This is a genomic window from Clostridium sp. AF32-7AC (assembly GCF_003477925.1).
Classification (GTDB): domain Bacteria; phylum Bacillota; class Clostridia; order Lachnospirales; family Lachnospiraceae; genus Otoolea; species Otoolea fessa.
The window spans coordinates 62932-118725 of sequence record NZ_QUEG01000009.1; the positions used below are offsets into that span (position 1 = coordinate 62932).

Here is a 55794-nt window from a genome sequence, read left to right on the forward strand (position 1 = left end):
ACTTTGACAACATTCCAAATGTCAAAAACATTGACCCGCAGTACATGGAAATGTCCAAGCAGTTCGACCCGGAAAACAAATATTCCGTGCCATACACCTGGGGAACCGTCGGTATTCTTTATAATACGAAGCTCATCGAAGAAAAAGGACTTCCGGTTCCGACCAAATGGTCCGATCTCTGGAATCCGGCTTATAAAGGCGAGATCCTGATGCAGGACAGCGTCCGCGATGCCTTCATGGTAGCGCTCAAAAAAGACGGCTTCTCTGCCAACTCGACCGATGAAACCGAACTCCAGCAGGCAAAGCAGGATCTGATTGACCAGAAACCGCTCATACAGGCTTACGTCATCGATCAGGTGCGTGACAAGATGATCGGCGGCGAGGCAGCCATCGGCGTCATCTACTCCGGCGAGATCATGTACATCCAGGATGAGGTAGCCGCACAGAACCTCCCATTCTCCCTGGAATACGTGATCCCGGAAGAGGGAACCAACGTCTGGCTCGATTCCTGGGTAGTTCCGAAAAATGCGAAAAATAAGGAAAACGCAGAAAAATGGATCAATTTCCTCTGCCGCCCGGATGTCGCAGTCAAAAACTTTGAGTACATTACCTACGCGACGCCAAACAAGGCAGCCAAGGAAATGCTGGACGAAGAAATCCAGAACAACAAAGCCGTCTTCCCAGATGCGAAGCAGCTGAAAAACTGCGAGGTTTACCGGTATCTTGGGGATGAAGCGGACGAGCTTTATAATAGTTTGTGGAAAGAAGTTAAGTCGGATTAAGGGGCTTGCTGCTTCAAATCATAATTGTAAAAAAGAGTCAACAGAAGTGCATTCTGCTGGCTCTCTTTTTCTATCAAAGATATTATACTTCCAATGCCGCTTTTAAGTCTTCCATACTGGAATATCTCGGTGCATTTGGATCTTTTACAATCGTTCTTCCTTCTTCGATTGCTATCAATAACGCATCCTTCTTTTCATTCTTCTCAATATTTACTCCATCCATACAAGCCACCTCCATATATGTCTATTATATATTTTTTCATAAATAGCATATACATTTATATTGATTTTTCAATTCTAAGCGCTATACTATCTCTAAAAAAGGAGGTCACTCATGAAAATTGCAGTCCCTTATGAAAACGGAGAAATCTGCTCCCACCTGGCTCAGGTGAAAGAATTTTTAATTTTTGATGTAGTTGATGATGAGATTATTTCCACCAAAACCGTGAAACAGACCTATGCAAACGATCCCGGCGCGCTGGTCGAGTTTCTGAAAAAAGAAAATACTGCCGTTCTCCTCTGCGACGCCCTTCCGATCCCGATGATGATCGCCCTGCGCGAAACCAGCATCCAGGTTCTCGGCGGCGCCAAAGGCGCTCCTAAAGACCGCGTCGAAGACTTCTTAAACGGAATGCTTCACTTTGACCGGAGCGGAAATAACGGACCATCCTGCGGCGTCCACCTGCCGGACAACAATAAAAATGGCACTGACTCCGACGCCGAATGCGACGGAAATATCAGTGCCTGTGGGACTTGGTGCCACTAATTCCTGTTTCATCTGAGACGTTGATGACGCACGTGTGGGACAGAATCCACCTTATTTCCACTGGAGGTGATGCAGATGCCCCTCCGTATTCATCTTCTCAAACCCATTCTGCCGCAGCGCCTCATACAGAATGATCGCCACCGAGTTTGACAGATTCAGAGAGCGCATCTCACCCCACATCGGGATGCGGACGCAGCGCTCCGGGTCTTCGATCAGGAGTTCTTCCGGGATGCCGCGGCTTTCCGGTCCGAACATGATATAGCAGTCCGGATCGTAGTGAACGTCCGTATACACCTGCGTCGTCTTCGTGGTCGCCATATACGGGCGCGCGCCCGGATTCTTCTCCAGAAAATCTTTAAAATCGCTGTAAACTGTCACGTCCAGATGCGGCCAGTAATCAAGACCCGCTCTTTTTACCATTTTATCATTCAATTTAAAACCGAGAGGCTCGATCAGATGAAGCCGCGTGTTCGTTGCCACGCAGCTTCGTCCTATATTTCCTGTATTCATCGGCATCTCCGGTTCATAGAGTACAATATTTAACATTTCTTCTCTCCATCCAGCCGTGCCACAAACCGCTTGATGCGCTCGATCGCCTTCTGCAGATCCTCCAGCGAATACGCATAGGAAACACGCAGATAGCCCTCGCCGCAGTTTCCAAACGCGGTGCCCGGCACAAGCGCCAGCTTCTCTTCCTGTAACAGGCGGTTTGCGAATTCATCCGAGGTCATGCCAAACCGTTTGATGCACGGGAACATATAAAATGCTCCATACGGCTCGAAACAGTCCATGCCAAGCGCCCGGAACTCTCTCAAAAGATAGCGGCGGCGCTCATCGTAGGCTTTCTTCATGCGGGCAATGTCCTCATCGCCATTCCGCAGGGCGTCAACCGCTGCATACTGGCTGGTGGTCGGCGCACACATAATCGCAAACTGATGGATTTTCAGCATCTGTTTTAAGATAAGCGCTGGAGCCGCCGCATAGCCGAGACGCCACCCGGTCATCGCATATGCCTTGGAAAATCCGTTGATCAACACCGTGCGGTCACGCATCCCGGAAATCTCCGCGATGGAAACGTGCTTGCCACTGTAGGTCAGCTCGGAATAAATTTCATCACTCAGCACAAACAGATCCTTCTCCTCAATCACCTTCGCGATCGCCTCCAGATCGGTGCGGTTCATGATCGCGCCCGTTGGATTGTTCGGGAATGGAAGAATCAGCACCTTTGTTTTCGGTGTGATTTTCTCCAGCAGCTTCTCCGGCGTCAGACGGAACTCATCCTTCTCCTCCAGCTCGATAATGACCGGCGTACCGCCCGCCAGCACCGTACACGGCACATAGGAAACGTAACTCGGCTGCGGAATCAGAACCTCATCGCCCGGATTGAGCATCGCGCGCAGGGCGATATCAATCGCCTCGCTGCCGCCGACCGTTACCATCACTTCTGTATTCGGATCATACTCAAGACGCTGACGACGTTTCAGATAATGGCAGATCTCCTGGCGCAGTTCCTTTAAACCAGAGTTCGACGTATAGAAGGTACGTCCTTTTTCCAGCGAATAAATGCCCTCCTCGCGGATATGCCACGGTGTATCAAAATCCGGTTCGCCCACGCCCAGGGAGATCGCGCCCTTCATCTCGCTGACAACGTCAAAAAACTTCCGGATTCCGGACGGCGGAATATTTACAATCGTATCTGATAATGGGTTTCTCACGGAACAATCAACATCCTTTCATCCTGAGGACCGTCGCAGAGAACGGTACCATGGTCTTTGTATTTTTTAAGAATAAAATGGGTCGCGGTACTCAGCACAGAATCGATCGTGGAAAGCTTTTCTGCCACGAACTGTGCAACTGCACGCATGGTTTTCGCCTCGATCATAACGGTAAAATCATAGCCGCCGGACATCAGGTATACCGAGGTCACCTCGCTGTACTGATAGATTCTCTCGGCAATCTTGTCAAAGCCCATCTCGCGCTGCGGCGTTACCTTTACTTCGATCAGTGCAATGACCTTCTCCTCATCTGTATTATCCCAGTTAATCAGGGTATGGTAACCGCAGATGATATGTTCATTTTCCATTTCGGCGATCTCCGCTGCGACCGCAGCTTCATTTTCCCCGAGTAAATCCGCCAGCTCTTTGACGCTGATGCGGCTGTTTTTTTCAATGACCGCTAAAATTCTCTCTCTCACTTTACTACCTCCTGTTAATGGGATTTTGGTAAGTCTTTCATTTTATCTATCTCATCCGGTTTTGGCCGGTCAAGAAAGCTATGTACTTCGCCGCTGTAAATCTCGCGTCCGATCGCTGTGCGCGTCCGACCGATGAGCGCCGCCGGAATGCCCTCTCTCTCCAGATTCTTTAGCAGTTTCGGACCGCTAGACGCCGTCAGCAGAATGCAGCCCTGGGACTGTAAACGGTATGGATTGAGGTCAAATACCTCGCAGACCTCCACCGTCTCCTGGCGGATCGGAAGTTTCCTAAGATCCATCTCAAATCCGAGTCCGAATCCATCAAAAAAATGCCACAGCGCTGCCATGACGCCGCCCCCGCCCGCCGGATACCACGCAGATGCGCCGAGACGGGTCAGCACTTTCCGCTCTTTATGTGCAGCAAATGCCTCCAGAAGCGGAGACGGATTCCATTTCTCATAGAGATTCTGGCATTCTCTCACATACCGTGCAGAAAATCGGTTCAAAAGCGCCGCCTCGCCGCTTTTTGCCGCCATCGAGGTACCAAGAAGCGCGGTGTAACCGACCGCCAGAAGATCCTGCTCGGCTTTCATCTCCCCGTATGCCTCGAAAATTTCATCTTTTATGTTCATTCTGATTCCTTTCCCAGCTTCACATTCAAGTACAGTAATTTTCTGCGTTTACCACGCCATGTTACCACAAATCTCTGCTCTCATACCATCACTATATATGATCCGATATAAGCTATCACTCCATCGGCGGCGCTGCTTCCTGCGCCGGACCGGCTGGTCCCTGCGGCTGTGCCGGGGTCGGCTCCTGTGCTGCCGGTGCTTCCGTCGGTGCCGGAACCGGATTTTCCGGCTGTGGCGTCTCAGGCTGCGGTGTCTCAGGCTGCGGTCCAGCCGGAACCGCCGGTGCCGCAGCTGCAACGGCCGGACCTACACGGTAGATTGCCTTCGATGCCATATAGGTATCCGTCTGCAGCAAGGTTTTCTCCGTCTCCACGCCGTCCACGTAGACGTATTTCCAGAGCCGTGACTGCAGCCCATAGTGCGCCGACTGTTCCTTCACCCTCGCACCCGGCTTCAAAGATGCGTCCACCTTTGTGATCGGCTCGCCCGGATCCTTCTTCGACAGTGTCTCCGAAACGTATTTGATGGTCCGGTTTGCCGGCCGTGTCTCTTTTCCATATATCGTAAATGAAATAGTCCCGCCGTTCACTGCCCCTTCCATATAGATCGGGGTATCGTATGGATTTTTAAATTTCAGATCCTTATAAGTACCCGCGATCGCCGAATCCTGCGATGCCGGAACGTAAGTAACAATCATCGAATGATTCTGGCGCTGGGTGATATCCATCTCCGCCAGAAGCGCTGCATTGTAGAGCGTCGTGCAGATCTGGCAGGCGCCACCGCCGACCGTATCGACTACCTGACCGTTCGCATAGGAACCTGCCGATGCATAGCCATTTTCCACCGTAAATGGGGTGAGCCATGTATAAGCCGAAAATTCTTCTCCCGGCATCAGAACCGTGCCGTTGATCTTCGCCGCACCGTTCCGCAGATTCTTGGAACGCGACACATTTCCCGGGTTGAATCCGGTACTGAATGTTCCAAGTGCATCCTGAATCGTAGATAATGCCTCTGTCGTGCGGGTCGGCTCTGTATTTTTGACTGTTGCATCCACCGAAACCGGTTCCGAAAGACCGCCCGCGAGCGCCTCATTCAGTGCTTTTGTCGTCGCATCTATGTCCACTTCCTGTCCCGCCGAAGACTGGCTGACCTGAAAGACTCCATTTTCATGCGTGATCACAGCGTCCTGCGGCGCTGTCGTAAATTCCGCGCACCGGGTCTGCACAAACTCGGCAACCTTCGCTTCATCGACCGCTGTCTCAATCTGCAGATCCACGCCGGACTGCTCTAATTCCTTCTGATTCAGATACCGGCGCAGAAGATTTCCGCCGGAAAGTTTCTCCACTTCCTCATCAATCTCGTTCTGGTTGACCCAGGAAAATCCCAGCTCCGCCGCCGTCGTCTGAACCTCATGACCTTCTACCCGGATCGAAATGGTCTGATTTTCCATCTCCCCGATGGATTTCTCAATCGTCTGATCCGCCTCTTCCCGTGTCATCCCGGAAAGATCAAACCCACCGACCTGAAAACCCGTGGGAATCGTCCCCGCTGACGCGGTGCCCGTACCGGCTATAAGCAGTCCCATCACTGCCGCACCGCATACGCCTGCCATCCAATTTCTTTTTTTCATCATCTACCGAACCTTTACATCATAAGACCTGCCAAAATGGTTCCCGCTACCATCGCTACTACTACGATTATAATAACAACCGCTGATACGATCTGGCGTGTTTTCTGATTTGAAAATTTAAACATATCTCTCACCTCTTCTGCATTCTGCCATGCTGCGCGATAATCTGATCCGTAAGTCTCGAAATCTCATTTTTCGAAAGCGAATCAATCTGCGCAGATAAATTTATTCTATGATATTTTAGTAATTCCCGCAAGACTTCTTTTTGCTTTTTTGACGCGGGCTGTTCGCGTTTTACCTTGTAAATCAAAGGCTGCGGTGCAAACACCTCCGGCACTTCCAGAAAATACCTGTTTTTAAGCTCCTGATACAGATGGTGCGCCGCCATCGCATCCGAAAGCGCCCGATGGCTCTCGCCCGAATCCACCGCAAAATACCGGCACGCGGCTGCCAGATTCTTTTTTTCCTCCTCTGGCATAAAATGGCGGCAGATTTTCAAGGTATCAAGCCCCGCATGCTCAAATGTATACTTCCGGTTGACCGCCGCCCGCTTGAGAAAGCTGAAATCAAAGATAACATGATGCCCCAGAAGCGGCAGCTCCCCGCAGAATGCCAGAAGTTCCGGCAAAACTGTATCCAGCACCGGCGCATCCTTCAAATCATCGTCACAGATTCCCGTCAGCTCCCGGATGCGCGCATCCAGTTCCCGCTCCGGGTTGACAAACGTCGAATACGTCTGCACCACGATTCCATCTTCCACCCGCGCCGCGCCAATCTCGATGATCCGCTCGGTTTTGGGATTTAACCCTGTTGTCTCCAGGTCAATCGCTATATAAGAATTGTCTGTTTTTTCCATTTTATTTATCCATCGTAACTGTTCAGTACCTTCACAGTCACGCGCAGTAAATGCACAGACCTACTGAACAGTTTACTATCCATCTAATTTAAAATATGGCTGTCCTACATTTCTTCTCGTTCGCAGATGTTCAGACTGCCGCCATCCGCAATTTCTTTTTCCTGTCTTTCTCTGGAAAATCCCATTCCTCACTGTATCTCATTCTGGGAAATGGAAAATGCCGCCGCATTGCCAAACAGAACGTCCCGGTTTTTGTAATCAAACAACACAAACCTTCCGTCTTCCATCCGCTCTAAATGTGCCATTTTCGCCATCTGTCTGGAATCGTATGTCTCGTAGCCCTTTAAATAGCGGCGTTCCTTCGCCTCTCGTATGAAAAACTGCTTCGTCTCGTTCTTCCACTCCGACGGATCCGGGGCAAAGGATGGGCGGCTCTTGACGTTTTCGCGGAGGTAGAGGTCATACATTAAAAGGTCCTGATAAGATGTCTCATTGATAGAAAAAATTTCTGCCTGCTTCCTCCATTTCTGAATGAACCTGTATAAAATCTCATACCGCGCCAGCCGGTTATGGCTCACGCCATTCAATCCTTCATCCTCATAAAATGCCGCCAGGCGATCATACAGCTCAAACGCATCGCCCCATTCCTGCGACAGGCATTTCATCGTGCGGCGGAACTGCCCGCTGTTGTAATAGACCTCGACCATCTCTTCCACACCCTTGAGACGGATCACCTCTTCATAGGAAAGCCAGTTGGTTCTAAGCACCTCATACGGCGGCTTGCTCTGGCTGAGCAGACCGTATTTCTGCTTCATTTCTTCCATATAGGAACCTTTCAGCACCTTCAGAAAGCCAAGCTGAAGCTGTTCCGGCTCCATTTTGTATACATCGTTGAAGGAACGATGAAAGCTCTCGATATCCTCATACGGAAGCCCCGCAATCAGGTCGAGATGCTGATGGATGTTGCCAAAGGTGTTGACCTGCGCCACACGGCGCGCCACCTTGTCCAGATCCATCGTCCTCCGGATCTCCTTCACAACCACCGGGTTCGTCGTCTGCACGCCGATTTCCAGCTGAATCAGTCCCGGACGCATCTGTTTCATCAGCGCCAGCTCGTCATCATCCAGAAGATCCGATGAAATTTCAAAATGGAAGTTGGTAATTCCATTATCGTGTTCCAGCAAATACTGCCAGATTGCCATCGAATGACTCTTTTTGCAGTTAAACGTCCGGTCTACGAACTTTACCTGCGGCACCTTCCGGTCAAGAAAAAACTGCAACTCCCTGGTTACCAGCGAAAGGCTGCGGAACCGCACTTTTTTATCAATCGAAGACAGACAGTAACTACAGGAAAATGGACATCCACGGCTGCTCTCATAGTAGATAATGCGGTGTTCCAGCCCGCTTAAATCTCCGTAGGAAAATGGAATGTCGTCCAGATTCATGAGCGGCGCCGGGCGATGGACCTCGATGGTGCCATCCGAACGGCGTAGGACAATGCCTGGGAGCTCTGAAAAACAAACCTCCGTCCCGCACTCACACGCCTCCACCAACCGCGTAAAGGTCTCCTCGCCTTCGCCCTGCATGATCAGCTCGACCTCCGGCAGCTCATCCATCAGGTGAACCGCGTCATACGAAGCCTCCGGACCTCCCATCCAGATGCGGACCTGCGGAAGAACCTTTTTCAAATCGTGGATCAGTTCCTTTACGTAAACGATATTCCAGATATAACAGGAAAATCCCACCACATCCGGTTTTCTCCGGTAAATATCCTGCAGAATCTGAGCCATCTGGTGGTTGATGGTGTACTCGCCGAAATCGATCTGGATTTCCGACACGGTTTTCGTTCGATTCGCGCCTTCTGCTGCCTCCGAAACCATTTCCATTCCAACAGCCGCACCCTGCTCATCCTTCTGTCCCAGCCCCAGCCGCTCCATCGCATACCGTCTCAGGCTGTAAATTCCCAGATTTGAATGTATATATTTGGCATTAATCGCCGCCAATAAGTACCGCATCGTCTCACACCTTCAAAATATGATAGCCAGCCGCCTTATTGAGCCGGTTCATAATCGCCCGTCCTAAATTGTCTTCCGAAAATCCTTCCGAAAAGATATATTCCGCGCCACGATCGTCGAAATCGCGCAGAACCGCATACAGGTTGTGTGCAACAGTCTCCTGACGCGCCCGCGCACCGATGCTTTCCAGCATCCCCGCCGGGTAACGGTCTTTCGTCTCGTCCGTGCAGATAATTCCAACCTTGCGCCCTTCTGCCAGCTTTTCGCCTGCCAGGCGGTTGATCGTCTCCACAACTGCCTCCGTCTCGCCCTCGACCAGTGTCAGATCGGCTTTCGGTGCATAATGGCGGTATTTCATTCCCGGTGCTTTCGGGCGCACGTCCGCGCTGACTGGTCCTAAAATCGCCGGATCAATGCCGACTTCCCCGACCGTTTCACGCAGCATCTCCACGGTAATCGCACCCGGCCTTAAAACCATCGGCATTTCCTCCGTAACATCCACGATCGTCGATTCCAGACCAATTCCAACCGGACCGCCGTCGATGATCGCATCGATCTTTCCGTCCATATCCTGAAGCACGTGATCCGCACGCGTCGGGCTTGGGCGTCCCGATGTATTCGCACTCGGAGCCGCGATCGGCACGCCGGACAGACGGATTAACTCTGCCGCGATCGGATCAGACGGCATCCGGATTGCCACCGTGTCAAGCCCGCCGGTCGTTCCATACGGCACGATCGCGCTCTTAGGAAATACCATCGTCATCGGTCCCGGCCAGTATGCCTTTGCAAGCTTTTTGCCATTTTCCGGCATATTCGATACCAGCGGCGCGATCTCCTCCAGACAGGACACATGCGCGATCAGCGGGTTGTCAGACGGGCGTCCCTTCGCCGCATAAATCTTCTTCGCTGCCGCCTCATCCAGCGCATTCGCCCCCAATCCGTACACCGTTTCCGTCGGAAATGCCACCAGACCGCCCGCGCGGATGATCGCTGCCGCCTTCTCAAGCACCTCCCGGTCATGCGCCGTAAAGTCCTTTGGATTTTCTATCTTCCACATCTGGGTGTGAAGTTCTTTTTTGGTTTCGTTTTGCATATTGATTCTTCTTTCTACTATCTTACAATGAATAAATCTATCTTCCGTACTAAGCTCGAAAACACCTCGCTAAGTACTCCTAGTATGCGCGGCATGACTCGTACTAAGCTCGAAAATACCTCGCTAAGTACTCCTAGTATACACAAGATTCCTCGCCAGTTCAAGGTTTCAGCGCCCATTCAGATACTCCATAATCCCCATATGCAGCGTATACGCCACGCGGTCCTGATATTCTTCTGTTTTCAGCAGTGCCGCCTCTTTCCAGTTAGACAAAAATCCGCACTCGACGATGACAATCGGACATTTGACGTGGAGCAGGAGATAATAGCTGTCATTCGGTTTGGCTTTTCTGCGGTTCTGGTCTCCCAGCGCATAGTCGAAGCGCTTCTGCAGTATTTCCGCCAGCCGTTTCCCCTTCTCTGACTTCCGGTAATAAAATACCTGCGCACCGGATACGTCCTCCTGGTGGTAGCTGTTCTGGTGGATGCTGACGACCAAATCCGCGCCGGATTCCTCGACGCGGGCGCAGCGGTTTTTCATGTCGGACATTTTCCGGCTTCCGGCTGACGTATCGTAAAGTCCCCGGTCATCCTCCCGGCTCATCACGACCTCCACATCCGACTGCTCCAGATACCATTTCAGGCGCTTCGCGATTGCCAGATTGATGTCCTTTTCCAGGCTTCCGTCCACACTCACCTTTCCCGGATCAAAATCCCCATGCCCGGCGTCCAAGAAAACAACCGGCTTTTTCTTTCCAAGCACAGCGTCCGCCCCCGCTGATGCCAGCCCCGCATACCGTGCCGCCAGAAAGACGCCGCAAAATAAAAGAAGGCAGACTGCCAATTCCACTGACAGCCGCCTTCGCATTTGTTTTAGAAACGGGTGTGTTTCAAACCATTCGTTCAAGTGCACCGCTCCTGATGCATTCTTATAATATCTATATTCGCCTTGTTCGCGGCATATCCCGCTATTTTCTAATTCCAATCCCGGCTCCTACTGCTGTGCCTCCGCTACATCCTTAAACCCAAGTCCAAAAATGCCCGAGGTTTCCTTCACAATCACAAACGCATTCTCATCCGTCTCCGCAATAATGCGTTTTAAACGATTGAACTCCGTTTTGCGGACGGTACATAAAACCACCGTCGTGTCCTCGCCGCTGTAGCCGCCCTTGCCCGGAAGCAGCGTTACCGTACGGTCAATTTCCTTAATGACACGTTCTGCGATTTTCTGCGGGTATTTCGTCACGATCGACGCCTCGCTTCCGGCATCATTTCCGTAGATGATCATGTCGATGACCTTCGTCTGCGCGTACAGGGAAATCAGTCCGAACAGTGCCGCATCGACATTTCCAAAGACGAAGATCGAGGTGGAGAGGATGATTCCATCGATCATCATCAGGGCGCGCCCGATCGAGACATGCGGATATTTCTTCTGGAGCAGGTAGCCGACCACATCGCTGCCGCCCGTCGTCGAACCGGACAGAAAGATGAACGCCATGCCGACGCCGACCAGAATGCCGCCGTAGAGACTTCCCATAAGCTGGTCGCCCATATAAACCGGAAAGACCGGGGCGATCACGTAGTCAAGCACCACCGAACAGATTCCGCACGCAAACGCCGTCCGCAGCGCAAAGGCACGGCTCAAATGAAACCACGCCAATATTAAAAGCGGCACATTGACCATCAGTGTCAGCCGTCCGACCGGCAGGTTCGTCACATGGTTTAACATCAGTGCCACGCCGACCGCACCGCCCGGCGCAATATCCGCCGTCTCAATAAAGCTGTGCGTGCCGATACTGTAGATAAATGCGCCCAGAATCAGATATAAAAAATCTTTTACAGAATATTTTCCAATGTATTTCTCCATTTCTGCATTTCCTCCTGTTATTCTGTCTGAGCGTTCCATCCTTTCCGGGCTGATTCTGCTGGTTCTGCTTCCCGCATCGTCCTCAATTTTCCGTATCTATCCTCCATCGCTCAGATTTCTTTTTCCTGTTTTTCCTTCGCCTTTTCGCCCCGCAGCTGGCTCGCCTTTCTCTGCAGCGTCTGCCTCGGCACATCCAGAATCCGCGCTGCCTCAGATATATTTCCGTGCGCCGCCTCCAACGCCTGCCAAATCAGTTTTTCCTCATAGGCAGCCACCGCCTCACGAAGCGACGAGCAGAGTTTTGGAACTTCTTCCAGGCTTTCCGGCGTCTTTTTCCTGTCCGCCTGCTTTTCCAGCAGAAGCTTTCCCTTGATGTCTTTATACTGGAGCAGGGCGCTCGTCTCATCCACCATGCTCATGCCGTAAACGATCACGTGTTCCAGCTCCCGGACATTGCCTGGCCAGTCATATTCTTCCAGTTTTTTTAGCAGATCCTTTGACACATACTGAACCTGCTTGTGGAACGTGCCATTGTGTTTGTTTACATAAAACTTGACAAAATGTCCAATATCCGCCTTCCGTTCCCGCAGCGGCGGAATCCGGATCGACATCATGCTCAGACGATAATAAATATCGCGCCGAAGCTGTCCTTTCTCGATCGCCTCAAGCGGTTCCACATTGGTCGCCGCAATGATCTTCACATTCGTGCGTTTCGTCTCACTGCCGCCCAGGCTGCGGAAACTGCCGTCCTGCAGAACCCGCAGAAGCTTTGACTGCAAAAACAGAGGCATCGAATTGATCTCGTCGAGAAACAGTGTTCCGCCGTCCGCCAGCTCAAAGAGTCCCTTATTTTCCATTGCCCCGGTAAACGCGCCCTTGGACGTTCCAAATAAGATACTTTCGAGCAAGGTATCCGGCAACGCCGCACAGTTCTGCGCGATAAACGGTTTATCCCTCCGTTCACTGGCATTGTGGATCGACTGTGCAAACACCTCTTTTCCGGTTCCCGTTTCCCCATAGATCATAACCGGCAGATCGCACGCCGCCACCACCGGTATATAGTCTCTGGCATTTTTCATTTTTTCATCCACTGCGATGATATCTTCCATCGTAAAAGATGCGCCGCTGTGTTTTTTCAGCTTTCCAGCGCCGCCGACCGGGATCTGTTCCGAAGTCAGTTCCACACTCTCCGGCTCTTCCTCGCCGTCTGTCATCTCCTCCATCGACAGATCGATCGCGCCCACCACGGCGCGCCCGCTCTTGATCGGAATCGAAAGAGAGCTGATATGGATGCCCTCCTGCCCCTTGGTCTGAAGCAGTTGATTTTCCACGTAAACCGGCAGTCCGACCTCCATCGCTCGGATCATGCTGCTGTTCTTAGCGTTCAGGTTTTCAAATACATCGAAAAAATTTTGTCCCACCAGCGCCTGGTAAGCTTCTCTCTCTTTCCGGTTTGAAAATTTACTATTTAACTTTGCTGAAAACAGAATCTCGCCATCCAGGTTGATGATCGTGATTCCGTCAATATATCCTTTTCCATGAAATAACTGTCTTAAAAACTCCATGCATTTCTCCCCTGTCTGAAACACCGCTGACCGGAATCACGCGCCAAGTCTCACGGACGTTCGACTTGAATCTGCGTTCATCCGGCCTGACAACGGTGTTATGTTTACACCTGTTCCAAGTGTATCAGAGGAAACAGGCAAAGACAAGTTTATCCGATCTCCTCCACACCTGGGCGATCCAGCGGAAGTTTCAGCCACCACCATTTAAATACGATATTTGCGATGATGCATGCTGCCATGATTACCAAATAGATGCCGATAAACTTCCAATGGCTGCCATTTAAGAGCATCATCGGTCCCATCGACCACGCAAACATCTCTGCCGGAGTTGTAAACGGCGCTGCAAATGCAGTATCGTTCAGCGTCTTGGAGCGGTTTTCCGGATCAACGATTCGAAGAAGGATGAAGCCGATCGCAAAAACGCCCGTTGAATAGCCAAATACGAAGATCGCGCGCTCAAACCAGCTGCCGCGGTTCATCGCCGGACCAAAGAACATCAGGGTTGCCACTACGATTACAATACCGCAGAGCAGAAGAAGTGCCAGCGGAGCTGCATATTTAACGATAACTGCCAGTTTGATGGAAGCGATTCCGAAAAACACCAGATAATCCGTCGCAGTACCGGAGATACGTCCCACTACATTTTCATCAATATAATCACCGACGCCGACTTTTCGGAAAACGAGGAACATCACGATCGCGGTCAAAAATGCCATCAGGTAATTCGGCAGATCCAGACCGATCGCTGCATAGATTCCCTTGCTGAGTCCCACACCGATACCGGATGCGATCAGCATCACTGCCAGATGCCATGCCAGCGGATCCAGGACGTTGGATGAAATAGTTTCCTCGCCCATCGACTTGCGCTCATTTTTGGGCACCAGACCACAGCGCAGATCATCGGAGATCTGATTGAAGCCTTTCATATATTTGGTCCAGCCCTTTTTCGTTCCCAGCTTGATGAAGAACAGACCGCCAAAGATACCCGATAAAATACCAACAGTTGCACAGGTCATCGCGATATCCATTGCATCCAGATCACCCAGTCTCTCAAACGCGGTACCAACAGCCGCTGCCGTTCCGTGTCCGCCGGAGAAACCAGCTGCCAGCAGCAGACCGAAGCCATAGTTAATGTTCGGGAATAATTTCGAAATTACTAAAATACTAAACAACGGTGCCAGTGAGAACTGAATCGCCTGTGCCAACACTTTATAGGAAAAATAAGAACCAATCCGGTCAATTTCCGCTTTAAAATCTTTCTTGTTGAAAGAAAATCCATTAATTCCGACACCTGCGAAAATCAGGATAATCAGAACACTTGCATAAGAACCAATATTTTCAGAAAACGGCAGGATTCCCAGTCCCTGCGCCCCGAGTGCCAGCGCGATAAATCCGGCAATCATGCTTGGCGGAATGAAAAATTTCTGTACCAACGGCACTTTTGCACGTAAAAGCTGACCAACCGCGATAAAAAACGATGCGATCGCAAAGTCCACTAAAATGTCTGTAACACTCACAGATACCCCTCCTATTCTTCTGTATCAAATGCGCCTCCAGCTATTTCCCATCTGGAAGCGCTTCTATTCTCCCCTCAAATGGCAGAGCGCTTTTCATCCGTATCCCCATACGTTTCACGAAAAGCGTTCTGCCGATATCCTTTATCTGAAAATCACTTCTCTAATTTGATAAAGTTATCCGAATGGCTCTTGGTTGCCGACGGAGCCAGATCCAGTTTCTGATCTGCGATCTCTAAGATGTCTTCCGGACGAACCCACGGTCTGCCCTGGATAGCACTTGTCTCCTCATGGGTTAAGTATCCCTTGTAGGTGGTTAAGCTGCGGCGCAGGAAACCATCCTTTGCACACGCCTGCGCCACGCCATTGTTGATGATGCTTCTGAAGTGCGGCAGTACGGATGCTGCGTATGCGATCGAGGTAGACTGGGAAATTGCGCCCGGAATGTTGCTTACGCAATAATGTACGACACCTTCTTCGATGTAGCGCGGATTTTCATGGGTGGTCTCATGGAATGTCTCGATTGCACCATAATCGTTGCTAATATCTACGATAACGGAACCTTTCTCCATCGAGCGGACCATCTCGCGGTCGATCATGTATTCTTTGGCATCCTTCGGCCATCTAACACAATTATATACGACATCTATCTCTGGTAAAATCTTTTTCAGATTATAACGGTTGGAAATCTGGGTGTTGACTTCCTCATTGAACTGTTTTCCGATATCACGCAGGGTTCCGATATTAATATCCATAACCGTTACCCACGCGCCCAGCGCATGAAGAACAGAGATTGCTGCGCGTCCTACCACGCCGCCTCCAATGACCAGCGCCTTAACGCCCGGAGCACCGCCGAGACCGTTGACGAATTTGCCCTTGCCGCCGTTGATGGAGAGCAGGGATTCCAGGCCAAAGAGTGCACCCGCCTTACCAGCTGCCTCACAGTTCGGTGAACCGTAACGGTGGGAATCTTCTGCGGTAAATGCAATACACTTACTGTCGAGAAGTGCCTGTACCTCCTCCGGATGTGCTGCCGGATGGATGCAGGTAAATACGATCTGGTTTTCACGGAGCAGCTTGTACTCGCACGGTTCAAACTCTTTTACCTTTGCGACGAAATCGCAGGTTGCATAAATTTCTTCCTTTGTATCAACCAGCTTCGCGCCCTCTTTCACATATGCCTCATCCGGGAATCCAGAACCTTCGCCCGCGCCCTTCTGAACGTAAACCTCATTGCCGTCACCTACCAGCATGCTTACCTCTGCCGGGGTTGCGATGACACGGTACTCGCCTACTTTGATGTCTTTCAATACGCCAACTTTCATAATGTGTTCCCTCCATGTAATATATTTTTCTTTTTGCTTGATACTTTTGCTTGATACTCATATATACAGCAAGTTCCGTGCCAACTTTTACGTTTTTCGATTTTATTTAATATTTTTCTTTTTTATTTTCCAAAAAATTCGAGGTTTTCCTTGTAAATACAAGGTTTTTGTCGAATTAAAATTTTTATTTATTTTTTTGATAACCTTCCAGGAATGACTCGTTCTTGTCTCATTTTTTTCATAATGCAAAAAATGACTCATTTATGAGCTTTTATATGCTCATAAATGAGTCATTCAAATTTTATTTTTAAGTCATATGCCGATTTTTGAGTCCTACTGCCCGACTTCCGCCGCTGCCAGCTTTCGCGACTCCGTCAGCGTCTTTCCCTCGCGCAGATGAACCGCCACGCGCTCCTCGCGCTTCGCGATCCGGGAGGCGGATTCGTAGACTTCCGCGATCTTTCCGGACGGAACCACGACCACGCCGGTCCGGTCCATCACGACCATGTCGCCCGGAAAAATCAGGACGCCGCAGAGCGTCACCGGCACATCCACGCCGACTGTCTCGATATCGTAAGCGCTCTTGTTTGGTGCAGTTCCGGCGCTATATGCCGGAAAACCAAATGCCGCGATGTCATCGATATCGCGCAGGCAGCCGTCGGTCAGCTCGCCTTGCACGCCGCGAAGCTGTGCCCGGAGTGCCAGCAGGTCACCGCCCGTCGATACATTCATGATACCGCCCATGGAAATCACCAGCAGGTCGCCCGGTTCCGTTTTGTCATCGATCACTTTTCCGTGCTTTGCCAGGTTCACGCCGTCCCACGGTGTACTCCGGCGCTTCTGCAAAATCGTGCGGGCAAATCCGGCTGCACGCTTCTGGGAGGGATCGATCGGATGAAGTCCCAGCACACTGCCGCGTTTTAAACCAAGTCCGTCCATGGCATCTGCCACATTTCCGGTCGGGAGGGCGCTATAGCGCTCCACCCACATCATTCTCTCTTCTGCTGTCATATTTTCCTCTTCCTATTCTCAAACCATATCTTTACAGGCTTCTGCCCGGCTCTTTCATCTATCCGATATGATGCTTTCTTTTTCCACTATACAAACAGATGGTAAATACCCAGGAAAGAAAATACCGCTACCACTGCCAGTGCCAGGAAGGAAACGGCAAACAGCTCTACAAACATACGGTTCTGCGGGAAACGTTCTTCCGCATTCTCCTGCTGAGAAACACCTGCCATGATGAGCGCGCCGGTTGTGGAAATCGGAGTAAATCCTACGATCGTTCCACCGATTACAATCACCGATACCAGTTCGATGGCATCTGCTCCCAGCGTTGAAGCCAGTCCGCTTGCTGTCGGAATCAGAGTCGGGAATACAACTCCAAGACCGGAACTGAAGAAGGACATAAACCCAGAAGTAATACCCATGATCATCGCAGCAGTCCGTTTGCTCATAACATGCTCCAGAGCCGCTACCATGATATCGATACCGCCGGACAGGGAGATAACATTCATTAAAATGCCAACGCCCAAAACCATAATAATCACATTCCACGGCACCATCTGAACTGCTTTCTTCTCATCACCGCAGCCAAAGATAATTAACAGCGACCCCATTAAAAATCCCATCAGACCGACATTCCAGGAGAAGAACAGAACGCCGACTGCCAGACCAGCCAGTGCTGCCAGGGAAAGGAGCTGTTTTCCGGTAAATTTCGGAAGCTCTGCTTCTTTTCCGACTGCCTTTACATCCACTTTCCAGCCTTTATAGTAAATGTAGACAAGTACCATGGTTGCCAACGCCGTCAGAATCAGGCAGAACATGATCGGAACGGTGTCTGCCTCCAGTCCCTGTGCTGCCATCAGTTCACGGACAACGGCTGCCTCCGGGGTCAGCGGACTCATACGTCCGGACATAACGCCCAGGTCACCGATGATCGCCGTCATAATCGGGTTGATGCCTGCGGATGCCGCAACCGGGATTGCGATAACCGGGATGATTGCCAGGCTCGGAATTGCGCCCGGTCCTACGGCACTGATGATAAATCCTAAAATATAGATAACAAACGGAATCAGACGTTTCTGTTTGCCAACCAGCGCTACCATCTTGCGTGCTAAAAGTTCCAGGGTTCCGTTTCCGTTAATAATCGCAAACAGATAAGTAATACCGACCATCTGGATGCACAGGGATGCACTGAATCCCTTGATGATATCGGACGCCTTGATGCCGAATACCAGCGCCAGCACAGCAGCGATACCGGTACAGAGAATACCGACGTTACAGTTTTTCACAAATCCAATCACAATGGCTGCCAGAAGGCAGATTAAAGAAATAAGACCTAAGTTCATAGCAACCTCCTATCGAAATGTAATGCAGACCGGACTCTCGGTGTGGATGATCCGTCCCGTGTATTCCATGCGGCCTGTTTCCTCGCAGAGACGCATCTCTACGATGGTATCGCTGTCCTCATTTGCCGCATAAAACAGGCTGTAATCGCGGTTGAAGGAGATAAAACGTGGTGTCAGACCCAGAGTCGGGTAATAGCCTAATTCCTTCATATATCCAGTGTTCTGGTCGATGCGGTAGAGCACGATAGACTCATGGATGCGGTTGGAACCGATGAGAATCTCGCCATTTTTGCTGAGCAAAGATGCACTCGCCTGTCCCTCGCCCGTATAGGTATCTGGCAGAGTCGGAAGTACCTGCAGCGCCTTTAATTTACCGTTCTTGTCATCAAATGAAAGGTAGGTCATCGAATTTCCTTTTTCATTGATTAAGTAAACAAAGCGGTTATTCGGATGAATTGATACGTGGCGCGGCTCATCGTACTCGCGTCCGCGGTAGCAGTCGGTCTGTGTCAGGCTGCCGTCCTCCGGGTTAAAACGGAATACGACGATCTGTCCGTAGCCCTGCAGTCTCGCCTGGCATACAACAAAAAGGTATTCTTTCTTCTGATCCCAAATACACTGGTGTGCAAAGGAGATAGCGCCTTCTTTCTTTCCTGCCATATGCGCAGTGTGGACAATCTCTCCCAGACTTCCGTCCGCATTGCGGCGGATGACATAGACAGCGCCGCCCTGCAGGGCTGCCACTACCATGTAGCGGTTGGTTCGGTCCGGTGTGATGAAGACCGGATTCTTGCCGCCGATCTCGATGGTGTTTAAGGCAGATAAGGTTCCGTCTGCCTCGATCTTATAGCTGCTGACCTGCGTATTGTCGCCGTGTACGGAGTAGAGATATTTCTCCTCCAGATCCATCGCCTGATAGGACGGATTCGGCAGCGTCTCTAAGCACTGAATCTCTTTCCATTCGCCGGTTGCCTCCGAAATTTCGTAAGCCTTTAAGCCCTTGCCGCGTGCATTTCTCTCGCGGGTGGTACGGCATCCTACGTATGCGTAACTCATGTTTGTTTCCTCCTGACCCTTTTAATGCATTTTATTTTTACCCAAAGAATCCGCGTTCCCTCGAATATGCGGATTCTTTATTTCTTGGTTTGATAAAATTGTAACATGGAGAATTGACAAATGGAAATTCAGGATTTGAATGTAGGGGTATTCCGGAATGGAATGGTGCGGATGATGGATGAGATCGCGAGAGGGACGGCGCAGTCCCAGGGATATTCTTCCAGAAAATGCTTGCGCTCTTGGGTCTGCGCCTGTTACCATATTTATTTCCGCTCTATCTTATTGATGTGATAATATTCTTCTGTAAAGGATATAAAATCCATGATATCCTGGTTCCGATAGCAGGAATCGGAAAGCATCATCCAGACGCGGCGGGAGACAGGTTCCTGTTCTTTATTGTAGATCGGGATGAGCTGGAAACGGCTGCGGTCAAACGCCCAGTCGGAGCCGAAGAGAAAGCAGATGCCAAGTCCATTTTCTACCATCTCGATCGCGATATCCGAATATGGGACGAAATGAGCGGCATGGAGGGATTCTCCAAAGTGATCCTTCCACCACTGGTTGAGCAGCAATTTTACCATCGGATTTAAATATGATTCGATGATTGGCAGGTGCTCGACGTCCTCCAGTGCGGTCCCCATCGGCGCCATGATGTAAAGTTCTTCCTCAAACAGGCAGATTTTCTCTCCAAGAAATGGATAATCGCCACAGACGATCGCGATATCGATCGTTCCGTCAGTAATCTGGCGGATCAGCATATCGCTGGAGTTTGGAAATGTCTTAAACTGAAGGCGGTTGTACGCGTCCACATAACCTTTCAGAAGTTTCGGCATATGGAGTCTTGCAAAGGAGTTCGGGACACCGACGCGCACCAATTCCTTGACTCCATGGCGTTCTGAAAAATGTTCACGTATCTCGCCGAGAAAATCTAGCATGATACCTGCTTTTTTTACAAGATATCGTCCATCCTCTGTGAATGTTACACCTTGATTGCTCCGTTTGACAACCTCTATGCCCCATTCCTGCTCAATTGCCTTGACGCGCTTCGTCAGGGCGGACTGTGTCACGTACAAATCCTCCGCCGCCTTGCTGATGCTGCGTTTTTCATATAATTTTCTAAGAATCAGCCAGTCTAGTTCCCGCATTTCTTCCAGTTCTCCTTTATCTCAACATTTTAATTGCATATTGCTTTGTACTTGTTAAATGAATGAAAAAAGCACCCATTTGTGGTAAAATTATTGAACGGATCATTTTTTCGATTCATGGTGCAATTTTTAGGTTAGAGATTGCTTCGTGAATAACTCAGGATGAATTTTATTTTCTATTTTTCCCAGTTTTCGCACCTTCCGCCACATACTCCACAAACTGCGAAAGCGCCGGGGACAGCCGCTTACTCTTCGGATAGAAAAACCAGGTATTCCGTTCCACCGGCGTCCCATCTTTCCAGAAAAGCGGGGTCAGACACAGGTTGTGTTCATTGGCAAAATGTTCTGGAAGAAAACAAAGTGTATAACCAAACCCTCGTTCTATCATCTGCCATGCCACATCAATATAACCAACTGGCATACCATTCCCGACCGGGGTGATGAAATTTTCATTCCACCAGCGCTCCAGAATCTCTCTTGTCCGGTCATTCGTCTTATACTCGATCCGATCTAACCCCGGCAAATCTTCCATCTTAACCGGTTCCTTCGTCACCAGACAGGCGGCGCTTTTACCGACCCGGATGCGCTCCAGCGCCCCCTCATAATCGCCGCGGATAAATCCGACATCCACCGTCCCGTCAAGCAGCTTGCGAAACAACGCATCGCTCTGATCCGTCACGACCTCAAACTGCACCCTGGGATGTTCTTTCCGGTACTGGAATAAAAGTTCCGAAAGCATGTATTTACTGTATGTATAGGAAGAACCGATCACGATCGTCTCCTCCGTGCTCTTCTGCATTGCCGCCAGCGTCTCCGTCGTCTCCTTCATAAACACCAGATACCGCTCCGCCTGATCGGCAAGGTAGCGTCCCTCCGGTGTAAACGAAAGCCCCTTCGGCGTCCGGTTGACGATCGTCACGCCAAATTCCTCCTCCATCTGCTTGAGCCGCTTGGTCAAAGACGGCTGCGTCATGTAAAACGAATTGGCAACCTTCGTCATATTTGGATTTTTATAAAGTGCCTGTAAAATCTGCCAGTCTGTATCTCTCACGGAACATCCCCCATTTTATCGCTTAAATTGATTCTGTCGTTATTTTTCTTTCTCTTCTGCCGCTTTTGGATACGCTGTTTCTTCCTGTGTTATCCTTGTTGAATCCGCATATCCAAAAAGCGCTCCAAACAATGTCTTTTTCTCAATTTCTTTCACAATCTTCACTCTTATTCTACCACAAGATTACTACAAATGTCTTTCTTCCGTCAAGTCGCACGAAAAAGCGCCTGCACATCCGCACAGGCGCCTTTTCCCAAAATAAATAAGTTGGTGAATAAGTAGTTATTGTATATAAAAAATATAATGGAGGCATAATTAATAAATGACTACGCTTCTTTCTCTGCTTCCAGCTGTTTTTTCAGTGTTCTCAGCTGTCCGCCATTTAAGACAACTTCGATTTCCTTATCTGTCAGTTCTAATTTAACCCAGAAGGAAAATCCTTTTGTCTTATCAGTAATCTGCACACGGTGTGCTGCAATCTGCTCCCGCAGGTTATCGATATGAAGTTCATCCGTCTGCTCCAGACGTTCATAATCAGCTCCATCCTCAAACAGCATCGGAATTACGCCATGATTTACCAGATTTCCTTTATGGATACGGGCAATACTCTTGGCAATGACCGCTTTTACACCCAGATACATGGGATTAATAGCCGCATGCTCACGGGAGGAACCCTGTCCATAGTTTTCACCGCCGATGATGATGCTCTGTCCCATTTCTTTCGCACGGGCTGCAAATTCCGGATCATAGCGGTGATAGCAATACTGGGACATCAGCGGAATATTGGAACGCATGCTGCTGAACTCAGCACTTGCCGGTGTAATATCATCGGTGGATACATTATCACGGGCTTTTAAGCTGATAGGAGCATCCAGTGTCTCCTGCGGCGGCTCCGGAACCGGAAGAAACTTGATATTCGGTCCGCGGACAATCTCCACCTTGGCAGCCTCTTCCGGTGACAGTGGCGGCAGAATCATCGAATCATCAATATCGTACTGATCCGGCTCATGGATGGTATCCAGAATCTTCACATTTTCACCCATAATATCTTCTGCCGTTGCGAAAGTTCCCACAATCGCAGTTGCCGCAGCACTCTCCGGGCTGACAAGGTAAATCTTCGCGGTCGGATTTCCGGCACGTCCCTTGAAATTACGGTTGGAGGTGCGGACTGCCACACCGTCGGTCGCCGGAGTCTGACCGATTGCGCAGCACGGACCACAGGCAATCTCCAAAAGACGGACACCTGCATCCAGAAGCATCTCCACATATCCATCGCGCATCAGCTGACGGTACACCTGCTTGGAAGAAACCGCACAGGTACAGCTTACATCCTCATTCACATGATGTCCCTTAAATACAAGTGCTGCTTTTGCAATATCGGCATAGCTTGCATTGGTACAGCTTCCGATAAATACCTGCTGTACTCTCTTCTTTTCCGCCTGATGCAGCGGCATAACATTGTCCGGCTGGTGCGGACATGCGATCAACGGCTCTAACTCGCTTAAATTGATATCGATCGTCTCGTCGTACTCGGCGTCCTCATCCGGAAGAAGCTCTGTGTATGCTTCCGGACGTCCCTGTGCAGCCAGAAATCTCTTTACCTGTGCATCTGCCGGGAAAATGGAAGTGGTCGCGCCCATTTCCGCACCCATGTTTGCGATAGTCGCACGTGCCGGAATCTCCATCTCGGCAACTGCCGGTCCCACGTACTCATATACATTTCCCAGACCGCCCTTGATGGTCACGCGGCGAAGCATTTCCAGGATAACTTCCTTCGAGTTGCAGCCCGGTCTTAATTTACCGGTCAGGTTGACACGGACGACTCTCGGCATCGTCAGACGCATCGGAACACCCGTCATCGCCGTTGCTACATCCATGCCGCCGACACCGATACACAGCATACCGATCGCGCCGCCATGCGGTGTGTGACTGTCTCCGCCCATCGATACCTTGCCTGGCACACCAAAACGGGATACATGAACGGTATGGCAGATGCCGTTGCCCGGTCTGGACACATACACGCCGAATTTCTTTGCTGCGGACTGCAAATAAATGTGGTCGTCCGGCGTCTTATTATCTACATATAATAAATTGTGATCGAGGTAGCTGACGCTGCACTCCGTGCGGACACGGTCCAGCCCGATCGCCTCGAATGCCAGATAAGTCATAACGGCATTGATATCGTGTGTCAATGTCTGATCCACCTTGATAAAAATTTCTTTGCCCGGCGTCATATCGCCCGATACGAAATGTGACTCAATAATCTTTCTGGTAAGTGATTTCCCCATGTTTTGATTTCCTCCATTTGGTTTGTCATATTCTCTCGGAGTCTTTCCTGCACTCCGCCATCTCTATCAGCCCCGCAGCCCTGACCCGGCTGCCCGTCTGTTTTTTCCGTCCTTATTGTAACGCCTGCCTGCGGGGAAAATCCAATTAAGAAAGGGAATGAAGGTATAACTTTCTGTTATCAGGGCTTTTCCCCGTACTCCTCCCTACTCAATTCTTCGCTTCCATTTACGCCTCCTTATTTTCGCTCATTTTTCGTATATCTACAAAATTATATTATGTATTTTAGGTAGCATTAAAAATTATTTTATTTTATTATGTAATTTTATGTATCTTTTTGTATTTTTATGACTGTTTTATGTTAGAATCCAGCCATGTTTGGGAGGACAATTTGTATTAGGGAGGAAATTCGAATGAGAAAAATTAAAATGATGACCAGTGCAGTGCTTCTTTCTTTATCCCTGGCTTTTTCTTTAACAGCTTGTGGAACAAAGTCTGAACCGGCAGCCGATACAACAGCGGCTGAAGCCGAAGTAACCGAGACAGAAGGCGAAGCAGAGACTGCCGAAGAAGCGGCGAATGACGAAGAAGAGAAAGTCAAAGTCGGCGTTTCATGGAATGCCGACGAAATCGACGAAGATGCACAGTTATATATAGATGCCGTTACCAAAGCTGGCGGCGAAGCAATTTATCTTCCTCAGATCAAAACCGAGGATGACGCGAAAAATGCTCTGGCAGAAATCGATGCTCTGGTTATGACCGGCGGCGAAGATATTGATCCGAGCTACTACGGCGAAGAGCCAAACGAAAAATTAGAGACTGTAAACGAAGTCAGAGATACTTCTGATTCTCTTTTAATCAAGGCAGCTCTCGATGAGGATATCCCGATGCTCTGCACCTGCCGTGGCATGCAGTTCTTAAACGTATTAAGCGGCGGTACCTTATATCAGGATCTTCCGACTCAGAATCCGTCCGATATCGAACATCGCGATCCGGACCGTAAGGTATTCGCAAAACATGAGATTACCGTAGACAAAGATAACATCGTTGCTGCCGCATTTGGCGGAGAAGGCACCTACACTGTAAACTCCTGGCATCATCAGGCAGTCGATCAGTTAGGTGACAACCTGAAAGTCGTTGCTACTGCTCCAGATGGAATCATCGAAGCAATCGTCAGAGAAGATAAAGACTACGTGATGGGCTTACAGTTCCATCCGGAAGCTATGATCGCTGAAGGTGATGACAGTTTTCTTGCTTTCTACACCAACCTGATCGATCAGGCAAAAGAGGCAGAATAATCACATTTCTCCCAGACAAAACAATATTTTTGATGTTTTAATAACCTCCAGGCGGATGAATCAATCTTTCCGCCCGGAGGTTTTTTGTCCAAGACGCTCTTTTTTATAAAGAAGAATGTGCCTTGGCACATTCTCGCGCCGAGCGCGGTCGCTTGCGACAAACTACATCTTCGCGCGAGTGCGCATCATTGGCACGTTAGTGCCTTTTTGTGTAATAGGGGATTCCAAGGAATTTCCTATTACATAAAAAAGCAGAAGCCCCACGCTCCCGCATGAGACTTCCACCCTACTTTGAATCATTGAATCTTAATTAAATTGTCTCTACTCCCAGCCAATCACATCCCAGACGTCGCTGGTTTCCAGCCCCAGCCGCCATCCGGCTACGCCTGCCAGGTCGTATTTCTTGATTAAATCCATCTTGAGTCCCAGAGACCTTGTCTCCTCCATCCAGAGCTGCTGTTCGCCGTTCTGGCTGTCCAGCCTGCCGTAATACTGACCAACCGAATCATCCCAGGTCAGATCCATGCCGCTCTCCGAGACCCATTTTGTCGCCTCGGAAATTCCCATCGCACGGGAGGACGCATTGTCGCCGCTTCCCGTCCAGAGCCTTGTGTAGAACGGGACTGCGTTGATTACCTTTTCCTTCGGAACCAGGGAAAGCATATCTTTGATGCCGTTTTCGACATATCCGATCGAAGAAACAGAACCGGCTTCACCGCCTGCATAGTGCTCATCATAACCCATGATAATCACATAATCTGCGACGTTGCCCTGCTCTTTCTGGTTGTAGAAACGGTTATATACCGCCGGAACATAGTTATCGACCGACAGCACCAGCCCTTTCTTTCGGCAGGAAACCGACAGCTCGCGGATAAACTCGATGTAATGGACGCCCGCCGCCGTCTTCAAACTCTCAAAATCCAGATTGATACCGTCAAATCCATAACGGTCCGCCTCTGTCATCATATTTTCAATCAGTTTTTCGCGCACAGACGTCCTGGAAAGAAGCACCTCCGCCTGCACGTTCTTGCTGCATTCGCGGCTGAAATTGTCGAGTACCGCCCAGACCTGCAGACCTTTTTCATGCGCCCGATCCACATAGGACTTATCTGCCAGAGATTCATACGCGCCGCTGTTGCTGCTAAGCGTAAACCACGTCGGCGCGATGACATTGACACCTTTCGTCTTTGCAATCAGAGAATCCATCGCCTGGTTTGCCGCCGCGATCGTTACCTGATGCCAGACCATCACAATCTTCTGATCCAGTGAAATATTCTGGTAGACCGGAGCAGTAAAATCACTCTTTAATGTCTCCTCGTGCAGATTTTTCATCTTCCACTTGTGCATATATCCAATATGACCGTCCGGTGTCATGACTCTCGCCCAGTTGTCATACTGTTCCAGCACTGTCACTGTCCCGCCGCGCTTTATCTCAGTCACAATCGGGCTTTTCAAGCCGCCTCTTAAGCGGATCTTGGCGCTCCACGCCGCATCTGCCACCGTGACCGGATCCCAGTTATTTTCCACGAAAACCCGCTTCTGTGCCTCACCATCATACGCCTGCAGACGCACATCGGTGTATTTCTGAATCAGAGCCAGTGAAAGATAAACTGCATCACCATCCCGGTAAAGGATCTTTTTTCCGTCCTCATCCACGGTCGTCTCGTCGCTTTTCACGATCTCCTCCGGCAGGGCGTACACCAGTATTTCCTCATTGGCATCCCAGTAAAAACGTTCATTTAAGTTCGCATCTACCCACGCAGCCGGCAGATATGTCTGCCCGTCCACGTAGACCCCGCTCTCCTCCTGACGTTCATAGTTCAGATACAGCGCCACCCGGTCGCTGCCGCCCGCCGCGTACAGAGCATCCAGATCCGCCCTCTCCCGGCTTGGCATATATTTGACCGCTGCAATCACGCCAACGGCTGCCACGATTAAAAACAGCACAAACCCGAAAATCCGTCCCAGACAGCCCGAACGTGCTTTCCTTGATCTTCCTCTTTCCATGTTTTCCTCCGGTGTATGTTAAGGTAATACCATAAGCACTAAGCTCGAAAATACCTCGCTAAGTGCCCTTATTATATCACACCAGCTCCATGGAATGTTGACTTTTTTCTTAACTCCTCTTTCATTTTCCCTGTAATAGGTTACTGTTTACGCATACGTGCCCAGTAACTGTAATAGCACCATCTAAACAGTTCTCACCATTTTCTCCGAAAGAAAAATCCGGCGGACTGTCCAGATACGGACAAAACGGCACCTCTCTTATCACCGGTTGTAAACCCGGTCAAAATGTATCTCTGTCAGCACTCCTGTCTCCGCTCCGACGTAATCAGCCATATAAAACGAGCCGTCCTCCCGGAACTCACACAGCTTCCTGTATTCTTCTGGCCTGCACTCCCTCCCATCAATTAAAATCTGGATTCCTTTGCTTTTATATCGCTGTAATCCCTCGACAAATATTCTCTGCTGTTCCCTACGCCTCCTCTCTGCCTCTTCTTTTTTACTTTTTCTCACTACCATTCCACACCTTCTCCATTCCGCGAAAACAGCCCCTTCTAACTTTTGACCTTTCGGAGATAATCGGTAATTTATAACCCCAGGTCTGCCTCGCTTATCGTAGGAATTTTCCAAAAAAAGTCATGGACTCTCCCGTAACCATCAATGCGTTCTTCTGCAGTGGGATTCGCCGGATCCGGATATCCAGATATTGCTCTGCCATTTTTACAGCTTCCTCTTCTCCAAATGAGACGAAATACTCACACCATTTTTTCCATTTTTGCTTTTCTGCTGCCAATGCCGCAAAATCTGCCAGCTGCCATCCGCTGACCGAACCGACCAGAAAACAGCGGCTGCATCGAAAAAAGGCATCCTGATTCTTCTGTGTCAAGGCTCCGAAGTCGATCACCATCGCCTCCATCCCCCTTTCCGAACAATCGTACCATTCTGCACGTTCAGCCTTTTGATAGAAAAAAATTCCCCTAATTTCAAACGGCTGTCCTGCCCCGTCTATAACCGGTTTTTCCCTTCTTTTTCCCGTCCGGAATATCTTTTCAAGCTGTGCAAATGAGCCGCTCTCATTTTGTTCCAGAACCGCCGTTCGCCGGCACAGAACCCCGGACAGATATGCTGCCGTCATAAGCGAAAAGTGTGTCACCCCAACCGATGGTCCGCTCCCGGCTATCCCGATACATTCCAGGCGTTCTGTCCCGGCCTGCTTTGTGTCTGGCACTGGTTTTTGCCTGAATTTTCGCCCCACTTTTGAGCCTTCGCCCCGTTTTCCGATTCTAATCTGTATTTCCTCCTATTTCCACTGCCACGGGAATCCACCCATAAAGCGCTCCCACCTTCGCCGGATGTTCCGCCAGAGTCCCCCTTCTTTTGCTGCCTGTCTGGTCCCCCGTCCTTTTTTGAGAGCTTCCTCCCGGAAAATCCTTTCAAAAAATTCTGTCTCCTCCGCTGCCTCATTTTCCTGCCCCCGCCTTCCGCCTGCATCGAACGGCGGGGTTAAAAACGGAAGCCGCAGATACCTAAGATGCCGGACCTCCTCCGGAAGATAATCCCGCCCGCATTTTCTGTGATTTAATAAAATCTGGAGTCCCTCTTCTGCTCCCAGAAACCGGATCGCCCGCAGAGAATCTTCTTTCTCCCACGGCTGCAATCCACAGACGAAAAGAATCAAATCATACTCCCCATCCAGAACCGTCTGGAGCCTGGTTCCGCAGTCATCTAAAATCACTTCAAACACCGGCTGTTCCAGCTGCACCACATCGCTGTATCTGGGTTCCAACGCCAGACCGTCCATGTAATAAATTCCATGTTCATCCGGCACCATCCCATACCAGGATGCCAGCCTGCGGACTGCCCCCGTGTCATTCTGCTCCCTGTAAAGGCAGGAAACTCCTTTCTGCCGCAGATATCGGACCGCGCCAAGTGCGGTATGTGTAACCCCGATTCCGCTCCGGCTGCCTGCTACGGCAATCCTGAGAAGTGGTATATGACGTTCTGCAAATATGCGCGCCTCCAGTTTTTCCAATGCCTCTAACACTTCCCGGACACTCTGGCAGCGCTCTTTTTTCTCTGTTCTGAGACATCGCCCCATAAGAATGTACAGATCTCCCCAACAGCTTCCCTGTCCTGCTTTTATCTCCCCCTCTGGGGCATGCCCTGTCCCCATATAGTACAGGAGGGCGCCAATGGCATAGATGTCGGTCCTCTCATCCAGAGTCCCTCCCTCGTACTGTTCGGGGGCTGCAAAGCCTTTTGTTCCATAGCAAACAGATCGTTCCTGGCTCAAAGACGCCAGTGCCGCCTGATCAAAATCAATCAATTTTAATTGTTCCCGGCAGATTAGAAGATTCCCGGGGTGGAGATCTAAATATAAGATTGGATTTGGTTTGAATGAATGCAGATAATTCATGATCCGGCAAAGCTCAATTCCCAGACGGATAAGCTCTCCCGTTTGCAGACTGCCCGTTCTCTCAATTCGGGCATACAACGACTCACCGCACAGATATTCCTCGATGAGATAATAATAATTTTCGTCAATTTCCAGATCGTAGATGATCGGGATTCCCGGATGGCGCAGCCGCTTCAAAAGCGCTGCTTCCTGAATGAAACCGCTCTCTGTCCGCCTGACACGCTTAATCGCTCTCTCTTCATCAAGCCCCAGATGCCTGGCTAAAAAAACAGTTCCGCTCCGACCGCGTCCGATCACACGTTCCAGCTGGTATTTTCCAAATAGAACGGCTGCTTCCGTACCGCGCCTCCTTTCGGTCTATACCACCTCTCAAGATTCATTGTATACGATCCCCTCGGTTCCCGCAACCGTTTTTAGAAAGATTTTATGCTTTTTTTTCATATTCAAATTGCCAAGTGATTATATTATATAGTATGATGAATACCAAGGTTCCAAAGTCCAAAACATGAGTAAACAGCCTTTTTCCGCAGAAAAATGAGCGGCTTACGAATGTCTTGCAAAATTGCGGAAGTGCGAAGCACGAAGCATTCGGTATCTTAACCACCCAAAAGACAAGGAAGTGAAAATCCATGAAAATAGAACGCATCAACGAAAACCAGATCCGCTGCACCCTGACAAGCAGCGATCTGAGCGCCCGCAACTTAAATCTGGGCGAACTCGCCTATGGCACGGAAAAGGCGAAAAAACTGTTCCATGAAATGATCCAGAAGGCATCGAATGAAGTCGGCTTCGAGGCGGACGATATTCCTCTGATGGTGGAAGCAATTCCGCTCTCCAGTGAGAGCATCATGCTGATCATTACCAAGATCGAGGACCCGGAAGAGCTGGACACCCGCTTTTCACGCTTTTCCCCGGGAAACGAGGACGAGCCTCTGACAGCGCTTGCCAACGAGCTTTTAGAGGGCGCGGACGGGCTTTTAAGCCTATTTACTGACAATGGCAAAAATACCGCCGCAAGCCCGCTGACCGGTTCGGACGCGCCTTCCACTGAAAATGCAGAGCCAGGTTCCAAACTGCCGGCAGCGCGTATTTTTACTTTCGGCTCCCTCGACGAGGTCTGCCGGGCAGCGCGCATCGCAGCTCCAGTCTGCGAAACACCGAACACGCTTTATAAACACCCGTCCGATGGTCGTTACTACCTTGTTGTCCGCCAGACAGCCGACAGCACCGACGCATTCAACCGCCTGTGCAATCTCCTGTCCGAGTACAGCGAACCATTAAAGACTGCCGCTGCCCCGAATGCATTTGAGGCATACTATGAGGAGCATTATGAGACGATCGTCCGGGAGCACGCGCTCTCAACGCTCTCGACCCTGTAGGAATACTGACTTCCAGAAAAATCGGTTTTTTCCATTGCTTTTATTTTAGAACATGAAAACCATCAATTTCTCCTTGAATATTTCGCATTTTTAGTATAGAATATAGCCAAACGCATAAATATAAAAGGAGGATTTTATCATGGCATTTGTAATTACTGATTCTTGTGTAAGTTGTGGTTCCTGTGCTGGCGAATGTCCAGTTGGAGCAATCTCTCAGGGAGATGGCAAATACGATATCGACGCTAACAGCTGCATCGACTGCGGTACATGTGCAGGCGTATGTCCGACCGGCGCTATCGAGCAGGGCTAATTAAACACAAACAAAAACGAAATATCTACATAAAAAAGCCTGTCGTTTCCGACAGGTTTTTTTATGCCCTTTTGCAGAACTTATCACATCTTATTCCCATTCCGTCCAAATTTCTTTTTCTTTACACGGGACCGGAAAAATGGAAACCGCCCTAGCGCAGCCGCTGCTGCTTCCGCTCGCCCCTGGTTTTCCCGCTGATACGCGCGGATGACCTCGTCGAGGCGCTTGAAGCGCTCTTCCTCCCGCTCATCAGAGACCCGCATCAGGTATTCCAGCTCCTTCATCAATTTATCATGCACCAGATAGCTAACATCCTGGCTCAGTTTTTCACTGTTTTCCTCGATCGCGCGCCCGATGACCTGGTTCATGATCTCCTGAAACTGGCGCATTTTCTCCCCCGCCAGAGGCTGGGAAACCTCTGCCTGCGGCAGTTCTGTTTCCTTGTTTTCTACCTCTGTATTTTTTTTCATTTCCATATTTTCCTGCCTGCTCATGTTACGCTCTCCTGTTCCCGTTTCCCGGAAAACCGCCTGTGCCTGCGCTTCCAAAAGCGCTTCCGGTTCTGTTTTCTGATTTTCTTCCACTTTTCCGAGGATTCCCCGTATGGCTTTCAACTGGTACCCCTGTTCCTTCAACTGCTTGATCTGACGGAACAGCTGGATATGAAACTCCGTATAGTACCGATGCCCCAGTTCATTTCTCGGAATCGGAAGCCCCAGCTCGTCCTCCCAGTACCGGAGCACGTGAGCCTCCACCTGCACCTGTCTGGAAGCATCCGAAATCAGGTAATGCTTGTTCTTATTCATTCTGCTTGTCCTCCCCGGTACCTTACTACTACTATATGCGGGGTTCAAACTAAATATGAATAGCATTTACATAAAAAACCAGTTCCGGAACTCCTTCACCATCGATCGGAACGATTACCATATCGTAGCTAAATGCCAGCTCGCTGACGGTAGAAGGCGAATGAATGACATAAATAAAAAGAGGGGATTAAATTTCCCCTCTCCATTCTACAGCTTCTTCTCAAAGCACCAGTAATCATGCCCCTGCAGCACATACTCACCGACCTTCTCAAAGGCCAGCTTCGCGTATGACCGCAGCGCTTTCACATTATCCTTCGCCACCAGCATATGGGCACTCTTGCAGCCGCGTCTTCTAAGTTCCTCCATCGCGCCTGCCAGAAGCTCGCGTGCGATGCCTCGGTTCTGGTACTTCTCCGCCACACCCAGTCTGGAAATTTCTGCCGACGGCTGCAGCTCTTCCGACCAGCACGGAATCGATTCCACCTCCGGATCATCATCGATCGAAACCAGCCCCGCGATCTCCCCCGACACATCATCCCGGATACAAAAAAGCGAATCCCTGGAAAAATCCGACTGAAGCTCCGGCTCCCCTGGATAGATGTCCGTCCAGGCACAAAACTCGGTTCCAGCTAAGGCACGGTAAAAATGGCGGACGGTGTCCAGATCCGATTCTTTTATCAATTCAAACATTTCTCATATTCCTTTTTACATAATAATCTTTTATCAATCATATATTTATCCGGTCCCGTCCCTTACACGATTCTATCGTTATTTCGCCAAATTCGCAAACTTCGTCAGCTCCGGTCTCCACATCAGCTGCACCGTTCCAATCGGACCATTACGCTGTTTGGCAATGATTACCTCCGCGATATTCGGCGTATCCGTATCCTTGTTGTAATAATCATCACGGTACAAAAACATAACCACATCGGCATCCTGCTCAATCGCACCAGACTCACGCAGATCCGAAAGCATCGGGCGGTGGTCCGGACGTGTCTCGCAGGCACGGGAAAGCTGCGACAGGGAGATAACCGGCGCATTCAGCTCTCGCGCCAGCGCCTTTAGTGAACGGGAAATCTCCGAGATCTCCTGCTGGCGGTTCTCTCCGCTCTTTCCGCTGCCGCTCATCAGCTGTAAATAGTCGATAATGACAAGGCTTAAACCGTACTCCAGCTTCACCTTGCGGCATTTCGAGCGCAGCTCCGAGATCGAGATACCCGGCGTATCATCGATGATCAGCTTGGAACTTCCGATCGTGCCGATGCCTTCCACAACGGCATCCCAGTCGGAATCCGTCAGCGTACCGGTACGCAGCTTCTGGGAATCGACATTCGACTCCATCGAAAGCATACGGTTGACCAGCTGTTCCTTCGACATTTCCAGGCTGAATACCATGCACGGAAGCCCTTTTTTGACCGCCACATGCTCGACAACATTCAGAACAAACGCCGTCTTACCCATCGAAGGACGCGCCGCAATCAAAATAAAATCGGACGGCTGGAATCCCGACGTCCGGTAATCCAGATCGATAAATCCGGTCGGAATACCCGTGACGGTGCTGTTGCTCTTCGACGCCGCCTCAATCTTTTCCAGAACATTCAACGCCACCTGCCGGATCGGCACAAACTCTCCGCCTCCGCGGCTCTGGAGCAGGTCAAACACCGATTTCTCCGTGTGCGCCAGAATATCCTCCAGCTTGTCCCTTCCGCCGTAACAGAGGTTTTCAATCTCCTCATTCACTTTTATCAAACGGCGCAGGACTGCCTTTTCCCGCACGATATTGGCATACGATTTGACATTGACCGAGGTCGGCACAGATGTCATGATATCCCGGACAAAGTCCAGGCTGCTGACCTCCGGCGGAACATCTTTTTCGCGCAGCCGATTTTGAAGCGTCACCAGATCGACCGGCTTTCCTTCATTGAAAAGCTCGACCATCGACTCAAACATGACGCCGTACTGGTGCTGGTAAAAATCGGCGCCTGTGATAATCTCAGACGCCGCGATAATTGCTTCCCGATCCATAAGCATGGATCCGATGACTGACTGTTCCGCCTCTACACTGTGCGGGAGAACCCGCTTTATCAGGGCTTCATCCATGATTCAGTCCTCCATATTAAGCTTCTACAACCTTTACTGCCAGTTTTCCGGTTACTTCTTTGTGAAGCTTGATCGGAACTTCGTGTGTGCCAAAGGTCTTAATCGGCTCCGGCAGAACCAGTTTCTTCTTGTCAATATCCAGATTTAACTGATCTTTGATCGCCTTTGCAATCTCCTTGGAAGAAACAGAGCCAAATGCTTTTCCGCCCTCGCCTGCCTTGATGGACAGGGTGATGGACTTATCCTCCAGATGTTTTGCCAGATCCTTCGCTGCTGCCAGATGCTCTGCCGCGATCTTCGCCTCATTTGCCTTCTGCAGCTTCAGATCATTTAAGTTCTTCGGTGTTGCCTCGATTCCCAGTTTCTTTGTCAGAATAAAGTTGCGTCCATAGCCGTCGCTTACCTTTACAATCTGACCTTTTTTGCCAAGTGCCTTTACATCCTCTAATAATACAACTTCCATCGTTATATTTCTCCTTTCTCCATCATATCCGTAATGAGATCTTTTAATTTCTCTCTGGCTTCATCGATCGTCGCACCCTTAAGCTGTGCGCCCGCAATCGTGCGGTGTCCGCCGCCGCCTAAGCGCTCCATGATAATCTGCACGTTGATCTCATCGATCGAACGCGCGCTGAAATAGATCGTGTCGCCCATCTGCGTCAGGATAAATGACGCCTTGATGCCTACAATATCCAGCAGCTCATTTGCCGCCTGTGCGCCAACCACGGTAGGACTTTCAAGTCCTTCGGACGGACACACGGAAATCGCAAATGCGCCGTGATAAATCTCTGCTTTCTGGATCGCCTCAGCTCTCGCCCGGTAGTCCTCCAGCCGGTCGCGGAACAGCTTTCTCACACGCACGACATCCGCGCCGTTTCTACGCAGGAACGCCGCCGCCTCGAAGGTGCGGACACCTGCCTGGTTCATGAAATTGTTTGTGTCAATCACGATACCGGCGTACATCGCATCCGCCTCCGCCGGCTTGATCTTGATGCCGTCGTCGCCGATGTACTGCAATACCTCGGCTACCATCTCACACGCCGAAGACGCATACGGCTCGACATAAGATAACACCGCATTGTCGATGATCTCGCTGCTCTGGCGGTGATGGTCGAGCACCACGATCGTTTTGATCTGCTTGAGCAATTCCGGTGCCTCCGTGATACTCGGGCGGTTGACATCAACCACAACTAACATCGTGTTGGAATCCGCCCACTCTGCCGCTTCCTCGCCGGTTAAGAACAGATCCTCCGGGTAATCAGAGCTGTTTTCAAACCGCGCCATCATCGGTTTCACGGAAGAATTGACCCCATTGATGACGATCCGCGCCTTTTTATTAAAAGAGGTCGCAATCCGCCAGATACCAATCGCCGCGCCAAAGGAATCCGTATCGCCGATCTTGTGTCCCATGATCAACATCTTATCCTTCGTATCCATCAGCTCGCGCATCGCATGCGCTTTGACACGCGCCTTGACACGGGTCGTTTTTTCCAGCTGCTGCGATTTGCCGCCGTAATAGCGGATCTTCGTGCCATCCTTGACAACCGCCTGATCGCCGCCGCGTCCCAGCGCCATATCAATCGCCGTTCTCGCATACTCATAGTTGCGGATGTAGCTGTCTCCATTCATACCCATACCGATACTCAGCGTGACAGCCATATCATTTCCGATATTAACCGTCTTGACATCCTCCAGGATCGAAAAGCGGCTCTCCTGAATCTCTTTCGTGTACTGCTGCTTGATCACAAACAGATACTTGTCATTTTCCAGCTTCTTGACGATACCTTCCATCGCCATAAAATACTTCGTAATTTTCCGGTCAATCAGGGCAACCAGCAGGGAACGGCGTACCTCCTCGACACTCTCCAGCGCCTCGTCGTAGTTGTCGAGATAGATAAGTCCCGCCACCAGACGCTGGTTGTTGATCTGCTGCTTGCAGCGCAGAATCTCCGTCTCATCGCAGAGATACAGCACTAAAAGCATCTCACCGCTGTCCTCGTCCACCGCGCCAAGCTTCATACCTTCCGTCTCGCTCAGCGCCACCTGCTGGATATCGATCCGGTAAAATCTGCCGTCAAATGAAGAATGAACGCTCGTTTTTTCGTCCATCTCATCCAAAAATTCCCGCGTCAGTTCCGGAAAGACCGCCGCGATATTCTTACGGCAGTTTTTATCTTCCCCGACGATCTCCGAAAAGGAGTGGTTCAACCAGAGGAAATGTCCCTCTGTGTCCGCGATGGCATACGGCACCGCCATCTCATAGAGGAGCTGTTTCTGCACCCACGCATACTCCGCCGAAAACTCCACCAGTCCGCCCATCAGACGTTTTCTCCGGTATATGAACAGCCAGAGTGCCACCAGCACATATATAACCGTAAATCCGGACATCACAAGACCGGCAGCCGGGCTCACAATCCCAACTGCCAGGTTCGCCGCCAACAGGAATACCGACAGTATGATCGGCCACTGCAGATACGTCCGCAGCTGACCTCGTATTTTCATATTTTCTTTCATCTCATTCTCCCGTGCATACAATGTTGCTGTCCATGTGCCGGTTTTCAAAATACCTGCCATGAGCAGTAACGATAAAGCAACCAAAATGACTTGATGCCCCTTATTATAGCATAGTGAGGGGGATTCGTCCAGACAATCCCCCCATTGACAAACCAGAGCCGCCGTGCTAGTTATTGTGCACGCATACGTGCCCAGTAACCTGCGCTCGTATATCTTTTACGAAATGCTTTAGTCTCGGCTATAAAGTTGGTCGAGCTAGTAATAAGACACAAAAATAACCGCCCCGGTCCTGCAAACTTGAGCGGTTATTTTTAACTTATCATTTAAGGGTCCAACCGTCTATCGGTGAGATCCTTTATATATAGATAACATAACTACAAAAAATTTCAATCATCTTCTTTGCATTTGTTATCTTAGATATCCTCATATCGACTGCATGAAACTATAAATGCCACTCTTCTTTTACTTCACCGCCTGGCAAATCAACTCCACGCACTTCTCAATTCCCAAATCTCCACTGTTCAGCATCAGATCATAGTTGTCTCTGTCGCCCCAGCGTTGATTCGTATAGTTTTCATAGTAGATCCGACGGCGTTTGTCGGTCTGGTGCATAAATTCATCAATATGCTCTTCCAGATCCCCGTACTCATCAATCGCGCGGCGAAGCCGGATATCACGATCCGCATAAACAAAGACACGCAGTACATCCGGACGGCTTTTCAGAATATAATCGGCACATCTGCCGATGAATACGCAGCTTCCGCGCTTTGCCGCCTCCTCGATCGCCTTCTTCTGCGCCACATAGATCTGCTCTGTCAATGGCAGTTCACTGAGCTTCGGCTCCTTCGGATAGGAAAGTCCATACAAAGTTCCCATCGCGAAATTGTAAAGCAGACTATTTGTCAGGCGCTGCTCACGATCCGCAATAATTTCCGCCGGAAAACCGATCTCCTTCGCAGCAGCATCGATCAATTCCTTATCATAAAATTCCATTCCCAGTTTTTTAGCCGCTGCCAGACCAATCTCACGACCTCCGCTTCCATATTCACGACTGATAGTGATAATCTTTTTCTCCATACAACTGCCTCCTCCCTGTTCCTCCGGAACTCCCTCTTTTTTCTGTCTTTAGTATAACATATGCCTCAAAATTGTTCAAGTTTAGTCGCATATTCTTCTTATTTTTCTGTATCTTATTCCATATATGTAATTATTTCTGTTTTCTTTTGCTTTTATTTTTCTCTTTTCTTCTTACTTTCTATAAAATTTCAACTAACTTCTTCGTTTCATTCACAAAAAAAATGGGTGAAAGCGTTTTATGTATTCCACCTTCACCCATCTGACCTTCATTTTAAATTATCATTTTATCTAAACTGTCGTTTTTACCGTCAAACACTTTTTAGTCTCCTAACCGGTAAATTTCCCGGCGCAGCTTCGGTCCGATCAAAACTGTGAAAATGATTTTGACTGCATCGCCCGGCAGATACGGGATAACGCCCACACCCAGTCCGGCTACAAAGGTCATGTTAAGCTGACCTGCCAGCCATACCGTTCCGAAAATATAGCAAATTGCCAGTCCCAATACCATGCCTACGATATGCAGGGCTACTTTGCCCGGAAAATGATCTACGAAAAATCCAACAATCAGCGCCATCAGGATAAATCCGACGAGATAGCCGCCGGTCGGTCCTGCCAGTTTACCGACTCCTGCCGTAAATCCGGAAAATACCGGAATGCCCACCATGCCAAGCAGCATATAAATCAGGTAACTGATCGTGCAAGCTTTCATTCCCAGCACATATGCCGCCAGATAAATAGCAAGGTTTGTAAAGGAAATCGGAACCGGGCTGAATGGAAGCGGAATCGAGAGCGGTCCCAGAATACAGGTTATCGCCGTCATCACGCCAATCAGCGCCATCCGTTTGGTTGTAAAGTAAGGTCTGTGCTCCGCTTCTGCAGAAAGTATTTTACTCATGATATGGATACTCCTTTTTTATAATGTGAAACCCATAGCCGCCAACATCTCCTGGTCCTCGCTGATGCGGTTTCCGGAAGTTGTCAGCATATCTCCGGTGATGGCTGCATTCGCGCCGGAGCGGAATGCCCGTTCGCCGGAATGTTCCATTGAATTTCGTCCTGCTGCCAGACGGACCATCGCAGTCGGATTGATATAGCGGAAAATAGCAATCGTCCGCAGGATCTCATTCTCCGAAAGCGCTGCCTGATGTTCCAGCGGCGTGCCCGGAATCGGACGCAGGATATTGATCGGAATTGACTTGATTCCAAGCTCGCTCAGCGTGATTGCCATGTCGATCCGGTCTTCCCAGGTTTCTCCCATGCCGATGATACCGCCGGAACAAACGGAAAGTCCCGCCGCCTGCGCACGCCGGATGACCTCCAGCTTGTCCTCAAATGTATGTGTGGTACAGATATTCGGGAAATTTCTCCGGGAAGTCTCAATATTAGCATGATACCGTCCCACGCCCGCCTCTTTCAGACGGTTGAAATCTTCCTGTGACAGAAGTCCGTGGGAGGCGCAGAGCTCTACCTTGCATTCCTTCTTCATAGCGCGGTATGCCCGAAGCGCCTTCTCCATTTCCGCTCCCGTCAGCGCACGTCCCGCCGTCACGATGGAGTAACGATGTACTTTCTTTGCCTCATGACGCTTGCAGTCCTCCAGAATCTCCTCTGGCTCCAGAAATGGATATTCTTCCACCTTCGTATGATGACAGGCTGACTGCGCGCAAAACTTGCAGTCCTCGCCGCAGCGTCCGCTTCGTCCATTAATGATAGAACACAGATCCACATGGTTTCCGCAGAGCTCCTTCCGGATTTTATCAGCTCCCGCACAAAGCTCATCCAGATCCTCACTCAATAAAAAGCTTAAATCCTCGCCCCGTTTCAGACGGCGTCCCTTTATAATCTCTTCTGCCAGTTGTAAACTCATATCTTCTACTCCTTATCAAAATCAAAACACTTTTTCTTTAGTTATCCTTCGGTCAAACTCAAAAATATCCCATTTTTCTCATTTAGCTAACTTTCGCTATTATAAACCGTTGATTTTTAAATGTCAACATACCAGATTAATATAGTTTACATTCTGGCATCTGCGAAATCTAAAAACTGCTTCACGCGAGTGCACATCCTCGCGGAGCGTTTTTTCATAGGACGCAATTTCTTATGAAAAAAGCTGCTGTCCGACAGGCATTTCCATCGTCCAGCAACTTTATCCGCCTTTATTTCTAAATTTCTAATTATTTACGCTCTTTCCGTTCATTTCTCCGCCCAAATTTCCTACCTGACCGGCTCCAGTGCCCCCATGCTCCGTTTCAAAATTCCCTTCATATAGGCAATCAAAATCCCATAATTGGTCATCGGGATCTCCTGATCGGCAGCGCTGCGAAGACGGCTCTTCATCTCCCGCGCATTCAGCATACAGCCGCCGCAATGAACGATCAGCTTATAGCCGGACACATCCTCCGGAAATTCCGTCCCCGACGTAAAATGAAACTCCGGCGCTTTTCCCGTGTACTGGCTGATCCAGTCCGGCAGCTTCTCCGTGCCGATGTCACCGCACTGGCGATGATGTGTACAGCCCTCGGAAATAAGGATCGGATCTCCGTCCTGTATCATTTCCAGCGCTTTTGCGCCCTCTGCCGCCTGTTTCAGATCCCCCTTATACCGCGCAAACAAAATGGAAAAGGAAGTCAGACGCACCTGCGGCGGCGTCAGCCGGTCTACCAGCGGAAATACCTGGCTGTCCGTGATTACCAATGCCGGATCTTCTTTCAATTTTGCAAACGTCTCCGAAAGTTCACTTTCCCGGCAGACAAACGGCATCGCACCGATGTCCAGCAGATCCCGGATGACCTGCTGCTGCGGCAGAATCAGCCGCCCCTTCGGCGCCGCCTTGTCAATCGGAACAACCAGAATTACCGTATCAAACGGTTTTACTAGATCAGCAGCCAGCCGTTTTTCATCCGTCTCCTGTGACGTAAGACGTGCCATTTGCTCTTTTAACTGCTGGATTCCTTCTCTCGTCCGGGCACTCACATAGGCGGTATGTTCCACAACCGGTTCCTGTTCCGATTTTCCCGTCAGCAAATCCATCTTATTGTAAACCACCAGATACGGGATTTCCTTCTTCTCAAACAGCCGGATCATCTCTTCTTCCCAGCTGCTGATTCCTTCCACCGCATCCACCACCAGGACTGCCAGATCCGCCTTATTTAAGACTTGACGAGTCTTGCCAACTCTCTTTAAGCCCAGCTCGCCCTCATCGTCGATTCCAGGCGTGTCGATGATAACCACCGGACCGAGCGGCAGAAGCTCCATCGATTTATAGACCGGATCGGTCGTCGTCCCCCGGATGTCCGACACAATCGCCAGCTCCTGCCCGGTCACCGCATTGACCAGACTCGATTTTCCCGCATTTCTCCGTCCAAAAAACGCGATATGTACCCGCTCGCCGGACGGCGTCTCATTCATTCCCATTTTGATCCTCCTGATTTAGTTAAAACCTGAAATCCCGCTGCCCCTTTTCAATTTCAACCAGATTTTTTCTCACGATCTCCTGCACTTTTTCTTTCGGAATCGAACCGATCTCCGCCTGAATCAGCTTCTCTCCAATCTCTTTCGTCCCCGGCGCCGCATAATCCTCCAGATACTCCTTGAGCGTCATCAGCGCATTCGGATGACAACAGTTCTGAATCTGCCCGCTCTTGCACAGGCTCATAAATCGGTCGCCCGTCCGTCCTTCCCGGTAGCACGCCGTACAGAAGCTTGGGATATAGCCTAATTCCATCAGCCAGCGGACCACCTGGTCGAGTGTCCGGTTGTCGCTCACATCGAACTGCGCCGAATTTTCCTCCTCCGGCTCTTCCTCTGCATATCCGCCGACACTGGTGCGGGAACCGCCGCTGATCTGCGATACGCCCAGCCGCAGCACCCGCTCCCGACAGGCTTTGCTCTCTCTTGTTGAGATAATCATGCCCGTGTACGGAACTGCCACCCGGATGCAGGCTACGATCTTCTCAAAAATATCGTCGCTGATGCCGTTGTCAAAGGTCGATGGGTCGATATCGTCCGCCCGGCGGATGCGCGGCACACTGATGGTGTGCGGACCAACACCAAAAACTGCCTCCAGATGTTCCGCGTGCATCAAAAGTCCTGCAAATTCATACCGGTACAACTCCAGACCAAATAAAACGCCGATTCCTACATCGTCGATACCGCCCTCCATCGCGCGGTCCATCGCCTCCGTGTGATAACAGTAATTGTGCTTTGGTCCCGTCGGGTGCAGGCGCTCATAGCTCTCCTTATGGTACGTCTCCTGGAACAGGATGTACGTTCCGATTCCCGCCTCTTTCAGCTTCCGGTAATTCTCCACCGTCGTCGCCGCAATATTGACATTGACCCGGCGGATCGCCCCGTTTTTATGCTTGATACTGTAAATTGTCTTGATACTGTCCAGCACATATTCAATCGGATTGTTAACCGGATCCTCGCCCGTCTCCAGCGCCAGACGTTTATGTCCCATATCCTGAAGCGCAATTACCTCCCGCCGGATTTCCTCCTGCGTCAGCTTCTTTCTGGCAATGTGCTTGTTTTTCATGTGGTATGGACAGTACACGCAGCCATTCACGCAGTAATTCGACAGATACAGCGGCGCAAACATGACGATCCGGTTTCCGTAGAAATCCTGCTTGATCTGGCGCGCCAGCTCAAAGATCTCCTCCACCTTTTCCGGGATCTCGCAGTCAAGAAGCACTGCCGCCTCGCGGTGGCTCAGCCCTTTTCGAAGCCGCGCCTTCGCCAGAATCTGGTCAATCAGTTCCACGTTGTTTTTGTTCTTCTCGGCATAGGAAAGAGTCTCTAAAATTTCCTCATGGTTGATAAATTCCTCTGCCTTTTGGGATGATGGGTTGTAATTGTAACTCATAGTTTCTTCTCCTTTTCTTACAGGTCAGGATGATAGCTGTCATGTTTTCCTCCGGAATTATCAATTTCAAAAATGCCAGCATGATCAGCCGTCCATCGCGTCCTTCCCCGTCAGTTTATTTATCTGTAAGCATTTTTCGATGCCAACAAACCAAATCGCAGGCTTTTACCCCTTATAATCTCCCCGGTCGATGACTACCTCGTACCCGATGCTTTCCATGCGCCTCTTCATGCAGTTGATGCACTCCGCCGCCTCGTCTCCCGTACAGATTTTATTGTCATAAAGCATATATTTGGCGCGCACCCCGACCGGAGACAGGTTCGGCATCACGACGTTTCCGCCTGCCAGAATCCCCAGTTCGCGTCCCATCGGATGAATCGTTCCGAGCGCTGTCGTCGCCGGAAGCAGCACTTTCGGCTTCAGCAGGCGAAGCAGCCCTAAAAGAAACAGTGTCTCTTCCAACGTTCCTGCTGCCTTCCCGCCAAACGGAGTGTCGTGCTGCGGAATAAACGGACCGATTCCCACCATTTCCGGATCCAGTTCTTCGATAAAACGCATATCTCCCGCCAGACAGCGCGCCGTCTGGTGCGGAGAACCGACCATAAAACCGCATCCGGTCTGATAACCAAGCGCCTTTAAATCACGCAGGCACTGCATCCGGTGTTCAAATGACATCTCTGCCGGATGCAGTCTCGCGTAATGGCACGCGTCCGCCGTCTCATGGCGCAGCAGATACCGGTCCGCCCCTGCCTCTTTCCAGCGTTTCAACGTATCATACTTCTTTTCTCCGAGCGACAAAGTAATCGCACAATCTGGGAATTCCGCCCGGATCGCCTGCACCATCTCCAGCACCCAGTCGTCCGTCATCGCCGGATCCTCACCGCCCTGCAAAACAAAGGTGCGGAATCCCAGCTGATAACCATTCTCACAGCAGGAAAGAATCTCCTCCCGACTCAGGCGGTACCGGCTTGCATTTCGATTGCTCCTTCGGATGCCGCAATAAAGACAGTCGTTTTTGCAATAATTGCTGCACTCAATGAGTCCCCGCACATACACCGCTTTTCCGTACTCTCTTTCCCGGATGCAGCGCGCTTTTTCAAAGAGGTAGTCCGCCAGCTCCGGTGAACGTCCCTCGATCAGACTGACCCACTCATCCTCCGTCAGGGACTCCCCCGCTTCCAGACGGTCAATCAATCTCTTTAATTCTGTAATCGTTTCTATCTGTTCAGCGCCTGTACGGACCGCCTCCCGCCACCAGTCAGACGGTCGAAGTCCCGCGCGTGTAAAATCTGCCATTCCGCCACCTCGTTTTCATTCCTGTGCTTCCGGTGCCTTCGAATACAGCGCCTTCGAAGAAATCCCCCGCAGCATCCCCAACTTCCCGGACAGCGCACTGATCACATCACCCGGCGCGTCAATCACGACGCTGATAATATTCACGTTCCGTTTGTGGTAAGGAATCCCCATCCGCCCTACGATATACTGCCCGTACTGGTGCAGCACCTTATTCAACTCTTCCGTATCTCCCGTCTGATCGACCACAATACCGATCACGGCAACTCTTGATTCTGTCTCCATGTTTTTCCCTCATATCTTCCTGTTTATCTGTCCAAATTTTTCTCTACAACAGATACCATTTCAAATATCTCTGCTAAAAACCATGCTGCGATCCTGTCCTGCAAAATCTTCCATCCACAGGCACCACTTTTTCCAGACCCGCCTTTCTATAAAGCAAATGGATCAAAAAGAGCCCGCGTAGACGCGGACTCCATCCATCTCAAAAAGGGTATACGAATCTCCATGAACCGCTCCCCTTTCCTTCAAGACCCGTCTCAAACGTCAGCATCGCTTTTCACCACTTCCAGCATCGCCGGAACACTCGATTATTTCTGTTCCATTCCTTTTTGAAAGGTATCTACTGCCTCGCAAATCGGAATACTTGATAAAAGCGTATCACATTTACTGTAAAATTGCAAATAACACTTATATGCTTCCCCATAAAATGCTTCCCCATAAAAAACGGGCGTCGCCGATTTTCCACTCCAAAACCAGCAACGCCCATCTTCCATTTTCCTAATTATTTCTTACAGAATCTTACCATACCGTCCCAAAAAGCTCTTCGTTCTCTCATTATCCGAAGCAAACACCTTCTCCGGCGCGCCCTCCTCGACGATGAGTCCGTCTGCCATGAAGATCAGGCGGTGGGAAATATCTTTTGCAAACGCCATCTCATGGGTAACAATCACCATCGCGATGTGCAGATCCGCTAACGACTTAATAACCTTTAATACTTCTCCCGTCAGCTCCGGATCCAGTGCGGAGGTCGGCTCGTCGAAAAACAGAATCTTCGGATTCAGTGCCAATGCACGGGCGATCGCCACACGCTGGCATTGACCGCCGGAGAGCTGGTACGGATAATAGTCCTCCTTATCCTCCAGACCCATTTTTTTCAGAAGCTCGCGCGCCTCTTTATAAACCGTCTCCTTGTCGCGCTTCTGCACATGGATCGGCGCGTCTGTGATATTTTTCAGCACAGAATAGTGCGGAAACAGGTTAAAATTCTGGAATACCAGACCGTACTGGCTGCGGATCTCCTTCATGTCCTTCTTATCCGCATAGCTGACCTTGCCATCCGCGCCCGTCCAGGCTGCTCTCTTTCCTAAATATACGATCTCGCCGTGGTCCATCGTCTCCAGCATCGTCGCGCAGCGCAGAAGCGTCGATTTACCCGAGCCGGACGGTCCGATGATGGACACGATCTCGCCCTCGCTCACACTCAGTGAAATATCCTTTAAAACCGACAGATCGCCGAATGATTTTTCCACATGATTTAATTCTAACAGGTTCATTTTCCACATTCCTCCCGCTTCTATCGGTAATAATCCAGCTTTTTCTCAATCCATTCCATTGCAACTGCCACAACCAGATTGAAAATATAGTAAAAGACGGCTGCTGCCACAAACGGCATCATATTCGTCTGGGATGCCGCCAGCGCCTTGGCGATTGAGAACATCTCCGCCACGCTCAACGTAAACGCCAGAGACGTATCTTTTACCAGCGTGATGACCTCATTCGTCACCGACGGAAGAATCCGCTTGATTACCTGCGGCAGGATGATCTTGAAGAAGGTCTGTGCCTTTCCATAACCCAGAATCTCCGCTGCCTCATACTGTCCGACCGGCATCGACTGGATGCCGCTGCGGTAAATCTCGGCAAAATATGCCGCATAGTTAATGACAAAACCGATGAAGGTAGCCCACAGACGGTAACTGCTGCCGACTTTGATGCGGAACAGATAATACGGTCCAAAATACACCACCATGAGCTGTAGCATCAGCGGCGTGCCTCGCATAATCGAAATATATACTTTTACAATCGTCTGGATCAGCTTGTTCTTCGACATACGCCCGAACGCGATCACGAGTCCTAACGGAAGTGAAAATAGCAGTGTGATCACAAAAATCTGTGTGCTGACTGCCATACCACCCGCAAGCTGTGTAATCATCTGCTGGAGTGTCATCTTACCCATAATTATTCCATACCTGCTTTCTAAAATGTAGATTCGTTACTGTTCACGCATACGTGCCCGGTAACGGAATGTGCTGTGACTTCACAGTTAAACACATAAACCGCGAATGGGGACTGCCATGAAATCATTCACAGCCGTCCCTATTCCTATTATTTAATAATGTTTCGTTTTTACAATCAACGATTAATTACTATTTGCCGACGGTAGTTACGTCCTTGCTAAACCATTTCTCAGAAACTTCCTGTAAGGTTCCATCCTCTGCCATCTCTTCCAGAGTGCTCTGAACTTTATCTCTTAACTCGGTGTTGCCCTTCTTGAAGCCTACGCCGTATTCTTCCTCAGAAAGGGAATCGTCCAGAATCTTGAAATCAGCGTTTCTCTGCTGAATCTGATAACCAGCTACGATTACGTCCATCGCAATGGCATCAACGGCGCCCTGCTCCAGATCCATGAATGCGGTGTTGTAATCAGCGGTTGTCAGAAGCTCCTTGAAAGTAGCGGTCAGTTCCGGTGCCTCTTTTAAAGCTGCCTCTGCGGAAGAATCTGCCTGAACCTCTACGATCTTGCCTGCCAGATCCGCCTGGCTGTTGATATCCGAATCATTGGCTACGACAAATACCTGCTGGTTTGCCATGTACGGCTCAGTCCAGGTGTAATCATCCTCACGACCCGTCATCGTAAATCCATTCCAGATGCAGTCGATATTGCCGGACTCAAGCTCCATATCTTTAGAATCCCAGGCAATCGGCTGTGCCTTATATTCCAGACCCAGACGTTTTGCAACTTCCTGTGCCAGCTCCAGGTCAAATCCGGTGTACTCGCCGTCATCGCCTACAAATCCCATCGGCGGGAAATCCTGATCAAAACCAACAATCAGAGTGCCGCCGTCGGTTGTCTTCGCCTCTTCTGCGGTGGTTTCCTCTGCCTGGCTCTCAGCCGCCTCTGTGTCTGCTGCGGTTGTCTCTGCTGCGCTGTTGCTGCTGCCACATGCGGTCATGGAAAGTGCCATTACTGCAGCCAGCGCTGCGCTCACAAATCTCTTTTTCATAATTAGTGTCCTCCTCATTTTCAGACAGTGGAAGCCGTTCTCCCTTTGCCGGTTTCCGTCTCGCTTTTTAATATGCTACCATATTAGCATACTAAAGTGTTTTTGTAAAGCACTTATTTTCGAAATCTGTTTTTTTGTGTAATAGGGAATTCCATGGAATTTCCTATTATACAAAAAGGGATCCCACATGATCTCTCACATGGAATCCCAATCATTTTTATCCTCAATAATTGAGTGAAATTTGAGTAAAAATCTTCCTTTACCCTTAAAAAACTCTTATTTTACAAGGATTACTCGCAAACATACGGCATCAGGGACAGATGTCTTGCTCTCTTGATAGCTACAGTCAGAGCTCTCTGATGTTTAGCACAGTTGCCAGTGATACGTCTCGGAAGGATTTTTCCTCTCTCGGATACGTATCTCTTTAATTTATTTGTATCTTTGTAATCGATTTCGCCGTTCTTCTCGCCGCAGAATACACAAACTTTTTTTCTTCTACGCATACCGCCTCTTCTGATCTTGGAAGCGTCTGTTTTATCGCCTTTATTGAATGCCATTGGTCTTTCCTCCTTCACACACATCAGCCTGATGGCGCTCTCGCGCACTCCGTCCGCCGGGGGACCGATTCCCGAACCTAGTTGAACGGAAGGCCTTCGTCTTCTACTCCATCAGGAATATTCATGAATCCATCGCCGATTGCGCTGGACGGAGCCGGGCGCTCTGCCGGACGGTAACCGCCGTCGCTGTTGCCAGATGCCGCATTCTTGCTCTCTGCAAATTCCTGATCCTCTACAATCACTTCTGTCGTATATACTTTCTGGCCGTCACGATTGGTATAGCTGCCAGTCTGAATTCTTCCGGTTACTACGAGCTTGGTTCCCTGATGAAAATACTTCTCAGCGAATTCGCCTGCTCTGTCAAATGCAACACACGGAATGAAATCCGCTGTCTGTGCGCTGTCGTCTCCGTTTCCGCCTCTGCGGCCTCTGCGGTCTACTGCCAGCGTGTATCTGGCGATTGCCATAGCTCTCTCGCCCTGAGAGTATCTCACTTCCGGATCTCTCGTTAATCTGCCCATCAGAATTACTTTATTCATACGATCACTCTTTCTTTATCTACTCTTACGCATCCTGTCTTACGCATAAGTATCTGATAACCGGCTCCATGATGCGGATGTGGTTCTCCACCTCATTCGGGCATACGGAATCAGACTCGAAATGTACGAAGTAGTAGAATCCTTCTTTCATTTTCTGAATCTCGTAAGCAAGTCTCTTCTTGCCCCATTCATCAATGTCAGTTACTGTACCGCCGAAACGTGTGATGTAACCTGTTACTTTCTCCATCGCTGCGGCTCTCTCTTCGTCCTCGAGTTTTGCGCTAAGAACAACTGCTAATTCATATTTGTTCATGCTCTTTCTTACCTCCTTGTGGTCACTGACCCCCTGACTCCAGCAGGGAGTAAGGATTTTTGTGTTATATATTACCGAATATCTATGATACCAAAAAAGGAACGGCTTGGCAAGCACTTTTTCGAGATTTTCTATGTAAATTTTCTCGTTTTTTCCGGGCTTTCTGCCCCTTCTTACTGCATTCTTTTACTGACTGCCAGATCATGAAGCTGCCTGCATCTGTACGCCCCCCCGCCGCTCTTATTCGGACTTCTCTCCCGCTTTTTTCAGTCCTCTGGTACTCTTTTCTACCAATGGTCGTGCCATCATCACCTGATGCCCGCAGCCGGCACATTTCAAACGGAAATCCGCGCCGACCCGCAGGATCTCCCACTCATGGCTGCCGCACGGGTGCGGCTTTTTGAGTTTTACAATATCTCCAACCTCGTATACCATTTCCTCTCTCCCCTGTTACTACCTTATACTCCGACCGCGTCCCCCAGCACCTTCCCAATGCTGTCGCTGATAACCAGATCCGCCTGACCATCGCGCGAGGTCGCTGATTTATTGATCAGAACCAGTTTATTTCCATGATAATAATCAATCAGCCCCGCTGCCGGGTACACCACCAGCGAGGTACCGCCGATGATCAGCATATCTGCCTTGCGGATATGGGCAATTGACCGCTCAATTACCTCATTGTCCAGTCCTTCCTCATACAGCACGACATCCGGCTTGATCACGCCGCCGCAGCCGCACTTCGGCACGCCCTTCATCTTCAAAATATCATCCAATCCGTAAAACCTGCCGCAGCGCGTACAATGGTTGCGGAGCACCGATCCGTGCAGCTCCAGCACCTCTTTGCTGCCTGCTGCCTGGTGCAGCCCGTCGATATTCTGGGTAATAACCGCTTTCAGCTTTCCTTCCTGCTCCAGCTTCGCCAGCGCCAGATGCGCCCGGTTCGGCTTTGCATTCGGGAACAGCATCTTATTGCGGTAAAACCGGTAAAATTCCTCTGGCTTTCTCATATAAAAGCTGTGGCTTAAAATCGTTTCCGGCGGATAGTCATACTCCTGATGGTACAGCCCGTCCGTGCTTCTAAAATCCGGGATATTGCTCTCGGTCGAAACACCCGCCCCGCCAAAAAATACAATATAATTTGACTCATTAATCCATTTTTTTAATATGTCTGTCTCTCCCATCTGACGCACTCTCCTCTCCTTTTTCTGAAAACATACTGTTTCTATTAGTTTACATAAAGTCAGCATATTTTCTATACTATACAATTACAGCACGCACTCTACACAATCTCATCCAGATACACGCCGTTCACCGTATCAACCTGTGCCAGAATCTCTGCCAGCTCCTTATTTTCAAACTGTCCGCCCCAGATTTCTTCCGCTTTCCGGCAGCCAAACAGCCAGCTTACCAGCTCTTCCGGCTTCGTCTCCAGCCATATGGAAACATTTTCCGTGCAGCCGCAGGTATCCGGCTCCGGTTTCCGCGCCTTCAGGCTGGAACCTGTCTCCCCAATCGTCCAGACAAATTCACCGTTGTTCATTTCCAGAATCGGATCGTTCATGCGGATGCCGAGTGTAAGCATACGTTTTTCTCCTCCCTGCTGCTCTGCCTGTTTTAAGCCAAATGCCGCCAGCAGCGCCCCGATATTCGTCAGGCGCGCCATATTCCACGGCTTCTCTCCTGTCTTGACCGTGTATGCGTCCTCCGCATACAAAAGCCGGTGTTCACGGACTTCCCAGCCCCAGTAGGCATCCAGACCAACCAGCCTGCCGTCCTGTTCCAGGAATTCCAGCGTGCCATTTTCGGAAGCCAGCTCCTTGATGAAACGGCTCATATACGCCGCATCCCGGCGCGTATACATCTCATACCGTGCTCCCAGCCACTGTTCCATATAGACAGCAGCCCGCCCGCAGTCCTCCGGCGTATCCTGGCACACCGTGCGCGTCAGCGTCTGTTTCGCCTCCTCGGTCAGCTCATAGAATGCCACATTTCCGATGAAGGTAAATCCCATCGGCGCATACACAGCCGGGTTGACTGGAACCAGATACGTGATCGGCTTTCCGGCTGCCTCCTCGTCGTGAAGCATTTTCACAAATACGTCCCGGAAATGTCCTTCGCGGCGGCGGCTCTCCTCGGTCGCCACCCCGACCAGATAATCGAGCTTCCAGAGGCGTCCACGCAGCTTCACCGCATACGGATTGTACTGCACCATCGAAATCAGAAGTCCATTATCCTTTTTCACCAGAATCTCGTTATCCTTCGTCTTTTCCTTATAATAATACTCGATAAAACTCTCCGAATCTTCCGGGAAACACATATGCCAGAGATGCTTCGTCTCGTCCTTATCCTCCGCGTCCAGATACGTCAGCACACTTCCCGCCGTCGTATTGGCGATCTGCTCCGCCCAGTGATAGCCCTTGCTGCCGTTTAACAGCTGTTCTACCAGATATTTGCGTGCATAATCCGCCGGATAATACGTCATTTTCGCCTTCCGGAGTCCCTCTAATCCCATATCGTCCTCGCGGTTGACCCACTCAGCCTCAGGAAATTCCTCTATCAGGAACTGTTGGTTGATAAACTGGTACAGACCGTTGATCTCCGGGTTTGCCTTCTCAATATGGATAACCGCCATATGTTCCACCGGATTGTAGCTTCCGATCGTAAATGCCTCCATCTGACCGTCGATATACACGCCGCCCATGTGGATGCTGAATTCTGAACAATTTTTCAGAATATCGTGAATGCCCTTTACCTCATAATCGAGATGTTCCTCGACCTCCTCGCCCTTCTGCTGTCTCCAGCGGTCCAGAAAAACCCAGACATCGTGGCTGTCCGAACAACACAGACGGCGGTACTCATAGCGCCCCTCATATTCGCGCTTAAATGCGTTGACGCGGTTTTTCTTCTTATGCAGTTTCTTTCCCGCCAGGGAACGCATCGCATCGCCGTTGTAGAGATAATCCCTCGAATCGACCTGCTCTTCCACCAGATATTTGTCCTCCGGCAGATTTAAATATTTCACTGCATACTCATCCGCCAGATTGATAACCAGCGGATATCCCAGTTCTTCATTAAAATACTCCTCAATCGCCGCAAACGCCCCTGGCAGGTCTTCCTCCCGGCACAGCGGCATCGCGGAAAAACAATGTCCTTCATTCTCCATCAGCCATAAAAGCGCCTTATTTTCCCAAATTGCATAACGGACATTATAATAATCTTTCCAGACATAGCTCTCCAGAAATACGCTGTCGCACGTCATATTGTGGCGCATCGCGTAAAACGGAAGCATCTCCTGGATACTGTTAACTTCAATTTTTTTAAACTCTAAACTCATGAAACCTCCTGTGTAAAATCAAAGTGGGTTTTATTTGCCTTCTCATATTATACCATAAATACTAAATTCAGCTATCGCCTTTGGCTCTGCTTCATTAAGTATTTAGATATGACTCGCACTAAGCTCGAAAACACCTCGCTAAGTGCTCATATTATACCACAAATTTCCTACTTAAAAACAAGGATTTTCTTCCCTTGACTCTATAATTATTGTAGACATTATAGTTATTTCTGATAAACTATACTCAGAAAATGATTTCTACGGCGTTTTCTTTCTGACGGCCGACGGCGGAGTCATCTATTTTTACCAGAAAGACGAGGATTTATTCATGGAAAAGAATCTCACCTCCGGCAGTGTGCTGAAAACAGTTATCTATTTTTCCCTGCCATACTTGTTATCTTATTTTTTGCAGACACTCTACGGCATGGCGGATCTGTTTATTATCGGGCAGTTTGGCGGTGTGGATGGGACGACGGCGGTCTCGGTCGGCAGTCAGGTCATGCATATGCTGACGGTTATGATCGTTGGTCTGGCGATGGGCGCAACGGTTCTCATCGGACGCGCGGTCGGCGCGGGTGACCGGAAGCTTGCGGCGCGCGGCATCGGTAACACGATTTCCTTATTTGCAGGTCTGTCCATTCTTCTGACCGGACTTCTGCTGACGACGGTTCACGGCATTATCAGGCTGCTGTCTGTCCCGGAGGAAGCGGTAAACGGCACCGCGGCATATCTGATGATCTGCTTTGCCGGCATCCCGTTCATCACCGCCTACAATATCATCAGCTCAATTTTCCGCGGCATGGGCGACTCCAAAAGTCCGATGTATTTCGTTGCAATCGCCTGTATTATCAATATTGCGCTTGATTACCTTTTAATGGGCGTGTTTTCGCTCGGTCCGTCCGGCGCGGCGCTCGGCACGACCCTGTCACAGATGTGCAGTGTCCTGATCGCCCTGGTCGTAATCATTAAAAAACGGATGTTTCCGGGTTTTCGTCTCCGTGACCTCCATCCACATAAGACTACCATAGCCTCCATCCTGCAGGTCGGAATCCCAGTTGCAATTCAGGACGGCTTTATACAGGTTTCTTTTCTGGTTATTACCATGTTTGCCAACCAGCGCGGATTAAATGATGCGGCGGCGGTCGGAATCGTTGAAAAGCTGATCGGAATCCTGTTTCTGGTTCCATCCTCGCTTCTCTCCACGGTTTCCGCCCTCTCCGCTCAAAATCTGGGCGCCGGAAAACCTGAGCGTGCCCGTCAGACGCTGCGCTACGCGATCTGCATCACATTTTCTTTCGGGCTGATCATCGCAATCGCCATGCAGTTTGCTGCCGGTGCCGCCGTCTCCCTCTTTACTGATGAGGCAGAGGTTGTCCGGCTCGGAACCCAGTATATGAAGAGCTATGTGCTGGACTGCATGATCGCCGGTATCCATTTCTGCTGCAGCGGTTTCTTCTGCGCCTGCGGACTGTCCGGGCTGTCGTTCCTGCACAACTGCATCTCGATCGTGGTAGCGCGCATCCCGCTGGCATGGCTCGCCTGCCGCTATTTCCCAGAAACACTGTATCCAATGGGACTCGCCGCGCCGATCGGATCTCTCATCTCCGTTGCCATCTGCCTGATTGCATTGCGGTGGATTAGACGGCATCCGGAAAAGCTGGTTATGAATTTACATCCAGTTGAAACTGAATAAATGCTGCATTCCCATCTGGATCTTGAAACTTCCATCCGCCAGTTCGACAAGTCTCAGACGGAAACAGCGGTCTGACCTGGAAAGGTCGATGTCGGCATTTCGCCGGAGGCTCCCTCCGTTCCGGGCACAGACAAATGGCAGGAAACTACCTGCATGGTTGTCCGCTTTCGCGGCAGCCATCAGGAAGCTCCTGCCCCATATAAAACTCTTCTGCAATTTATCCGGGAGCATTCTCTCCCCATCACCGGATTCTACCGTGAGATCACCCGCTTACTTTTCCCGCATCTCCAGCAGTCTCCATGCCTTCTTATTCTGGACTTCCAGCACGGAACCACAATATTCACACTTTTTCAACCCCAGCTTCTGAATCGGTGCACCGCAGTTTGGACAGATAAGCGAAACCGCTGCCCCTGCTGTTTTCGCATCCTCATAGACATATACCAGTTCCGTCTCATAAACCGTCTGAATCAGATTCGAATGCAGTTCTGACTGCATCTCAGGCGTTTTCTCATATTCAGTCATTTCCTCATACTCGACCGCCGACTCACACAGAATCCGGCAGAGTCCTTTTTCCTTCTGATAGCGGCTGATGACCGTCCGGTGAATATGTATCTTCTGATACTCTTTTTCCAGTTTTTTTCTCAATTCTGTCTCGATCTGAGCCTTCCACTCGCTCCAGTTAAACTCCGGGAAATCTTTTGCAATCTGCGGCAGGCACAGCCGGTCCATTCCCGCCAGCGAACGCGGTTTGGATGCGTCTGGCTGCGTCAAATCACCTTCCGATAAATGCTTTGCCACATACCGAAGCACCTGTACCTCCGGCGTACTCGCCAGCTGCCGTATTTTCCTCTTTATTTTGCGGTAAATCCACCAGACAAGCGCTGCCGCAATCAAAATGCCAATGATCCACCCTATCGTTTCTGTCCGCACCGCTGCCTCTCTTTCTATGTTGCTGCACACACACGTGACCAGTAACCTTTCTTTATCTCTATTCACACGCATGGCATACCACAAACTGATTTTGCCGCTCCCCCTTATTCCAGAACGGCAAAATCCGTGCATGATACTTAAACCTGATACTCCTTATTCCGCCTTGCTCGCTGCCTTGTCGCTCATCGCCTTTGAATTTACCATGATCCGCAGATGGGACCCTTCGCCGCATTTGCCCTTCTCATCGTTTACTTCAATATCAAACCACATTTTCCGGCGCTCAATGCTGCGGAGTTTTGCAGTCGCTGTTACCTTCATTCCCACCGGCGTCGGCGCCAGATGGCGGCAGTGAATCTCCGCTCCGACCGTCGTCTGTCCTTCCTCCAGATACGATTTCGCCAGTTCCAGCGCTGCCGCCTCCATCAGGGCCACCATATTCGGAGTAGACAAAATTTGGGAACCTGCGCTTCCGATTCGCTTTGCCGTCATCTCATCCGTTACTTCCCAGGTCAGGCTGTATTCCTGTAATTTTTCTGCCATTTTCGCTTCCTCCATATTATAAAATAATTTTGTCGCGGCTATGTTAAAATGCCGTTTCTTGAATGATTCTATTATAGCAGAAGATGCGAAAATCCGATAGCGCCATCTTACTTCACAGCGAATCAAACAGTTGAAATCCCGAAAATCCTTGTAAAATACGGCTTTTCAGGCATAAAAAAAGGAACCATCTTTCGATGATTCCTCAGAGGCGACAACCAGATTTGAACTGGTGATCAGGGTGTTGCAGACCCACGCCTTACCACTTGGCTATGTCGCCATAAATGACCCCAACGAGATTCGAACTCGTGTTACCGCCGTGAAAGGGCGATGTCTTAACCGCTTGACCATGGGGCCAGATATTAAATTAAAACTCCCCGAGTAGGACTCGAACCTACGACAGCGCGGTTAACAGCCGCGTG

General features: G+C 50.0%; 55 protein-coding genes and 2 tRNA genes (1 of these 57 only partly in view). 7 read left to right on the forward strand and 50 right to left on the reverse strand.

Annotated elements, in window-relative coordinates; translation table 11 throughout:
• On the forward strand, window positions 1-782 hold the 3' end of the coding sequence (locus tag DWZ45_RS12090; protein ID WP_107001833.1) for an extracellular solute-binding protein. 1147 nt of this gene lie to the left of the window's left edge; the window shows 782 of its 1929 coding nt (coding positions 1148-1929); its start codon lies beyond the left edge, outside the window; it ends in the stop codon at window positions 780-782.
• An 82-nt stretch (window positions 783-864) separates the two neighbouring features.
• Here DWZ45_RS12090 and DWZ45_RS14560 read toward each other — a convergent pair whose 3' ends face one another.
• Complete coding sequence (locus DWZ45_RS14560; RefSeq protein ID WP_182426675.1) at window positions 865-1005, reverse strand: hypothetical protein; 141 nt, start codon at window positions 1003-1005, stop codon at window positions 865-867.
• A gap of 111 nt (window positions 1006-1116) precedes the next feature.
• Here DWZ45_RS14560 and DWZ45_RS12100 point away from each other — a divergent pair, with 111 nt between their 5' ends.
• Complete coding sequence (locus tag DWZ45_RS12100) at window positions 1117-1548, forward strand: NifB/NifX family molybdenum-iron cluster-binding protein (protein WP_118469322.1); 432 nt, start codon at window positions 1117-1119, stop codon at window positions 1546-1548.
• A 51-nt stretch (window positions 1549-1599) separates the two neighbouring features.
• On the opposite strand, the gene trmL is transcribed toward DWZ45_RS12100, so the two are convergent.
• The 16 genes from trmL to DWZ45_RS12180 form a co-directional block, all read right to left on the reverse strand.
• Entirely contained in the window at window positions 1600-2094 is a 495-nt protein-coding gene (gene trmL, locus DWZ45_RS12105; RefSeq protein WP_107001831.1) for a tRNA (uridine(34)/cytosine(34)/5-carboxymethylaminomethyluridine(34)-2'-O)-methyltransferase TrmL, read from the reverse strand.
• Window positions 2088-3263 (reverse strand): aminotransferase class I/II-fold pyridoxal phosphate-dependent enzyme, encoded by a 1176-nt coding sequence (locus DWZ45_RS12110; protein WP_107001830.1) that lies wholly within the window; start codon window positions 3261-3263, stop codon window positions 2088-2090. Before DWZ45_RS12110 ends, trmL begins: the two co-directional genes overlap by 7 nt.
• Window positions 3260-3742 (reverse strand): Lrp/AsnC family transcriptional regulator, encoded by a 483-nt coding sequence (locus DWZ45_RS12115; protein WP_022358850.1) that lies wholly within the window; start codon window positions 3740-3742, stop codon window positions 3260-3262. Before DWZ45_RS12115 ends, DWZ45_RS12110 begins: the two co-directional genes overlap by 4 nt.
• Before the next feature lie 14 nt (window positions 3743-3756).
• Window positions 3757-4374, reverse strand: a complete 618-nt coding sequence (locus DWZ45_RS12120; RefSeq protein WP_243015256.1) for an AIR synthase-related protein — start codon at window positions 4372-4374, stop codon at window positions 3757-3759.
• Window positions 4375-4489: 115 nt separating this feature from the next.
• On the reverse strand, window positions 4490-6007 hold the full coding sequence (locus DWZ45_RS12125; protein ID WP_243015255.1) for a VanW family protein: 1518 nt from the start codon (window positions 6005-6007) through the stop codon (window positions 4490-4492).
• A 127-nt stretch (window positions 6008-6134) separates the two neighbouring features.
• Complete coding sequence (locus DWZ45_RS12130; protein WP_118469324.1) at window positions 6135-6860, reverse strand: 3'-5' exonuclease; 726 nt, start codon at window positions 6858-6860, stop codon at window positions 6135-6137.
• 188 nt (window positions 6861-7048) lie between these two features.
• Window positions 7049-8875 (reverse strand): B12-binding domain-containing radical SAM protein, encoded by a 1827-nt coding sequence (locus tag DWZ45_RS12135; RefSeq protein ID WP_118469326.1) that lies wholly within the window; start codon window positions 8873-8875, stop codon window positions 7049-7051.
• A gap of 4 nt (window positions 8876-8879) precedes the next feature.
• On the reverse strand, window positions 8880-9932 hold the full coding sequence (locus tag DWZ45_RS12140) for an L-threonylcarbamoyladenylate synthase (RefSeq protein WP_181357271.1): 1053 nt from the start codon (window positions 9930-9932) through the stop codon (window positions 8880-8882).
• Between the two features lie 204 nt (window positions 9933-10136).
• Window positions 10137-10874: an N-acetylmuramoyl-L-alanine amidase gene (locus tag DWZ45_RS12145; RefSeq protein WP_333489847.1), complete on the reverse strand. Its 738-nt coding sequence runs from the start codon at window positions 10872-10874 to the stop codon at window positions 10137-10139.
• Window positions 10875-10961: 87 nt separating this feature from the next.
• A complete protein-coding gene (locus tag DWZ45_RS12150; protein ID WP_118469328.1) occupies window positions 10962-11834 on the reverse strand; it encodes a YitT family protein in 873 nt (290 codons plus the stop codon).
• Between the two features lie 110 nt (window positions 11835-11944).
• Complete coding sequence (locus DWZ45_RS12155; RefSeq protein ID WP_118293786.1) at window positions 11945-13399, reverse strand: sigma 54-interacting transcriptional regulator; 1455 nt, start codon at window positions 13397-13399, stop codon at window positions 11945-11947.
• Between the two features lie 149 nt (window positions 13400-13548).
• Window positions 13549-14916 carry a sodium/glutamate symporter gene (locus tag DWZ45_RS12160; RefSeq protein ID WP_022358860.1) on the reverse strand — a complete coding sequence of 456 codons (1368 nt, stop codon included), beginning with the start codon at window positions 14914-14916 and terminating at the stop codon, window positions 13549-13551.
• A 152-nt stretch (window positions 14917-15068) separates the two neighbouring features.
• Window positions 15069-16238, reverse strand: a complete 1170-nt coding sequence (locus tag DWZ45_RS12165) for an alanine dehydrogenase (RefSeq protein ID WP_107001824.1) — start codon at window positions 16236-16238, stop codon at window positions 15069-15071.
• Between the two features lie 333 nt (window positions 16239-16571).
• Window positions 16572-17249 (reverse strand): RraA family protein, encoded by a 678-nt coding sequence (locus DWZ45_RS12170; RefSeq protein WP_118469329.1) that lies wholly within the window; start codon window positions 17247-17249, stop codon window positions 16572-16574.
• Between the two features lie 86 nt (window positions 17250-17335).
• Window positions 17336-18589, reverse strand: coding sequence for an SLC13 family permease (locus tag DWZ45_RS12175; RefSeq protein WP_118469331.1), 1254 nt, complete (start codon window positions 18587-18589; stop codon window positions 17336-17338).
• A 9-nt stretch (window positions 18590-18598) separates the two neighbouring features.
• Entirely contained in the window at window positions 18599-19645 is a 1047-nt protein-coding gene (locus DWZ45_RS12180) for a beta-propeller fold lactonase family protein (protein WP_118469332.1), read from the reverse strand.
• A gap of 120 nt (window positions 19646-19765) precedes the next feature.
• On the opposite strand from DWZ45_RS12180, the gene DWZ45_RS14565 reads away from it, so the two are divergent.
• The gene (locus tag DWZ45_RS14565; protein WP_182426676.1) at window positions 19766-19936 is read left to right on the forward strand and encodes a hypothetical protein; all 171 of its coding nucleotides are present in this window, start codon (window positions 19766-19768) and stop codon (window positions 19934-19936) included.
• Here the strand turns inward: DWZ45_RS14565 and DWZ45_RS12185 are convergent.
• From DWZ45_RS12185 to DWZ45_RS12195, 3 genes are all read right to left on the reverse strand, one after another.
• The gene (locus DWZ45_RS12185; RefSeq protein ID WP_118469333.1) at window positions 19909-20790 is read right to left on the reverse strand and encodes a LysR family transcriptional regulator; all 882 of its coding nucleotides are present in this window, start codon (window positions 20788-20790) and stop codon (window positions 19909-19911) included. The two genes, DWZ45_RS14565 and DWZ45_RS12185, sit on opposite strands and share 28 nt — an antisense overlap.
• 169 nt (window positions 20791-20959) lie before the next feature.
• Window positions 20960-21841: a LysR family transcriptional regulator gene (locus DWZ45_RS12190; protein ID WP_118469334.1), complete on the reverse strand. Its 882-nt coding sequence runs from the start codon at window positions 21839-21841 to the stop codon at window positions 20960-20962.
• Between the two features lie 326 nt (window positions 21842-22167).
• Window positions 22168-24129 carry an aconitate hydratase gene (locus tag DWZ45_RS12195; protein ID WP_118469335.1) on the reverse strand — a complete coding sequence of 654 codons (1962 nt, stop codon included), beginning with the start codon at window positions 24127-24129 and terminating at the stop codon, window positions 22168-22170.
• A 411-nt stretch (window positions 24130-24540) separates the two neighbouring features.
• Between DWZ45_RS12195 and DWZ45_RS12200 the strand changes: the two genes are divergently transcribed.
• The gene (locus DWZ45_RS12200; RefSeq protein WP_181357266.1) at window positions 24541-25425 is read left to right on the forward strand and encodes a gamma-glutamyl-gamma-aminobutyrate hydrolase family protein; all 885 of its coding nucleotides are present in this window, start codon (window positions 24541-24543) and stop codon (window positions 25423-25425) included.
• 321 nt (window positions 25426-25746) lie between these two features.
• Here DWZ45_RS12200 and DWZ45_RS12205 read toward each other — a convergent pair whose 3' ends face one another.
• From DWZ45_RS12205 to DWZ45_RS12220, 4 genes are all read right to left on the reverse strand, one after another.
• Window positions 25747-27432 carry a glycosyl hydrolase family 18 protein gene (locus DWZ45_RS12205; protein ID WP_118469336.1) on the reverse strand — a complete coding sequence of 562 codons (1686 nt, stop codon included), beginning with the start codon at window positions 27430-27432 and terminating at the stop codon, window positions 25747-25749.
• A 261-nt stretch (window positions 27433-27693) separates the two neighbouring features.
• Window positions 27694-27948 carry a hypothetical protein gene (locus DWZ45_RS12210; protein ID WP_022358865.1) on the reverse strand — a complete coding sequence of 85 codons (255 nt, stop codon included), beginning with the start codon at window positions 27946-27948 and terminating at the stop codon, window positions 27694-27696.
• Between the two features lie 91 nt (window positions 27949-28039).
• Window positions 28040-28657: a hypothetical protein gene (locus DWZ45_RS12215; RefSeq protein ID WP_118482014.1), complete on the reverse strand. Its 618-nt coding sequence runs from the start codon at window positions 28655-28657 to the stop codon at window positions 28040-28042.
• A gap of 72 nt (window positions 28658-28729) precedes the next feature.
• Complete coding sequence (locus DWZ45_RS12220) at window positions 28730-30151, reverse strand: serine/threonine-protein kinase (RefSeq protein ID WP_118469337.1); 1422 nt, start codon at window positions 30149-30151, stop codon at window positions 28730-28732.
• A 323-nt stretch (window positions 30152-30474) separates the two neighbouring features.
• On the opposite strand from DWZ45_RS12220, the gene DWZ45_RS12225 reads away from it, so the two are divergent.
• Entirely contained in the window at window positions 30475-31224 is a 750-nt protein-coding gene (locus DWZ45_RS12225) for an adaptor protein MecA (protein ID WP_107001812.1), read from the forward strand.
• Window positions 31225-31363: 139 nt separating this feature from the next.
• The gene (locus tag DWZ45_RS12230) at window positions 31364-31534 is read left to right on the forward strand and encodes a 4Fe-4S binding protein (RefSeq protein WP_107001811.1); all 171 of its coding nucleotides are present in this window, start codon (window positions 31364-31366) and stop codon (window positions 31532-31534) included.
• An 83-nt stretch (window positions 31535-31617) separates the two neighbouring features.
• Here the strand turns inward: DWZ45_RS12230 and DWZ45_RS12235 are convergent, their stop codons facing one another.
• The 21 genes from DWZ45_RS12235 to DWZ45_RS14835 form a co-directional block, all read right to left on the reverse strand.
• Window positions 31618-32340, reverse strand: coding sequence for a helix-turn-helix domain-containing protein (locus DWZ45_RS12235; RefSeq protein ID WP_118469338.1), 723 nt, complete (start codon window positions 32338-32340; stop codon window positions 31618-31620).
• 207 nt (window positions 32341-32547) lie between these two features.
• Entirely contained in the window at window positions 32548-33030 is a 483-nt protein-coding gene (locus tag DWZ45_RS12240) for a GNAT family N-acetyltransferase (RefSeq protein ID WP_107001809.1), read from the reverse strand.
• Between the two features lie 78 nt (window positions 33031-33108).
• The gene (dnaB, locus tag DWZ45_RS12245) at window positions 33109-34440 is read right to left on the reverse strand and encodes a replicative DNA helicase (RefSeq protein ID WP_022358873.1); all 1332 of its coding nucleotides are present in this window, start codon (window positions 34438-34440) and stop codon (window positions 33109-33111) included.
• 16 nt (window positions 34441-34456) lie between these two features.
• Window positions 34457-34903 carry a 50S ribosomal protein L9 gene (rplI, locus tag DWZ45_RS12250; protein WP_022358874.1) on the reverse strand — a complete coding sequence of 149 codons (447 nt, stop codon included), beginning with the start codon at window positions 34901-34903 and terminating at the stop codon, window positions 34457-34459.
• A 2-nt stretch (window positions 34904-34905) separates the two neighbouring features.
• Window positions 34906-36954, reverse strand: a complete 2049-nt coding sequence (locus DWZ45_RS12255) for a DHH family phosphoesterase (protein WP_118469339.1) — start codon at window positions 36952-36954, stop codon at window positions 34906-34908.
• A gap of 462 nt (window positions 36955-37416) precedes the next feature.
• The gene (locus DWZ45_RS12260; RefSeq protein ID WP_118469340.1) at window positions 37417-38031 is read right to left on the reverse strand and encodes a cytidylate kinase-like family protein; all 615 of its coding nucleotides are present in this window, start codon (window positions 38029-38031) and stop codon (window positions 37417-37419) included.
• 319 nt (window positions 38032-38350) lie between these two features.
• Complete coding sequence (locus DWZ45_RS12265; RefSeq protein ID WP_118469341.1) at window positions 38351-38926, reverse strand: biotin transporter BioY; 576 nt, start codon at window positions 38924-38926, stop codon at window positions 38351-38353.
• An 18-nt stretch (window positions 38927-38944) separates the two neighbouring features.
• Entirely contained in the window at window positions 38945-39898 is a 954-nt protein-coding gene (bioB, locus tag DWZ45_RS12270) for a biotin synthase BioB (RefSeq protein WP_118469342.1), read from the reverse strand.
• Window positions 39899-40245: 347 nt separating this feature from the next.
• Window positions 40246-41445 (reverse strand): [FeFe] hydrogenase H-cluster maturation GTPase HydF, encoded by a 1200-nt coding sequence (gene hydF / locus DWZ45_RS12275; RefSeq protein ID WP_118469343.1) that lies wholly within the window; start codon window positions 41443-41445, stop codon window positions 40246-40248.
• A gap of 19 nt (window positions 41446-41464) precedes the next feature.
• Window positions 41465-42892: a [FeFe] hydrogenase H-cluster radical SAM maturase HydG gene (gene hydG / locus DWZ45_RS12280; protein WP_022358886.1), complete on the reverse strand. Its 1428-nt coding sequence runs from the start codon at window positions 42890-42892 to the stop codon at window positions 41465-41467.
• A 165-nt stretch (window positions 42893-43057) separates the two neighbouring features.
• Window positions 43058-44113 (reverse strand): [FeFe] hydrogenase H-cluster radical SAM maturase HydE, encoded by a 1056-nt coding sequence (hydE, locus tag DWZ45_RS12285; RefSeq protein WP_243015261.1) that lies wholly within the window; start codon window positions 44111-44113, stop codon window positions 43058-43060.
• Window positions 44114-44203: 90 nt separating this feature from the next.
• Window positions 44204-44470: a TM1266 family iron-only hydrogenase system putative regulator gene (locus DWZ45_RS12290; protein WP_022358889.1), complete on the reverse strand. Its 267-nt coding sequence runs from the start codon at window positions 44468-44470 to the stop codon at window positions 44204-44206.
• A 506-nt stretch (window positions 44471-44976) separates the two neighbouring features.
• Complete coding sequence (locus DWZ45_RS12295; protein ID WP_118469345.1) at window positions 44977-45741, reverse strand: amino acid ABC transporter ATP-binding protein; 765 nt, start codon at window positions 45739-45741, stop codon at window positions 44977-44979.
• A 20-nt stretch (window positions 45742-45761) separates the two neighbouring features.
• The gene (locus tag DWZ45_RS12300) at window positions 45762-46412 is read right to left on the reverse strand and encodes an amino acid ABC transporter permease (protein WP_333489850.1); all 651 of its coding nucleotides are present in this window, start codon (window positions 46410-46412) and stop codon (window positions 45762-45764) included.
• 199 nt (window positions 46413-46611) lie between these two features.
• Complete coding sequence (locus DWZ45_RS12305) at window positions 46612-47469, reverse strand: amino acid ABC transporter substrate-binding protein (RefSeq protein ID WP_118293963.1); 858 nt, start codon at window positions 47467-47469, stop codon at window positions 46612-46614.
• Between the two features lie 290 nt (window positions 47470-47759).
• Window positions 47760-48026 (reverse strand): 30S ribosomal protein S18, encoded by a 267-nt coding sequence (gene rpsR, locus DWZ45_RS12310; RefSeq protein ID WP_022358893.1) that lies wholly within the window; start codon window positions 48024-48026, stop codon window positions 47760-47762.
• Window positions 48027-48103: 77 nt separating this feature from the next.
• Window positions 48104-48565 carry a single-stranded DNA-binding protein gene (locus DWZ45_RS12315; RefSeq protein WP_022358894.1) on the reverse strand — a complete coding sequence of 154 codons (462 nt, stop codon included), beginning with the start codon at window positions 48563-48565 and terminating at the stop codon, window positions 48104-48106.
• A 25-nt stretch (window positions 48566-48590) separates the two neighbouring features.
• Entirely contained in the window at window positions 48591-48878 is a 288-nt protein-coding gene (gene rpsF / locus DWZ45_RS12320; protein ID WP_107001800.1) for a 30S ribosomal protein S6, read from the reverse strand.
• Between the two features lie 240 nt (window positions 48879-49118).
• Window positions 49119-49313 (reverse strand): DUF951 domain-containing protein, encoded by a 195-nt coding sequence (locus tag DWZ45_RS12325; protein WP_022358896.1) that lies wholly within the window; start codon window positions 49311-49313, stop codon window positions 49119-49121.
• 23 nt (window positions 49314-49336) lie between these two features.
• Window positions 49337-50059, reverse strand: coding sequence for an NAD-dependent protein deacylase (locus DWZ45_RS12330; protein ID WP_118469346.1), 723 nt, complete (start codon window positions 50057-50059; stop codon window positions 49337-49339).
• 98 nt (window positions 50060-50157) lie between these two features.
• Window positions 50158-52212, reverse strand: a complete 2055-nt coding sequence (locus DWZ45_RS14835) for a GNAT family N-acetyltransferase (RefSeq protein WP_118469347.1) — start codon at window positions 52210-52212, stop codon at window positions 50158-50160.
• A gap of 328 nt (window positions 52213-52540) precedes the next feature.
• Between DWZ45_RS14835 and DWZ45_RS12340 the strand changes: the two genes are divergently transcribed.
• A complete protein-coding gene (locus DWZ45_RS12340; RefSeq protein WP_118469348.1) occupies window positions 52541-53905 on the forward strand; it encodes an MATE family efflux transporter in 1365 nt (454 codons plus the stop codon).
• On the opposite strand, the gene DWZ45_RS12345 is transcribed toward DWZ45_RS12340, so the two are convergent.
• The 5 genes from DWZ45_RS12345 to DWZ45_RS12365 all read right to left on the reverse strand — a co-directional run bounded on the left by DWZ45_RS12345 (window position 53882) and on the right by DWZ45_RS12365 (window position 55729).
• Window positions 53882-54085, reverse strand: coding sequence for a hypothetical protein (locus DWZ45_RS12345; protein WP_118469349.1), 204 nt, complete (start codon window positions 54083-54085; stop codon window positions 53882-53884). The two genes, DWZ45_RS12340 and DWZ45_RS12345, sit on opposite strands and share 24 nt — an antisense overlap.
• A 90-nt stretch (window positions 54086-54175) precedes the next feature.
• The gene (locus tag DWZ45_RS12350) at window positions 54176-54835 is read right to left on the reverse strand and encodes a hypothetical protein (protein WP_118469350.1); all 660 of its coding nucleotides are present in this window, start codon (window positions 54833-54835) and stop codon (window positions 54176-54178) included.
• Between the two features lie 153 nt (window positions 54836-54988).
• Window positions 54989-55375 (reverse strand): thioesterase family protein, encoded by a 387-nt coding sequence (locus DWZ45_RS12355; protein ID WP_022358901.1) that lies wholly within the window; start codon window positions 55373-55375, stop codon window positions 54989-54991.
• Between the two features lie 206 nt (window positions 55376-55581).
• Window positions 55582-55652, reverse strand: a tRNA-Cys gene (locus tag DWZ45_RS12360).
• Between the two features lie 5 nt (window positions 55653-55657).
• Window positions 55658-55729 (reverse strand) — tRNA-Glu (locus tag DWZ45_RS12365).
• Window positions 55730-55794: the final 65 nt, after the last annotated feature.

Bases quoted from the DNA above. Each gene is read 5' to 3' on its own strand.
- DWZ45_RS12260 (WP_118469340.1), bottom strand. From the start codon at position 38,031: ATGGAGAAAAAGATTATCACTATCAGTCGTGAATATGGAAGCGGAGGT.
- DWZ45_RS12170 (WP_118469329.1), bottom strand. From the start codon at position 17,249: ATGACAGCAGAAGAGAGAATGATGTGGGTGGAGCGCTATAGCGCCCTC.
- dnaB (WP_022358873.1), bottom strand. From the start codon at position 34,440: ATGGATGAAGCCCTGATAAAGCGGGTTCTCCCGCACAGTGTAGAGGCG.
- DWZ45_RS12185 (WP_118469333.1), bottom strand. From the start codon at position 20,790: ATGCGGGAACTAGACTGGCTGATTCTTAGAAAATTATATGAAAAACGC.
- DWZ45_RS12100 (WP_118469322.1), top strand. From the start codon at position 1,117: ATGAAAATTGCAGTCCCTTATGAAAACGGAGAAATCTGCTCCCACCTG.
- trmL (WP_107001831.1), bottom strand. From the start codon at position 2,094: ATGTTAAATATTGTACTCTATGAACCGGAGATGCCGATGAATACAGGA.
- DWZ45_RS12165 (WP_107001824.1), bottom strand. From the start codon at position 16,238: ATGAAAGTTGGCGTATTGAAAGACATCAAAGTAGGCGAGTACCGTGTC.
- DWZ45_RS14835 (WP_118469347.1), bottom strand. From the start codon at position 52,212: ATGAGTTTAGAGTTTAAAAAAATTGAAGTTAACAGTATCCAGGAGATG.
- DWZ45_RS12340 (WP_118469348.1), top strand. From the start codon at position 52,541: ATGGAAAAGAATCTCACCTCCGGCAGTGTGCTGAAAACAGTTATCTAT.
- DWZ45_RS14560 (WP_182426675.1), bottom strand. From the start codon at position 1,005: ATGGATGGAGTAAATATTGAGAAGAATGAAAAGAAGGATGCGTTATTG.
- DWZ45_RS12180 (WP_118469332.1), bottom strand. From the start codon at position 19,645: ATGAGTTACGCATACGTAGGATGCCGTACCACCCGCGAGAGAAATGCA.
- DWZ45_RS12290 (WP_022358889.1), bottom strand. From the start codon at position 44,470: ATGGAGACAGAATCAAGAGTTGCCGTGATCGGTATTGTGGTCGATCAG.
- bioB (WP_118469342.1), bottom strand. From the start codon at position 39,898: ATGAGTTTACAACTGGCAGAAGAGATTATAAAGGGACGCCGTCTGAAA.
- DWZ45_RS12345 (WP_118469349.1), bottom strand. From the start codon at position 54,085: ATGGCTGCCGCGAAAGCGGACAACCATGCAGGTAGTTTCCTGCCATTT.
- DWZ45_RS12305 (WP_118293963.1), bottom strand. From the start codon at position 47,469: ATGAAAAAGAGATTTGTGAGCGCAGCGCTGGCTGCAGTAATGGCACTT.
- DWZ45_RS12330 (WP_118469346.1), bottom strand. From the start codon at position 50,059: ATGGGAGAGACAGACATATTAAAAAAATGGATTAATGAGTCAAATTAT.
- DWZ45_RS12295 (WP_118469345.1), bottom strand. From the start codon at position 45,741: ATGAACCTGTTAGAATTAAATCATGTGGAAAAATCATTCGGCGATCTG.
- rpsR (WP_022358893.1), bottom strand. From the start codon at position 48,026: ATGGCATTCAATAAAGGCGATAAAACAGACGCTTCCAAGATCAGAAGA.
- DWZ45_RS12140 (WP_181357271.1), bottom strand. From the start codon at position 9,932: ATGTGGAAGATAGAAAATCCAAAGGACTTTACGGCGCATGACCGGGAG.
- DWZ45_RS12210 (WP_022358865.1), bottom strand. From the start codon at position 27,948: ATGGTAGTGAGAAAAAGTAAAAAAGAAGAGGCAGAGAGGAGGCGTAGG.
- DWZ45_RS12315 (WP_022358894.1), bottom strand. From the start codon at position 48,565: ATGAATAAAGTAATTCTGATGGGCAGATTAACGAGAGATCCGGAAGTG.
- hydG (WP_022358886.1), bottom strand. From the start codon at position 42,892: ATGAGTTACAATTACAACCCATCATCCCAAAAGGCAGAGGAATTTATC.
- DWZ45_RS12235 (WP_118469338.1), bottom strand. From the start codon at position 32,340: ATGAATAAGAACAAGCATTACCTGATTTCGGATGCTTCCAGACAGGTG.
- DWZ45_RS12325 (WP_022358896.1), bottom strand. From the start codon at position 49,313: ATGGTATACGAGGTTGGAGATATTGTAAAACTCAAAAAGCCGCACCCG.
- DWZ45_RS12120 (WP_243015256.1), bottom strand. From the start codon at position 4,374: ATGAACATAAAAGATGAAATTTTCGAGGCATACGGGGAGATGAAAGCC.
- rplI (WP_022358874.1), bottom strand. From the start codon at position 34,903: ATGGAAGTTGTATTATTAGAGGATGTAAAGGCACTTGGCAAAAAAGGT.
- DWZ45_RS12150 (WP_118469328.1), bottom strand. From the start codon at position 11,834: ATGGAGAAATACATTGGAAAATATTCTGTAAAAGATTTTTTATATCTG.
- DWZ45_RS12205 (WP_118469336.1), bottom strand. From the start codon at position 27,432: ATGGAAAGAGGAAGATCAAGGAAAGCACGTTCGGGCTGTCTGGGACGG.
- DWZ45_RS12125 (WP_243015255.1), bottom strand. From the start codon at position 6,007: ATGATGAAAAAAAGAAATTGGATGGCAGGCGTATGCGGTGCGGCAGTG.
- DWZ45_RS12255 (WP_118469339.1), bottom strand. From the start codon at position 36,954: ATGAAAGAAAATATGAAAATACGAGGTCAGCTGCGGACGTATCTGCAG.
- DWZ45_RS12175 (WP_118469331.1), bottom strand. From the start codon at position 18,589: ATGAACTTAGGTCTTATTTCTTTAATCTGCCTTCTGGCAGCCATTGTG.
- DWZ45_RS12200 (WP_181357266.1), top strand. From the start codon at position 24,541: ATGAGAAAAATTAAAATGATGACCAGTGCAGTGCTTCTTTCTTTATCC.
- DWZ45_RS12240 (WP_107001809.1), bottom strand. From the start codon at position 33,030: ATGTTTGAATTGATAAAAGAATCGGATCTGGACACCGTCCGCCATTTT.
- hydF (WP_118469343.1), bottom strand. From the start codon at position 41,445: ATGGGAATGAATGAGACGCCGTCCGGCGAGCGGGTACATATCGCGTTT.
- DWZ45_RS12265 (WP_118469341.1), bottom strand. From the start codon at position 38,926: ATGAGTAAAATACTTTCTGCAGAAGCGGAGCACAGACCTTACTTTACA.
- DWZ45_RS12135 (WP_118469326.1), bottom strand. From the start codon at position 8,875: ATGCGGTACTTATTGGCGGCGATTAATGCCAAATATATACATTCAAAT.
- DWZ45_RS12355 (WP_022358901.1), bottom strand. From the start codon at position 55,375: ATGGCAGAAAAATTACAGGAATACAGCCTGACCTGGGAAGTAACGGAT.
- DWZ45_RS12300 (WP_333489850.1), bottom strand. From the start codon at position 46,412: ATGACACTCCAGCAGATGATTACACAGCTTGCGGGTGGTATGGCAGTC.
- DWZ45_RS12130 (WP_118469324.1), bottom strand. From the start codon at position 6,860: ATGGAAAAAACAGACAATTCTTATATAGCGATTGACCTGGAGACAACA.
- DWZ45_RS12155 (WP_118293786.1), bottom strand. From the start codon at position 13,399: ATGGAGTTTTTAAGACAGTTATTTCATGGAAAAGGATATATTGACGGA.
- DWZ45_RS12225 (WP_107001812.1), top strand. From the start codon at position 30,475: ATGAAAATAGAACGCATCAACGAAAACCAGATCCGCTGCACCCTGACA.
- DWZ45_RS12230 (WP_107001811.1), top strand. From the start codon at position 31,364: ATGGCATTTGTAATTACTGATTCTTGTGTAAGTTGTGGTTCCTGTGCT.
- DWZ45_RS14565 (WP_182426676.1), top strand. From the start codon at position 19,766: ATGGAAATTCAGGATTTGAATGTAGGGGTATTCCGGAATGGAATGGTG.
- DWZ45_RS12195 (WP_118469335.1), bottom strand. From the start codon at position 24,129: ATGGGGAAATCACTTACCAGAAAGATTATTGAGTCACATTTCGTATCG.
- rpsF (WP_107001800.1), bottom strand. From the start codon at position 48,878: ATGAACAAATATGAATTAGCAGTTGTTCTTAGCGCAAAACTCGAGGAC.